At 38.3% G+C, this 43,022-nt stretch carries 37 protein-coding genes (1 of these 37 only partly in view); 21 read left to right on the plus strand and 16 right to left on the minus strand.

The features are described from left to right. The 5 genes from Q0X77_RS06670 to Q0X77_RS06690 form a co-directional block, all read left to right on the plus strand. A protein-coding gene (locus Q0X77_RS06670) for a metalloprotease (protein ID WP_297794905.1) crosses the window boundary here: on the plus strand, nucleotides 1-806 show its 3' end. 2,029 nt of this gene lie to the left of the window's left edge; 806 of the gene's 2,835 nt are visible here — the last part of the coding sequence; the start codon falls outside the window, past its left edge; it ends in the stop codon at nucleotides 804-806. A gap of 157 nt (nucleotides 807-963) precedes the next feature. Continuing rightward, nucleotides 964-3,375 (plus strand): thiamine pyrophosphate-dependent enzyme, encoded by a 2,412-nt coding sequence (locus Q0X77_RS06675; protein ID WP_297794908.1) that lies wholly within the window; start codon nucleotides 964-966, stop codon nucleotides 3,373-3,375. A gap of 155 nt (nucleotides 3,376-3,530) precedes the next feature. Next, complete coding sequence (locus Q0X77_RS06680; RefSeq protein WP_297794912.1) at nucleotides 3,531-4,019, plus strand: hypothetical protein; 489 nt, start codon at nucleotides 3,531-3,533, stop codon at nucleotides 4,017-4,019. Nucleotides 4,020-4,050: 31 nt separating this feature from the next. After that, a complete protein-coding gene (locus Q0X77_RS06685; protein WP_297794915.1) occupies nucleotides 4,051-6,309 on the plus strand; it encodes an aminotransferase class III-fold pyridoxal phosphate-dependent enzyme in 2,259 nt (752 codons plus the stop codon). Nucleotides 6,310-6,349: 40 nt separating this feature from the next. Continuing rightward, on the plus strand, nucleotides 6,350-6,727 hold the full coding sequence (locus tag Q0X77_RS06690; protein WP_297794917.1) for a DoxX family protein: 378 nt from the start codon (nucleotides 6,350-6,352) through the stop codon (nucleotides 6,725-6,727). A gap of 5 nt (nucleotides 6,728-6,732) precedes the next feature. On the opposite strand, the gene holA is transcribed toward Q0X77_RS06690, so the two are convergent. Beyond that, entirely contained in the window at nucleotides 6,733-7,737 is a 1,005-nt protein-coding gene (holA, locus tag Q0X77_RS06695; RefSeq protein ID WP_297794920.1) for a DNA polymerase III subunit delta, read from the minus strand. Between the two features lie 26 nt (nucleotides 7,738-7,763). Between holA and Q0X77_RS06700 the strand changes: the two genes are divergently transcribed. The 3 genes from Q0X77_RS06700 (at nucleotide 7,764) to Q0X77_RS06710 (ending at nucleotide 10,175) form a co-directional block, all read left to right on the plus strand. Then, nucleotides 7,764-8,210 carry a type I restriction enzyme HsdR N-terminal domain-containing protein gene (locus Q0X77_RS06700; protein ID WP_297794923.1) on the plus strand — a complete coding sequence of 149 codons (447 nt, stop codon included), beginning with the start codon at nucleotides 7,764-7,766 and terminating at the stop codon, nucleotides 8,208-8,210. Nucleotides 8,211-8,222: 12 nt separating this feature from the next. Continuing rightward, nucleotides 8,223-9,224, plus strand: coding sequence for a glycosyltransferase family 2 protein (locus Q0X77_RS06705; RefSeq protein WP_297794926.1), 1,002 nt, complete (start codon nucleotides 8,223-8,225; stop codon nucleotides 9,222-9,224). A 99-nt stretch (nucleotides 9,225-9,323) separates the two neighbouring features. After that, a complete protein-coding gene (locus Q0X77_RS06710) occupies nucleotides 9,324-10,175 on the plus strand; it encodes an OmpA family protein (protein ID WP_297794930.1) in 852 nt (283 codons plus the stop codon). A 50-nt stretch (nucleotides 10,176-10,225) separates the two neighbouring features. Here the strand turns inward: Q0X77_RS06710 and Q0X77_RS06715 are convergent, their stop codons facing one another. The 3 genes from Q0X77_RS06715 to Q0X77_RS06725 form a co-directional block, all read right to left on the minus strand. Then, complete coding sequence (locus Q0X77_RS06715) at nucleotides 10,226-10,846, minus strand: L-threonylcarbamoyladenylate synthase (RefSeq protein ID WP_297794933.1); 621 nt, start codon at nucleotides 10,844-10,846, stop codon at nucleotides 10,226-10,228. A 149-nt stretch (nucleotides 10,847-10,995) separates the two neighbouring features. Then, nucleotides 10,996-11,871: a glycoside hydrolase family 16 protein gene (locus Q0X77_RS06720; RefSeq protein ID WP_297794937.1), complete on the minus strand. Its 876-nt coding sequence runs from the start codon at nucleotides 11,869-11,871 to the stop codon at nucleotides 10,996-10,998. Between the two features lie 108 nt (nucleotides 11,872-11,979). Then, a complete protein-coding gene (locus tag Q0X77_RS06725; protein ID WP_297794940.1) occupies nucleotides 11,980-14,307 on the minus strand; it encodes an ATP-dependent helicase in 2,328 nt (775 codons plus the stop codon). Between the two features lie 128 nt (nucleotides 14,308-14,435). Here Q0X77_RS06725 and Q0X77_RS06730 point away from each other — a divergent pair, with 128 nt between their 5' ends. The 4 genes from Q0X77_RS06730 to Q0X77_RS06745 all read left to right on the plus strand — a co-directional run bounded on the left by Q0X77_RS06730 (nucleotide 14,436) and on the right by Q0X77_RS06745 (nucleotide 17,816). Further along, the gene (locus Q0X77_RS06730; RefSeq protein WP_297794943.1) at nucleotides 14,436-14,981 is read left to right on the plus strand and encodes a DsrE family protein; all 546 of its coding nucleotides are present in this window, start codon (nucleotides 14,436-14,438) and stop codon (nucleotides 14,979-14,981) included. 10 nt (nucleotides 14,982-14,991) lie between these two features. After that, nucleotides 14,992-16,266, plus strand: coding sequence for an amidohydrolase (locus Q0X77_RS06735; RefSeq protein WP_297794945.1), 1,275 nt, complete (start codon nucleotides 14,992-14,994; stop codon nucleotides 16,264-16,266). A 138-nt stretch (nucleotides 16,267-16,404) separates the two neighbouring features. Beyond that, nucleotides 16,405-17,184: a hypothetical protein gene (locus Q0X77_RS06740; protein ID WP_297794948.1), complete on the plus strand. Its 780-nt coding sequence runs from the start codon at nucleotides 16,405-16,407 to the stop codon at nucleotides 17,182-17,184. 113 nt (nucleotides 17,185-17,297) lie between these two features. Then, on the plus strand, nucleotides 17,298-17,816 hold the full coding sequence (locus Q0X77_RS06745) for a hypothetical protein (RefSeq protein ID WP_297794951.1): 519 nt from the start codon (nucleotides 17,298-17,300) through the stop codon (nucleotides 17,814-17,816). Between the two features lie 18 nt (nucleotides 17,817-17,834). Here the strand turns inward: Q0X77_RS06745 and Q0X77_RS06750 are convergent, their stop codons facing one another. Next, entirely contained in the window at nucleotides 17,835-18,743 is a 909-nt protein-coding gene (locus Q0X77_RS06750) for a patatin-like phospholipase family protein (RefSeq protein ID WP_297794955.1), read from the minus strand. Next, a complete protein-coding gene (locus Q0X77_RS06755) occupies nucleotides 18,740-20,830 on the minus strand; it encodes a M1 family metallopeptidase (protein WP_297794957.1) in 2,091 nt (696 codons plus the stop codon). The genes Q0X77_RS06750 and Q0X77_RS06755 overlap by 4 nt, the downstream gene beginning before the upstream one ends. Nucleotides 20,831-20,911: 81 nt before the next feature. Between Q0X77_RS06755 and recG the strand changes: the two genes are divergently transcribed. Further along, a complete protein-coding gene (recG, locus tag Q0X77_RS06760; protein WP_297794960.1) occupies nucleotides 20,912-23,017 on the plus strand; it encodes an ATP-dependent DNA helicase RecG in 2,106 nt (701 codons plus the stop codon). A gap of 48 nt (nucleotides 23,018-23,065) precedes the next feature. Here the strand turns inward: recG and Q0X77_RS06765 are convergent, their stop codons facing one another. After that, the gene (locus Q0X77_RS06765) at nucleotides 23,066-24,175 is read right to left on the minus strand and encodes a DUF2911 domain-containing protein (protein WP_297794963.1); all 1,110 of its coding nucleotides are present in this window, start codon (nucleotides 24,173-24,175) and stop codon (nucleotides 23,066-23,068) included. Between the two features lie 359 nt (nucleotides 24,176-24,534). On the opposite strand from Q0X77_RS06765, the gene leuC reads away from it, so the two are divergent. From leuC to leuB, 4 genes are read left to right on the plus strand one after another with little or no spacing between them, the layout of a single operon-like run. Further along, nucleotides 24,535-25,944 carry a 3-isopropylmalate dehydratase large subunit gene (leuC, locus tag Q0X77_RS06770; RefSeq protein ID WP_297794965.1) on the plus strand — a complete coding sequence of 470 codons (1,410 nt, stop codon included), beginning with the start codon at nucleotides 24,535-24,537 and terminating at the stop codon, nucleotides 25,942-25,944. 30 nt (nucleotides 25,945-25,974) lie between these two features. Then, nucleotides 25,975-26,571, plus strand: a complete 597-nt coding sequence (gene leuD, locus Q0X77_RS06775) for a 3-isopropylmalate dehydratase small subunit (protein ID WP_297794968.1) — start codon at nucleotides 25,975-25,977, stop codon at nucleotides 26,569-26,571. 42 nt (nucleotides 26,572-26,613) lie between these two features. Beyond that, complete coding sequence (locus tag Q0X77_RS06780; RefSeq protein ID WP_297794971.1) at nucleotides 26,614-28,131, plus strand: alpha-isopropylmalate synthase regulatory domain-containing protein; 1,518 nt, start codon at nucleotides 26,614-26,616, stop codon at nucleotides 28,129-28,131. Nucleotides 28,132-28,182: 51 nt separating this feature from the next. Continuing rightward, nucleotides 28,183-29,241, plus strand: coding sequence for a 3-isopropylmalate dehydrogenase (gene leuB / locus Q0X77_RS06785; protein ID WP_297794974.1), 1,059 nt, complete (start codon nucleotides 28,183-28,185; stop codon nucleotides 29,239-29,241). 66 nt (nucleotides 29,242-29,307) lie between these two features. On the opposite strand, the gene Q0X77_RS06790 is transcribed toward leuB, so the two are convergent. The 5 genes from Q0X77_RS06790 to ilvD are packed head-to-tail and all read right to left on the minus strand — an operon-like array spanning nucleotide 29,308 to nucleotide 36,438. After that, the gene (locus tag Q0X77_RS06790) at nucleotides 29,308-30,900 is read right to left on the minus strand and encodes an NADP-dependent glyceraldehyde-3-phosphate dehydrogenase (protein WP_297794977.1); all 1,593 of its coding nucleotides are present in this window, start codon (nucleotides 30,898-30,900) and stop codon (nucleotides 29,308-29,310) included. A 50-nt stretch (nucleotides 30,901-30,950) separates the two neighbouring features. Beyond that, nucleotides 30,951-32,426, minus strand: coding sequence for a ketol-acid reductoisomerase (ilvC, locus tag Q0X77_RS06795; protein WP_297794980.1), 1,476 nt, complete (start codon nucleotides 32,424-32,426; stop codon nucleotides 30,951-30,953). A gap of 35 nt (nucleotides 32,427-32,461) precedes the next feature. After that, the gene (gene ilvN, locus Q0X77_RS06800) at nucleotides 32,462-32,989 is read right to left on the minus strand and encodes an acetolactate synthase small subunit (protein ID WP_297794982.1); all 528 of its coding nucleotides are present in this window, start codon (nucleotides 32,987-32,989) and stop codon (nucleotides 32,462-32,464) included. A 6-nt stretch (nucleotides 32,990-32,995) separates the two neighbouring features. Continuing rightward, complete coding sequence (gene ilvB, locus Q0X77_RS06805; protein WP_297794985.1) at nucleotides 32,996-34,729, minus strand: biosynthetic-type acetolactate synthase large subunit; 1,734 nt, start codon at nucleotides 34,727-34,729, stop codon at nucleotides 32,996-32,998. Between the two features lie 32 nt (nucleotides 34,730-34,761). Beyond that, nucleotides 34,762-36,438, minus strand: coding sequence for a dihydroxy-acid dehydratase (gene ilvD / locus Q0X77_RS06810; protein WP_297794988.1), 1,677 nt, complete (start codon nucleotides 36,436-36,438; stop codon nucleotides 34,762-34,764). A gap of 290 nt (nucleotides 36,439-36,728) precedes the next feature. Between ilvD and Q0X77_RS06815 the strand changes: the two genes are divergently transcribed. Then, the gene (locus tag Q0X77_RS06815; protein ID WP_297794990.1) at nucleotides 36,729-37,463 is read left to right on the plus strand and encodes a nitroreductase family protein; all 735 of its coding nucleotides are present in this window, start codon (nucleotides 36,729-36,731) and stop codon (nucleotides 37,461-37,463) included. On the opposite strand, the gene Q0X77_RS06820 is transcribed toward Q0X77_RS06815, so the two are convergent. The 4 genes from Q0X77_RS06820 to Q0X77_RS06835 are packed head-to-tail and all read right to left on the minus strand — an operon-like array spanning nucleotide 37,460 to nucleotide 40,968. Next, complete coding sequence (locus tag Q0X77_RS06820) at nucleotides 37,460-38,305, minus strand: biotin-dependent carboxyltransferase family protein (RefSeq protein WP_297794993.1); 846 nt, start codon at nucleotides 38,303-38,305, stop codon at nucleotides 37,460-37,462. The genes Q0X77_RS06815 and Q0X77_RS06820 overlap by 4 nt on opposite strands. Continuing rightward, a complete protein-coding gene (gene pxpB, locus Q0X77_RS06825) occupies nucleotides 38,298-39,035 on the minus strand; it encodes a 5-oxoprolinase subunit PxpB (protein WP_297794996.1) in 738 nt (245 codons plus the stop codon). Before pxpB ends, Q0X77_RS06820 begins: the two co-directional genes overlap by 8 nt. Continuing rightward, nucleotides 39,032-39,778, minus strand: a complete 747-nt coding sequence (pxpA, locus tag Q0X77_RS06830; protein ID WP_297795000.1) for a 5-oxoprolinase subunit PxpA — start codon at nucleotides 39,776-39,778, stop codon at nucleotides 39,032-39,034. Before pxpA ends, pxpB begins: the two co-directional genes overlap by 4 nt. Beyond that, entirely contained in the window at nucleotides 39,775-40,968 is a 1,194-nt protein-coding gene (locus Q0X77_RS06835) for an Nramp family divalent metal transporter (RefSeq protein WP_297795004.1), read from the minus strand. The genes pxpA and Q0X77_RS06835 overlap by 4 nt, the downstream gene beginning before the upstream one ends. Nucleotides 40,969-41,191: 223 nt before the next feature. On the opposite strand from Q0X77_RS06835, the gene Q0X77_RS06840 reads away from it, so the two are divergent. The 3 genes from Q0X77_RS06840 to Q0X77_RS06850 form a co-directional block, all read left to right on the plus strand. Beyond that, on the plus strand, nucleotides 41,192-41,635 hold the full coding sequence (locus Q0X77_RS06840; RefSeq protein ID WP_297795008.1) for a hypothetical protein: 444 nt from the start codon (nucleotides 41,192-41,194) through the stop codon (nucleotides 41,633-41,635). 25 nt (nucleotides 41,636-41,660) lie between these two features. Continuing rightward, entirely contained in the window at nucleotides 41,661-41,951 is a 291-nt protein-coding gene (locus Q0X77_RS06845; RefSeq protein ID WP_297795011.1) for a hypothetical protein, read from the plus strand. Nucleotides 41,952-42,150: 199 nt separating this feature from the next. Beyond that, nucleotides 42,151-43,022: histidinol-phosphate transaminase (locus Q0X77_RS06850; protein WP_297795015.1), on the plus strand; the 872-nt coding region annotated here is incomplete at its 3' end.

Here is a 43,022-nt window from a genome sequence, read left to right on the forward strand (position 1 = left end):
TAAGGGGATCTAGCTCTCATTTTCAAACAAATTCGCGCTACAGCACATTTACCCCTTCCGTGAGTTTTGGGTGGAGACCTGCTGACCTCATTTCTAATAAGCGACAAAGACTTACCCTGAGGTATGTCAATGTATTTAGAAATATTGATCCCAACCTGGATATAGAAACTGATCCGGATTACAGTGTGCTCAATGCAAGATATACCCATGAGAATAATGGGATCATTGATTATTTTAAGTGGTTTGCAGATGCTCAATATTCTAATGAATTCACGAAATTGGCTTTCAATTTGGAGTACAGGAAGCTATTTGTTAATAATACGCAATTCAATTTTAGACTATTTGCAGGAAAATTTCTGCGCAATAAAACAAGTGGAGACTATTTTAGCTTTGCACTGGACAGGCCAACGGATTATTTATTTGATTATAACTATTTAGGCAGGTCTGAAGATTCAGGAATATGGAGCCAACAATTAATTATAGCCGAAGGGGGCTTTAAATCCCAATTGGAAAATCCATTTTCAAACGATTGGATTACAACTGCCAATTCAAGTGTTAACATTTGGAAATGGGTAGAATTATACGGAGATATTGGATATATTAAAAACAAAAATCAATCTGGCAGATTTGTATATGATTCCGGTATCCGCCTAAATTTACTCACAGACTATTTTGAATTATACTTCCCTATATATTCCAACAATGGATGGGAAATTGCTCAACCCAATTACGCCGAACGGATTCGCTTCATAGTTACATTGAGCCCAAAAACACTATTAGGTCTTTTCACAAGGAAGTGGTTTTAGAAATTATACTATTCTTAGAAAATTTGTTATTTTTTACATTATTTATAATTTATTGTTGCTTTTGTATGGGTTTTTTGATTTATCATTAGTATAAAACCATTTTTTTTGATTGCAAAGATCATCTTGTTTTCATATTTTTGCAACAAATCTTTCCCTAATGAGTTTAAAATTGCAAACAAGTGATGACATTTCTTTTGAAGATTTTAGGGCACAGATTTTAACAGATTATGAAATTGCCGTTACCAGCCGGGAATGTAGTCTCTTAGGCCGAAGAGAAGTCTTAACCGGTAAAGCTAAGTTTGGAATTTTTGGTGACGGGAAGGAATTACCACAACTGGCAATGGCCAGATCTTTCCGTAATGGTGATTTTAGAAGCGGTTATTACAGAGATCAAACTTTTATGATGGCTTTGGGGCAATTAAGACCTAAAGATTTCTTTCATGGTCTTTACGCTACTACGGATATAGAGAAGGAACCGATGAGCGCCGGAAGGCAAATGGGAGGGCATTTTGGATCGTACAGTCTTAATCCTGACGGATCTTGGAAGGATCTTACGGCACAAAAGAATAGCAGTGCTGATATTTCTCCAACTGCCGGTCAGATGCCCCGACTTCTGGGATTGGCACAGGCATCGAAGATCTACCGTCATGTAAAAGGGATAGATTCTGATAAATTTTCCAACAACGGCGATGAAGTGGCCTGGGGTACAATTGGCAATGCCAGTACTTCTGAAGGTCATTTTTTTGAAACCTTTAATGCGGCAGGAGTTTTACAAGTACCTATGATCATAAGTGTATGGGATGATCAATACGGTATTTCTGTGCCAGCTAAATATCAAACAACTAAGGAGGATATTTCCGAAGTCCTGAAAGGATTTCAAAGAGATGAGCATAATAAGGGTTATGAAATCCTGAAAGTAAAAGGCTGGGATTATACGGCACTCATTCATGTTTATGAGAATGCTTCAGAATTGGCACGGGAGGAACATATTCCTGTATTAATCCATGTTACTGATTTAACACAACCCCAGGGTCATTCTACCTCCGGTTCGCAGGAACGATATAAAAGTGAGGAACGTCTGCTGTGGGAAAAAGAAAATGATTGTAATAAAAGATTCAGGGAATGGATACTCGAGAATAAAATCACCGACAATGAATCACTTACTGCTTTGGAATTAAAGATTAAAAAAGAAGTAAGAGCAGCGAAAAAAGAGGCATGGATAGAATTTTTAACTCCACATAGGGAAGCTAAAAAAGCCCTGATAAATTTATTGGATAAATTAGCTCTAAGCAGTCCTAACAGGGCGTTTATTACAAAAATAAAGAATGACCTGATTGCAGTTGAAGAACCACTAAAGAAAGATTTGGCTAAGAATTCAAGAAAGGCCCTGCGTTATGTTCTCGGTGAAAGTTCAAATGAAAAAACGGCATTGCTAAAATGGCTGGAAAATTTCCTACAAGATTCACAAACGAAATTCAGCTCGCACCTCTACAGTGAATTACCCAATAAAGCTACAAGTATTAAGGAAATAAAGCCCGTTTATAACGATAATTCGGTAATGGTAGATGGCCGAGTAATTTTACGTGATAATTTTGATAATCTTTTTGCAAAATATCCGGAGGTCCTGATTTTTGGAGAAGATAGTGGAGCTATTGGCGATGTAAACCAGGGACTGGAAGGCCTCCAGGAGAAATATGGCGAAATGCGTATTGCTGATACCGGGATACGTGAAACAACAATTATAGGACAAGGAATTGGTTTAGCCCTCAGAGGTCTCAGACCTATAGCCGAAATTCAATATCTCGATTATTTATTATATGGTTTACAAACCCTGAGTGATGACCTGGCCACATTGCTTTATCGTACAGTGGGTAAACAAAAGGCGCCACTGATTATCCGGACCAGAGGACATCGATTAGAAGGTATCTGGCATTCAGGTTCTCAAATGGGGGGCATTATTCATTTCCTAAGGGGGATGTATGTCTTGGTCCCAAGGAATATGACCAAAGCGGCTGGCTTTTATAATACCCTGATGAAGAGCGATGAACCGGCAATAATAATTGAAAGTTTAAATGGTTACAGGCTTAAAGAAGACAAGCCAGATAACCTTGGTGACATCTGTACGCCTATCGGAGTGGTTGAAGTTGTAAAAGGAGGTTCAGATATTACCCTTTTATCGTACGGTTCTACTCTGAGAATTGTTCAAAATACAGCCGAGGAACTAAAAGAAGTTGGTATTGATGCCGAAGTAATTGATGCGCAGTCACTTCTTCCTTTCGACCTTACCAATGGGGTAAAGCAAAGTGTTGAAAAAACGAATAGGTTACTAATTATTGATGAAGATGTACCAGGAGGATGTTCGGCTTATCTTATGCAGGACATTATTGAACGACAGGGAGCTTACCAATATCTTGACAGCCCGCCTCAAACCTTAACGGCAAAAGCTCATAGACCGGCTTATGCTTCAGATGGGGACTATTTCTCTAAGCCTAATGCAGAAGATATATTTGAAAAGGTATATGAAATTATGCATGAGGCAAATCCCGCGGAATACCCTAAACTACGTTAGTTCAATTTTTTAGCGATTCCATTTTCCAAGAGTTTTATCTTTTATTACTTACAAATGCCAATGTTACTCAACACATGGCTTATAAACTTATGCCATTAATCCTTTTACATTTTTTATTAGGTAAATTAGTGTTCGGAAATAATTAAATTTAAAACATGAAATCACTATGCACTATCATCATCTGCCTGGTAACGGGGTGGACTTTACTTTCACAGCCAAAAGTAGCCATCTCTGATTTTGAAAACCTGGATAACAGTAAATGGAGCGGAAATCTGATGTACATAAATTATGGTGATGGGTCCAAGGTTTTGATCAGGACCGCTATGCAAATTTCTATTAAAGGGAATAAGATATTAATGGATATCGAATATCCCGATGAACCTAAGGCAAATTCTAAAGAAAACATTAGAATAACAAAGGCTGGATCTTATTTAGGGAATGAGGAACTTATTGACAAGGATTATGATAACGGGGTATTGACCTTAGTTACCAGGTTTAAAGGGAAGGATAACAACAAAAAAGCAGTGATGTATAAAACTTATTCCATTAGCGAAGAGGCATATGTGGTTGAAAAGAAAGTTCAGTATATGGATACGGAGGAGCGTATTTTAAGAAACAGATACAACTATACACGCTCTAATTAGTCTGAAAAAAAAATTAATTCTTCCGCAACCAATGAACCTGCCTTCAGTATTAAAAAAATACTATTCCCTGGATAATGCAATGATCACTCCAATGGAAGGCTATGCGAGTTCTAATTTCAGAATTGAACTCAAGGAGCATACCTATGTCTTAAAGGTATATGAGAAAACCAGGAAGAATGAATCTGTCTTAAAAGCAGAGAATACTATTCTTGAAATACTCTCAAAACTAGCGGATTACGAATTCCCAAACCCTATTAAATCGATTGATGGAAAATTTTTGGAATCTGATGAAAACTCAATCTATAGACTTTTAAGCTTTATTGAGGGGGATTTTCTGATTGATATCCGTCATAGTGATACGTTACTTTCTTCGTTCGGAACGTTTCTCGCACGTATGGATAAGGAACTGTCAAATCATTCAGACATTGTAGTCAATGGCATTCAGACCCAATGGGACCTAAAACATTTCAACCTTAATAAAAAATATATAGATTTTATTGAGAATCGAAATGACAAAAAACTGCTGTCTTATTTTTTCCTGCAATATGAAGAAATTGTAATACCTGAAGCGCATCGGCTAAGACAAAGTATTATCCATAATGACCCCAATGACCTTAATGTGCTTGCTGCAAATAATGAGATTGCAGGCATCATAGATTTTGGCGATATGTGCCACTCCTGGCTGATAAATGAGCTGGCCATTGCCCTGACTTATATAATGATGAATAAGGAGTCCCCGCTGGAATGTGCATTTCCGGTCATACAGGCCTATAACAAGGTGCTACCTTTAAAATTGTTGGAGTTGGATATATTGTATTATCTGGTGGCCGCCCGCCTGTGCACCAGTGTCTGCAATTCGGCTTACGCCAAAACAATAAAACCAAAATCCGACTATATTACCATAAGTGAAAAACCTGCCTGGGACTTGTTAAGGAGGTGGTTGCGGATAAATCCTCTTAAAGCTAGGGACCAATTTCGAAAAGCGGCAGGTTACAAAAGGCAACCGGAAAATATATTGGAAGAACAACTTACAAGAAGGAAAAAGCATCTGAGTACGTCACTTTCCCTGAGTTATAATAGGCCGATAGAAATGTATAAATCTGCATTTCAATATATGTATGACATTGATGGCAATACATATTTAGACGCCTATAATAATATTATGCTTGCCGGGCATTGTCATCCTATAGTGGTTAGGGCCGGACAAAGGACAATGGCCAGATTAAATACGAATACACGATATATCTACGAAGAACTTCTCTCCTATTCTGAAAAATTATTAGCAAAGTTCCCGGCAAAATTAAATAAGGTATTTTTTGTGAATTCAGGAAGTGCCGCGAGTGATCTTGCCTACAGAATGGCAACTACCTATACAAGAAAAAGAAAAATTATGGTCCTTGAACATGGCTATCATGGAAACACAGGAACCGGCATTGATATGAGTCATTATAAATATTCCTCAAAGGGTGGTGGCGGTGCCAAAGACCATATCCTGGAAGTGCAATTACCCAAGGTCTATGGTTCCGGGTTTTCGGATGAAGAGGAAGCAGCAAACCACTTTTCCGCTTTGGCCATTGAGCAAATAACGAGGAACAATAATGAAATAGCCGCCTTTATTGCTGAACCTATAGTTGGTTGTGGAGGGCAGGTGCCATTGCCTGTTGGTTATTTGGAAAGGATCTATCCAAAAATCAGGTCACAGGGGGGGGTATGCATAAGCGATGAAGTACAAGTTGGGTTCGGTAGATTGGGTAAAAACTTTTGGGGATATGAATTTTACAATGTGGTTCCCGATATGATAATTTTGGGAAAACCTATGGGTAACGGCCACCCTATTGGTGCGGTGGTCACTACAACTGAAATTGCTTCGAGTTTTGAAACTGGTCCGGAGTTTTTTAGTTCTTTCGGGGGAAACCCTGTATCCTGTGCCATAGGTAACGCGGTTTTAGATGTTATTGAATCTGAAGGCTTGCAGGAACATGCCCAGGAAGTAGGGTCGTACTTAAAAAAATGTTTAACGGAATTACAAAAAGAATATCCTGAAATAGGAGATATAAGAGGGCATGGCCTTTTTATAGGGGTTGAAATTACAGATAAGGAAGGGAACCCTAATACCAATCTTGCTGTGAACCTTGTAAATGCATTACGTGAAAATTTCATTCTTACAAGTACTGACGGACCATTTAATAACGTTATTAAAATTAAACCCCCTCTCGCATTTACTGAAAATGATGCAAGCTTACTCTGCACTTCTATAGGACAAATTCTTAAGCATTTGATAAAAAGTTAGCGAAAAAAGCTTACTTTAGTTTTTCCAATCTTAGTAGAACATGACTCAAAAACTCAAAAATGATATTGGCCTGGCAATATTGCGCATTGTTACCTCCGCTTTTTTGCTCTCTCACGGTATTCCCAAATTACAAAAACTTTTAGCTGGTGATTTTGAATTCTCTGATCCCATCGGGATAGGAGCTACCCCTTCTCTTTTTTTGGCCGTAGTTGGAGAATTCCTTTGCCCTATACTTGTTCTAATTGGTTTTAAAACGAGATGGGCTTCCTTACCAATAATTATTACTATGGCTGTAGCGGCATTTATAGTTCATGGTGGAGATCCTTTTGGAAAGAAAGAATTAGCACTGATTTACCTGATGTGTTATGTTGTTATTATGTTTATGGGGCCGGGAAGTTACAGCATCGACAAAAAATAGGAGTTCTAAATAATCTTGACCAGTAGCTCTTTCAATAGATCAGATTGGGTACTATTGTACGCACCAACCCCTTTTCCTTTTAAGTCCATTTCCCTCAAATAACTAATAATACGGCTTACCCGTTTCATGGGATAATTTCGGGAAGCTACCTGATACTCTCCCACAAAATATGGGTTGATTCTTAAGGCTGAAGCCACATTTTTGGGCGAATGATCAGATAGACCGTGGTACTGCAGTAATTGCGTAAAAAAAGTATGTAATAAGCTTACAGTCACAACGAATGGATTATCCCTGGGGTTCTGCGAGAAATAATTTATAATCCTTGTCGCTTTTACAATATTTCTTTCTCCTATAGCTTTTTTTAATTCAAAATTGTTGTAGTCCTTACTTATACCGATATGTCTTTCAATTAGATCAGGGGTTATTTCCGTGTTTTTAGGAAGTACTAATTGTAACTTTTCTAATTCATTATTAATCCTGCTCAGGTCTGTCCCAAGATATTCAACCAATAGTACAGAGGCTTTATGTGAAATTGTATATCCCTTATTCTTTAAGGTTAGCCTAATCCAATCGGATACCTGATTATCATAAAGCTTTTTACTTTCAAAAATAATATGATGGTTATTCCGAAGTGTTTTATGTAATTTCTTGCGCTTGTCCAATTTTTTGTATTTATAACAGAAAACCAGCACGGTAGACGTTTGTGGATTCTCGGCATAAGAACATAATCCCTCTATAGTTCTGGACAAATGTTGTGCCTCCTTCACAATTACGACCTGCCTTTCGGACATCATTGGATACCTCTTTGCGTTGGCCAACACTTGTTCAAGGGAGACTTCTTTTCCATATAAAACCATTTGATTAAAGCCTTTCTCCTCGTCCGTAAGGATACTATCCCCTATGAATTCGGCAATCTTATCAATAAAATAAGGTTCATCCCCCATTAAAAAATATATTGGGCTTATAATACCGTTACGGATGTTATTTACAATCTGCTTTACTTCTTCCATCCAAAAAAAATTACCAAATTTGTTTCATGCTATCTTTAAACTTTCCCAGCTATCATTTCAGAATCAAAAGTAGCGAAAATAAGCAGCAGATTTTTGATGTAATACGGAAAAAGTTTGTAAGCCTGCAACCCGAAGAATGGGTACGCCAGCATACAATACACTATTTATTAAAAGATAAGAAGTATCCGGAATCTTTAATTAATGTTGAGAAGACCTTAACCATTAATGGTTTACGAAAAAGATATGATATTGTTGTTTTTAACTCAGACGGGAGTATCAGGATTCTGGTTGAGTGCAAATCTCCCCAGGTTAATATTTCACAACTAGTATTTGATCAGATTGCACGTTATAACCTGAAAATGAATGCTGAGTACCTGATGGTAACTAATGGTTTAGATCATTTTTATTGTATAATGAATTATGAAGAAGAAAAATATTCTTTTTTAAAGCATATTCCTGATTTTAGGCTTTAATTTGCAACCGTTTTGAAAATTGCCATCGTCATATTGAATTGGAATGGAGAAGCGCTCCTGGAACGGTACCTGCCCCTGGTAGTAAAATATTCGGGGAACGCAGATATTTATGTAGCCGATAATGCTTCAACAGATGACTCTGTAGCCTTTGTCCGAAATAACTTTCCAAATGTAAACATCATTCAAAATAGTTCAAACGGCGGATTTGCTAAAGGCTATAACGACGCTTTAGAGCAAATTGATGCAGACATTTTTTGTCTCTTGAATTCTGATGTTGAAGTGACAAAGGATTGGTTGAAGCCGATCAAAGAGACATTTATTAAATACCCCGACGCGGCAATAATTCAACCTAAAATTCTTGATCTATTACGCCGGGATTATTTTGAATATGCAGGAGCTGCAGGTGGTTTTTTAGACCAATTTGGCTACCCATTTTGCAGGGGTAGAATTTTTCAAGCGATTGAAAAGGATGAAGGGCAGTATGACGAAACTACAGAAATCTTTTGGGCAACCGGGGCATGCATGTTTATACGAAGCGAAGTTTTTCAAAACCTTGGTGGTTTTGATGAAGAATATTTTGCGCATCAGGAAGAAGTGGATCTTTGCTGGCGCGCCCAAAATAAAAGATTAAAAGTGTTTTACGTTGGAGCATCTCATGTTTTCCATCTGGGTGGCTCTACACTTAGTAACATGAATCCGAAAAAAACCTTTTTGAATTTTAGAAATTCCCTTTATTCCATTACCAAAAACCTTCCCCGAAGAAGAGCATTCCCTATAATATTACTTCGTCTTCTACTTGATGGTATTGCGGCTTTTCGATTTATATTTCAACTTAAACCAGATCATTGCCTTGCCATTATTAAAGCTCATTTAAGCTATTATCGCAATTTTCGCATGATTTACAGGAAAAGGGAAAAAAACAATTTTATCAAAAAGTATTACATTACAAAATCCATTGTGTGGTCTTATTTCGTAGATCAGGTAAAGAATTTTAACATTTTAGTAAAAGATTAACTAATTTAGAGAAATCAAAGGAATTCAAATGTTCTAATTTTACAAGAAATTAGTGCGAACATCATTTAAACAAACTATTAATTTTATATAAACATTATTATGAAAAAAATTTTTGTAGGCTTTTTAGGAATGGCGATACTACTATCATCATGTGTATCCCAAAAAAAATACGCCGAATTAGAAACTAAGCAAAAAGAAACCCAGGATTTATTAAATTCTGCCACGGTTAAGTTGAATAGCTGCCTTGAAGAAAAGGCAACGGCAGATGCGAGATTGAAAACTTTGGAAGATCAAAATGCATTTCTTAAGGCAAATAATCAGGAACTTATTAATAACATGGGTAATTTAACCACCCTAACTGCCAAGGGTGCTGAAAACCTTGAGAAATCTTTGGAAAGTCTTCAGGAGAAAGATTTGACCATTCGGAAATTACAAAATGCGATTACGAGAAGAGATTCTGTAAACCTTGCATTGGTTCAAAGTCTTAAAGGTGTTCTTGGTAATTTAGATGACCAGGATATTGAGATCAATGTAGAAAAAGGTGTGGTTTTTATTTCAATTTCGGACAAATTATTATTTAGCAGCGGTAGCTATAACGTAACGGCAAGAGCTAAAGAAATTTTAGGAAAAGTTGCACAGGTTGTAAACAACAAACCCGATTTTGAGTTTATGGTAGAAGGACATACCGATGATGTTCCTTATAGAAAAGGAGTCTTATTAGACAATTGGGATTTAAGTGTAAAAAGGTCTACAGCCGTGGTTCGTATATTACAAAATGATTACGGGGTAGATCCTAAAAGAATGACTGCAGCCGGCAGATCACAATATATTCCTGTTTCTCAGACTGATAAATCTAAAAACAGAAGGACTAGAATTGTTGTTCTTCCAAAAATTGATCAGTTCTACAGTATGATTGAAGAAGGAATGAAAGATCCTGCCATAAACGACTAAATTCAAATGAGTACATAAAAAAAACCGCGATTAATAATCGCGGTTTTTTTTTATATAATATCCGGGTCTCCTTTACCCACCCTAATAACTTCCGGTTCGTCCAAAGAAAGGTCTATAACCGTAGATCCTATATTACCTCCGTATCCGCCATCTATAACTATATCTACTAAGTTGTGCCACTTTTCATAAATTAATTCCGGATCTGTCGTGTATTCCAAAAGCTCATCTTCATCCCGAATAGATGTTGATACAATTGGATTCCCTAATGCTTCAACCAAAGCCCTTGCAATATTATTGTCCGGAATTCGGATCCCTACCGTTTTTCTTTTTTTAAAATCCCTGGGTAATCTGCTACTTCCGGGCAATACAAAGGTATAAGGGCCGGGAAGAGCTCGCTTGAGTATTTTAAAAGTCGGACTGTCCAATTGTCTGACATAGTCAGAAAGATTGCTGAGATCTGCACACACAAATGACCAATAAGCCTTCTGTAGTTTTATTCCTTTTATGCGCGCTATCTTTTCCAAGGCCTTGGTATTGGTAATATCACAACCCAGGCCATAAACAGTATCTGTGGGATATATGATTAACCCCCCCTTCTTCAAAACAGAAACCACCTTGCTTATTGCCTTTGGGTTAGGGTTTTCTTCGTATATCTTAATAAATTCAGCCATTTAGTAATTAAATATAAGTAGCGATCTCAGGTAGATGAGACCAAAGCAATTTTATGTTCTGCCAGATCGCAATTAAGAACTACAAGTATTATCTGTTAATATTCTTTAACCGAATTTTCCAGGGGCCCTATATAGTTAGGTTTTGTATACTATTTAACCTGATAAACCCTTACATAATCAACCTCCATGACCGCTGGGAATATTTCGTCATCAATTCCTTCTATTCCTCCCCAGTCTCCACCGACGGCAATGTTCATTAGGAAATAAAAACTTCCTGAAAACGGCCAGTTTTCAGCATTGGTAATAGCCGGTTTTGGAAATGTCAACTGTATATTATCGATGTCGTCCAAATAAAATTTTATGTATTTGTTGGTCCATAAAATTCCGTAATTATGAAATTCTTCTTCTATGGATTCAAGAGCAACGGGACCTGAAGTAATTTGAGTCCCATTCCTGTGATTATTGGCGGTGCTATGAATAGAAAAATGCGTCTGATTGGGTTCAAAACTTACATATTCCATGATATCAATTTCACCACAAGCGGGCCAGCCTACTGTATTTATGTTACTACCAAGCATCCACAAAGCGGGCCAAAGGCCATCGCCTTTATGTTCAGGAATTTTTGCCCTGATCTCCATCCTTCCATAAATGAAATCTGTAGTACTGTTTAACCTTGAAGAGGTGTACTCAAAAGTCCCCGGTGCAATTTGTATTCTTTTTGCTATTATTTTTAAAGTCCCGTCACTTACTTCAACATTTTCGTTTGCCACATAGTTTTGCCTTTCATTATTTCCCCAGCCATGGTCTCCCGTTTCAAAAACCCAGTTTTCTTCAGACAGGGTATTCCCATCAAATTCATCTTGCCAAACAAGAGTAGCATTATCCCAATAATCCGCAGCATTAACATCTGGCAGACCACTCGTATCCGATGATTCCGGCGGATCGCTCTGTATATCTTCCTGTGGACTACTGGACGAGCAGCCCAATAGGAATGCTGAACATAAAAAAATGAGACTTTTATTCATAATTGGAACTTATTGTAACTACAGGTTAAACTAACACGAAAATTTCACATTCAAACAGCATGTAAAAATAAAAAAAATAACTAGTCTGTCATTTGGGTTATGTACCCATCAGGTACTAAGGATTTCCAATTTAGCAAATCGAAGAAGTAATTTCTTTATATCTCCCTTTTCAAATTGAATTTCCGCCTTTTTATCATTGCCTGCCCCTTCAATACGCAATACCTTGCCACGTCCAAAACGAGTATGATTTACCAATGCTCCTTCAGTTAAATTCGGATCTATTTTATTGGTGTTGCCAATTGGGTTTGCCAATTCAGGTTTAAGCCTGCGAAGTTTTCTCAATTGATCTTTATTGGGTCTTCCAAGTATTGGGGGTGTTCCATTCTCAGGTTTAACCTGCCTTAATTTAGACTTATCAACTTCGCCAAAAATATCCGTGTTTACCAAGGGTTTAAATCGATAGGTATCCACGGGGGTCAGGTTCTCAATATACTTCTCCTCTACCTCTTCAATAAAACGGCTGGGTTCAGCATCAATTAATTTACCCCAGCGATATCTGTTTTGCGTATAGGTGAGATAAGCCTGTTCTTCGGCACGGGTTAATGCAACATAAAAAAGTCTACGTTCCTCCTCCAGTTCACTTCGTGTGTTCATGCTCATTGCCGACGGAAAAAGATCTTCCTCCATCCCAACGATGTAAACAAAAGGGAATTCCAGGCCCTTCGCCAGGTGTATGGTCATTAGTGCCACACGGTCATGGTCGCCTGTGTCCTTATCCAGATCAGTCGCCAGAGCAACATCTTCAAGAAATTCAGTGAGATCACCCTTGGCGTCTGCCAGTTCTTTTTGCCCTTCCACAAAATCCTTAATACCATTCAGTAATTCTTCTATGTTCTCCATTCGCGCAATTCCCTCCGGAGTGCCATCTTTCTTAAACTCTAATAAAATTCCCGTTTTTTTAGCGACGTGTTCGGCTAGTGTAAATGCATCGGCATTGGCATTCATTATCTGAAAACTCTTGATCATAGTTACAAAATCTTCCAGTTTTCTTTTAGTTCCGGCATTTATCTTTAAATCTATTCTGTCCAAATTTTCCATTACCTCAAAGATTGACCTTGAGTAATGATTTGCAGCAACTGTAAGCTTATCTACCGTAGTCTGACCTATACCCCGAGTAGGAAAGTTTATTACTCTTTTTAATGCCTCCTCATCCTTTGGATTAATTATCAATCTCAAATAAGACAACAAATCCTTGATCTCTTTTCGCTGATAAAAAGAAAGGCCACCATAAATTCTATAAGGGATGTCTCTTTTTCTTAAAGCATCTTCTATAGCGCGAGATTGCGAATTTGTACGATACAAAACAGCAAAATCCATATTTGATCGCTGATGTTGCATCTTGTTTTCAAATATTGAGCCGGCTACATATCTGCCTTCCTCAGCATCCGTTGGACTTCTGTGAAGCTTTATTCTCGTGCCTTCATCATTGGCCGTCCAGACAACTTTTTCCAATTGATTTTTATTCTTAGCAATTATGGAATTAGCGGCATTAACAATATTCTTGGTAGAGCGATAATTTTGTTCTAACCTGTATACCGCAACATCGTCATAGTCGCGTTGGAAATTCAAAATATTGGTAATATTAGCGCCTCTGAAAGAATAAATGCTTTGAGCGTCATCACCAACTACACAAATATTCTGAAACCGGTCTGCCAATGCTTTTACAATGAGATATTGAGAGTGATTGGTATCCTGATACTCATCAACAAGGATATATCGGAACCTTTCCTGATATTTCATCAATACCTCAGGAAAACGACTTAATAATTCGTTAGTGCGCAGAAGTAAATCATCAAAATCCATGGCACCCGCTTTAAAACACCGGTCTACATAATTCTGATAAATATCTCCCAACCTTGGTCTTTTAGACATGGCATCAGCCTCCATTAATTCAGGATTTTGAAAATAGGCCTTTACGGTAATTAAGCTATTTTTATAGGATGAAATGCGGTTCTGAATTTGCTTGTATTTATAAATGTCCTTATCCAAACCCATCTCCTTAATAATGGAAGAAATTAGCCGTTGCGAATCCTGGGTGTCATAAATGGTATAATTACTGGGATACCCCAACTTATCACCATCAAAGCGCAATAAACGTGCAAAAACGGAATGGAATGTCCCCATCCAAAGGTTCTTTGCTTCTGAACCTCCCACAATATCAGCGATCCTCTTTTTCATTTCCCGTGCAGCTTTATTCGTGAAAGTAAGTGCCAGAATATTAAATGGATCAACACCTTGATTCATTAAATGAGCAATCCTGTAAGTTAAAACCCTGGTTTTACCGGAGCCTGCTCCTGCAATCACCATTAGGGGCCCTTCCTTGTGTAAAACAGGTCCTTTTTGCGCGTCATTTAAATCATCCAAAAATGAATTCAAGTCTTAGGTATTTAACAGGGTGAATTTAGCCATAATTAACCTCATGAAAAAGTTACAAACCATTATTTATGAACTTTGATTTCGTATTAGCTTCAATTTGAATATATTTAGAACCTTTATTGAACCATATGACTAAATATGAATTACTTTTCTTCTCCTTATTTCTTCTTTTAGGATTTACTTTTTCGCATTCACAATCAAAAGAATCTGGTCCGGTAATAATGGGGTTTGGCGAAGTCTGGACTATTGAAAACGTTGATTTTATTACAGATATTAACAAGGAATACAAGGTTGTTTTTGATATAATGAATTCTGCTGATGAACCAGATGAGCTGAATAAAAGCATTGAAACTGCAGCGCGTTTTTTAAATATGCACGCCCAGAGCGGTGTACCGGTTAGTAATCTGAAAGTTGCACTGGTGGTTCATAACATGGCGTCCAAGGACTTACTACTAAATTCGGCATATAAAAGCCGGTTTAAAACAAATAACCCCAACCTGGAATTAATAGAAAAACTTATTAAGGCCGACGTCGAGATTATCTTTTGCGGACAATCCTCATTGTCCCGAAATATGCCAATTACCGAAACAATAACAGGTGTTAAGTTATCTCTTTCTGCTATGACTGCCTTAATTGGACTACAGGATGACGGATATCAACTAATTAAATTTTAAAACAGAACCTATGAAAAAATTAATATTGGTAACAGCAATTCTTTTCGGAAGCATGACTATGGCGCAAGAGCTGAACCTAACTAATGATTATGAGCTTATAGAAAATAAGGTCATTGAATGGAGGAGAGATATTCATCAAAATCCTGAATTATCCAATAGGGAATTTAAGACGGCGGAAAAAATAGCCGCACATTTAAAGTCATTAGGAATGGAGGTTCAAACCGGAGTGGCTCATACTGGAGTGGTAGGTGTTCTAAAGGGCAAACAACCGGGAAAAGTGGTAGCACTAAGGGCAGATATTGATGCTTTACCGGTAACTGAACGAAATGATCTCGAATTCAGGTCTAAGGTTACTTCTGAATTTCTTGGAGAAAAGGTAGGTGTTATGCACGCCTGTGGCCATGATACACATACGGCAATTTTAATGGGTGTTGCAGAAGTGCTGTCTAAAAACAAGGATAAAATAAAAGGTACGGTAAAATTTATATTTCAACCCGCAGAAGAAGGACCACCTCCCGGGGAAGAAGGCGGCGCACTGCTCATGGTTAAAGAAGGAGTGTTAAAAAATCCGGATGTAGACGCAATTTTCGGATTACATATAAATTCTCAAACCCCTGTTGGTGTTATTCGCTATAAATCCGGAGGTACCATGGCAGCAGCACAACGATTTGTTATCACCGTGAAAGGAAAACAATCACATGGCTCACAACCCTGGTCCGGTGTAGATCCGATTCTTATTAGTGCGAAAATAATAGATGGATTACAAACCATAATTAGCAGAGAATCTGAGCTTACGAAGGAAGCTGCAGTCATTACTGTAGGTAAAATTACAAGTGGTGTCAGATTTAATATTATTCCTGAAAGCGCTGAAATGATCGGTACAATCAGGACATTGGATTATGATATGCAAGAAATGATTAGTCAGAGGATGAAGGAAATGGTTCCCACTATAGCCAAAGCCTATGGGGGTGATGCATCTGTTGAGATTACTGCGACTACGGCTATAACTTATAATGATCCCGAACTCGTTGATCAAATGTTGCCAACCATGCGAAGGGTAGCTGGGCAAGAAAATATTCAAACTCAAAATGCTGTAACCGGTGCAGAGGATTTTTCTTATTTTCAGGAGAAAGTACCTGGTTTTTACTTTTTTTTAGGTGGGATGACACCGGGAAATACGGAGTCTTTCCCGCACCATACCCCTGATTTTAAGATTGATGATAGTGGTTTGCTCCTCGGGGTGGAAACACTTACAGAAATGAGCCTGGACTTTTTAAATCGCTAATCATTTATTCTTTTTTCGTTTGCAACTCCGGCCTGGAAACGATTAATTGTTATATGTAGGTCAACTGAACATCTAAATACCTTATTTTTGCCTAAATAAATTTAGCGCAAATAGTTAAGCGTTTCTAAATAAATCATCATGAATAAAATTACATTCTGTCTTCTTGTACTTACCCTATCTGGAAATTTTTTGTTTTCCCAGAAAAAAAAAGATCTTATCAATGAAATTGAAGAACTGAAATCCAAATTGGCGACTACAGAACTGGAATTAACGGAATCTCGTAAAAATGAAAAAATTGCTCAAGCCCAGGCAGAATCCTTTGAAAGCCAGGTTGCTGGTTTGGAAGAAAACAATGCTGCTTTATTAAAAAATCTTAATGCTTTTACAGGACAAGCCAATCAGAGTCTGGATAAACTAGGTGGTGTAATGAAAAGTCTGAGACAGAAAGAAAAGGAATTAAAATTCATTAATGACCAACTAACCAGCAATGACTCTATTTCGTTTCTTGTACTAAACGATTTTAAAAGAACATTGGGTGAAAATGTCAAAATAACTCTTGAAGGAGGGTCGGTTGCCGTTTTAATGGCGCATACCGACCTGTTTACAGCTGGTACCGGTGGTCCAGATTTAAAAGAGGAAGCAAAAACCATTTTAAGCAAAATGGCGATAGTTCTCAAAACCAACCCGGATACCCAACTAACCATAGAAAATCATACAAATGAAACTTCTGAATGGAGCAAGGTATTTCAGGATGCAACTGTTTTGGCAAATTTTATGTCCTCCGATAACGGTATAGCAGCTGAAAGAATAGTTACTATTAGGGAGACAGATCCTTCCAATACTGTTCATATAAAGATAAATCCGGACTTTAGTGCATTCTACGGGGATGTCAGAGAAAATATGAAGAACAAAAATTGAACCTCCAAAATTAGCTGGGGATTTTATTTTGTTTGACCACTGATATTTTGGTTTCATAATTTTTTCAATAAACCTTCGTTGTACATTCAATAACCAAACTAAATAACAAACACATGAGTGGGGACGGAATTTTTCAACTATTTGCATATTTATTACCGGCTGTAGTAACCGGAGCTATAGCTTTTTATTTCTTTAGATTACATACCAGAAACGAAGAAGGTCGAAGAAGATATTTACTTCATAAGGATTCGCAAAAAAATGCCATGCCTATACGATTACAGGCATATGAGCGTATGGCGCTATTTTTAGAGCGAATTTCAATTCCAAGCCTGGTAGTACGTGTGGCGCCTAAATCTGCCGATAAAAATGCTTATGAACAATTATTGATTCGCAGTATTGAAAACGAGTTTGATCATAATTTATCACAACAAATCTATATGAGCGATGAATGCTGGAATATTATCAAAGCAGCCAAAAATGCCACTATCCAATCTATAAGAAAAGCAGGAATAAGCCAAACTGACTCTGCTGATAAACTGCGTGAAGATATTCTAAATGCAACTATGGATAAACAATCACCTTCGGCTACAGCGCTTGCTTACGTAAAGAAGGAAATAGGTGAGCTCTGGTAATTTCAATAAAGGTAAATCTTATTGTTCGGGTTCTAAAGAACTTAATTCTACATTCTTAGTTTTAGCAAACTCATAACCTTTCTCCCACCAGTCCGTCATTTTCTCTCTGTCGAAGATTAATGAATTTGTAGTCAATACAGTGGGGGTGTAATAAAAATTTATGATTGCATCGTGATTATTAGCTACGAATTTTCCTATTCTGATATTCTGGCGCTCAATCCGGTCTAACATAAATCCAAACATGCTTGTCAATAATGAAAATGCATTTTTGGAGGGCATCCTGTTAAAATGCGTCACTTCGGTATGTAAAATAATGGCATCTACCTCTGTGGCACCCCTTAGAATAGCCTCTTCTATTGGCACCATACTCCCAAGCCCTCCATCCGCATATTCACACCCCTCTTTTCGTACTAAGCTCATAAAAGGTGTATAATTACATGATATCCAAATCCATTCACAGAAATCCTCATATCCATAATCTTTAATGGACTTGTATTCCACTGTGTTTAAAGAGAGGTTGGAAGTCGTTACCACAATATCTTTTGGACCAGATTTTAGTATATCAAACTCTTCCGGGGTGATGGTGTTTTTGATAAGTTCCAAAAGGTTATGGCTTTCCCCGAAAGTCTTGCTTCCATTATAAAAGTTTTTGAGGACATTCCAGTGGTTTATCCCAATATTGGCAACACCATATTTTTTCTGGATAACAAATGGACAATTACTAAAAATACTGTCCTGATCAACGGAAGTATAGACATCCTTTATTTTCTGAATTTTCTGAAGGGCCAGATGTGAAATTAACAAGCTTCCCGTAGAAGTACCTAAAAACAAGTCGTAATTGTGATTTAATCCCTGCATAAGGTATTGAGCAACACCTCCTGCAAAAGCTCCTTTACTTCCTCCCCCGGATATAACTAAGGCTCTCATTCAACTTCTAATTTACTTTTTATATAACGCAACTCTTTACCCTTTAGTTTTTTTGACAATTCAATAATACGTTCTTTTTCGCTCTCATCTTTTAGCAGAGTTTCCAGTAATTTTCTTGCATAATTTCTGAATTGCCAGGAATGATGAACGGCCGCATTTAGCAAATCTGCAATATTCTGGTCTGTAAGAGGAAAAACCTCCGACAATAAAGAAAAGGCATTCTGCCGAACTTCAAACGAATATTCAGGTGAGGTATAACCGAATAATTCTTCGGTATAACTTTCCTTTTGCTCATCATTCAGGTAGTCTTTTGTTAGTACAGCCAATAATAACCATACCAACCGTACATTCTTATTGGGTAAACCAACAATTCCTTTAGTCTTATCCAAATAACCTATCCTATCGTCAGGGAATGAAATCCACAATCGATAAAGCGCATTTTCAACTGTAATATAGCTCTTATCTTCCAATAAGGATTCAAAAGCTTCTTTTAGTATTACAGGAATTCTATCCGTCGTAATACACAAAGCCTGTCTTATTTTCAGGTCTTTACTATTGAAGGCTTCTTTTATAAAGCTATCTGACAATGACTTGCGGTAATCTAAAATGATATTTTCTTTTAATCTGGTTGATGTCGTCTTCATCCAGACTCTTTTGATTATTTCTTCATTACTCATACTACTGGTTGACAGCTCCTGTTGTAGATCAAGATATGTTTTTATATCCACAGAAGATGTGCTGAGTATTTTCTTCACTTCTTCATAGGGGAAATTCCTGTCCTGTAGCCAGGTTTGCCCAAATTCCTTAAGATCCGAATCTGTAAAACGCTGCACCTCTTTGATGAAATCAGATATGGTGGCATTAGAATACTTAAATTTATTCAAATAAGCCTGAACGCCCTTCCTAAATGCACTGTCTCCTATAGTAGTTCGAAGGGCATAAAGTGCCCATGCCCCCTTTTCATAAAAGGTCAGACTACTTGCCAAAGGATCCGTTAAAGCCTCAGCTTTTCCCTGCTGCGCGAGTTTTTGTAATTGTCTTGCGGATTTGTAAAGTTTCCAATAAAAATAGTCCTCCCCAAACAGTTCTTTCTCGGCAAGCAGGGCATAGAATGTTGCAAATCCTTCATGTAGCCAATGATGATTCCCATCTCTTTCCGTTACCAGGTTTCCAAACCATTGGTGTGCCATTTCATGGGCATTCACATTAACGTAATTCTTATCCTCAAAAGCAATACTATCAATGACAAAACCATCTGAAAATAAAGTGGTCCCCGTATTCTCCATTCCGGCGTATAAGAAGTCGCGTACAGGAATCTGCTTGTAATTCTGCCATGGATAGTCAATCCCTATTTCATCATTAAGAAAATTAAATATTTGCCCGGTATACCTATACGTTGGTTCTACGTTTAAGCTGTCTTTGGGATAATAATAGAGTTCTAAAGGAATACCTGAGTTGCTTTTAGAATTCTTAGATTCATATTGCCCAATTGCAAAGGCCAGCAGATAGCTGCTCATTGGTTTTTTCATATCAAAAACCCAGGTTCGGTAGCCGTCTTTTAGTTCCGTTTTCTTTAATATGCCATTAGCAATTACATCATAATCTTCATCGAATATGATACTGAGATCAAATTCAACTTTCTCGGTCATGTCATCAAAACTAGGTAACCAGTGACTGGTATATTTTCCTTGTCCCTGAGTCCAAATTTGTTTGTTAACAGCCTCAGAATCCTGCCATCCCAGGAAATAAACAGTTTGCTTTGGAATTGTAGTATATAGCAATGTTAAGTCATACCTTCTGCCTGCCTTGAGTTTTTTATAAAAAGTAATTTTCTCTTTATTCTCATTATAGCGAACCTTTTTACCATTCAATAAAACGGAGGTAAAATTCATATTTTTAGCATCCAGAAAAACAGAATCAGTCTTTTGATTGACTTCGAACAGGTAAGTTACCTTACCTTCTATTTTTTGGGTAATTGGTTCTATTTGCAGCTCTATTTCTCCTACTAAGAAATCTATTGCAGGTTGTGGTTGACCAAAAATTAATCCGGAGAAAATAAGGAATAAGAGGGAAAAGGTCAGCTTCATATTGGATAATGTACAAATGTCAGACCAAAATTAGCATTTTGCGGTATTGCAGTTGTATCCTCTAACCATTATTTTCGTTCTATGAATGCTAATTATCTTCAGACTCCTGTTACTTATTTGAAAGGTGTAGGTCCAAATAGGGCAGAAATACTTCAAGCTGAACTGGGGATTACAACATACCAGGGCCTGATTAATCTGTTTCCCAACAGATATATTGATAAAACAAGATATTATAAGATCAGCGAATTACAAAGAGGAAATGCCGATGTGCAACTAATAGGCAGAATTGTACACTTAAAAACGGTAGAGCAAAAAAAGGGAACCCGGTTAGTAGCATTATTTAAAGATGATACCGGTGAAATGGAACTTGTTTGGTTTCGGGGTCAAAAGTGGATTCGGGAAAATATTAAATTGAATGTTCCTTATGTGATTTTTGGAAGAACCAATTGGTTTAGTGGTAAATTCTCTATGCCACATCCCGAAATGGAATTACTGTCGGTGCATGAGAAAGGGATAAAGGTTGCTTTGCAGCCAATATATCCATCAACCGAAAAATTGAGTGCCAGGGGGATTACCAATAGGGTTATCAGTAAGTTAATTCAGCAGTTATTTTTGGAAACAAAAGGCCAATTCAAAGAGACCCTCTCCCCTACCATACTCAATGAATTAAAGCTTATGTCTAAAACTGAAGCCATGTTCAATATACACTTCCCAAGGGATCTCAAACATCTGTCCAGGGCACAATTCCGCCTGAAATTTGAAGAATTATTTTACATTCAATTACAACTAATTTCTAAGAAATTAATTCGTAAGCAAAAAATAAAGGGCTTCCCTTTTGAAGAAGTCGGCTCTCTTTTTAACGGGTTTTATAAAGATCATCTTCCATTCCAATTAACCGGGGCTCAAAAGAAAGTTATTAAAGAAATTCGTGCGGATCTGGGAAGCAAGGCTCAAATGAATAGATTGTTACAGGGGGATGTAGGTTCAGGTAAGACCGTAGTAGCATTAATGACCATCCTGTTAGCGCTGGATAACGGTTTTCAGGCCTGTTTGGTAGCTCCTACTGAAATATTGGCAAACCAGCACTACAAAGGAATTTGTGACTTATTGGGTGATCTTGACGTAAAAGTAGCTTTACTGACCGGATCTGTAAAAAAGGCGCAAAGAAAAGTCATCCATGAACAGTTGGAAGATGGATCACTCCATCTACTTATCGGTACGCATGCTGTTTTAGAAGACAAAGTAAAATTTAAAAACCTTGGGCTGGCAATTGTTGATGAACAGCATAGGTTTGGTGTTGCTCAGAGATCCAAATTATGGCATAAGAATGAAACACCGCCGCACATTTTGGTGATGACAGCTACACCTATACCAAGAACTTTAGCCATGAGTCTATACGGTGATCTTGATATCTCTGTGATTGATGAACTCCCCCCGGGTAGAAAAGCAGTGAAAACAGTTCACAGATTTGACAAAAACCGATTAAAAGTGTTTCAATTTTTACGGGAGGAAATAAAAAAAGGTCGACAGGTTTATATCGTCTATCCACTAATTCAAGAGTCCGAAGCCCTTGATTACAAGGATTTAATGGATGGATACGAGAGTATATCGAGAGATTTTCCATTACCCGAATACCAGATTTCAATTGTTCATGGGAAGATGAAGGCACAGGATAAAGATTATGAAATGGAACGTTTTGTCAAAGGTGAAACACAAATAATGGTTGCCACAACAGTTATTGAGGTAGGTGTAAACATCCCCAATGCATCAGTGATGATTATTGAGAGCTCAGAACGCTTCGGGCTTTCCCAGCTGCATCAATTAAGGGGTCGTGTAGGCCGCGGAGCAGAGCAGAGCTATTGTATCCTGATGACCGGTCAAAAGTTATCTGCAGATGCCAAAACAAGACTGGAAACCATGACCCGCACCAGTGATGGGTTTGAAATTGCCGAGGTAGACCTTAAACTCCGGGGGCCCGGAGATTTGATGGGGACCCAGCAAAGTGGTATTTTAAACCTCAAAATTGCAGATATTGTAAAGGATAACGATATCTTAAAAACTGCAAGATATTATGCCATTAAGATCCTTAATAAAGATCCCAAATTAGAGGCAGAAGAAAACAGAGCAATTCAATTTGCTTATGCCCAGTTGATGAAACATAAGAATATCTGGAATTATATAAGCTAAGAGCCGGGTTAAACCCGGCCCTTAATTTTCTTAGTATAAATAAACGGTTTAATTAATATCTGTTCCGTTTTCAAGCTTAATAATATTTGCAGCAATGGCATCTTTATTTATTTTATCCGGTGCCCTGTTCGCAGCTATTTTCAAATGCTTGAGCGCCGATTTATATTGTCCCATTGCGGAATAGCCCCTGGCCATGCCATAATCAACAGGCCAAAGTCCTTTGTGTTTTTTTGCATTCATCTTAAAGACTTCTAAGGCTTTTTCCTTCTTACCCTGGGCAATTAATTGCCTGCCATATCCATGAACCTCAAGAATTGTGGCAAGACCCAATGCTTCATCCATAACAGCCTCTGCTTCTGCTGTTTTTCCCTGATTAGTAAGAATTCTTGATTTAACGCTCAGATTATTAAAGTTTTTTTGACTAAAAAACTGCCCTTCAATGGCAGCATTTATCCAGCCAAGTGCCTCATCAAGATCTCCTCCATTATTCAATGAAAAGTTAGCGGCTTGTTCCCAGGTCTGACGACTAAAACCCGGGAAATTTTGTAGTTTATGCCTTATATCTGCCAAAACAATATCAGTTACATCAACTTCGATACTAAATGGAATTTGTTTCTTTTCCCAATTAAGGGATGCCACCACAGAATTTTTTTTGGCTTCTGTAAAAAGATAGGTCAATTCTTCCATATGCGAGCGATCTTTCGTATCAACATCAACCCTGAGGGCATCTTCAGAGGGCTCATAAAAGTAGCTCCCCCAAGCCTCGTAGTTATTGGAAAAAATAATAGTGGCCGTATTGTTCTCATTCACAATCATATGCAGACCGTATTTGCCGGCACTTAAAGGCTTGCCTTCAATTTTAACATCATCGGTAAATTTGATAATTGTATTTTCATTGGCACCGGCTCTCCATGGGGATTCTTTTGCTGTTCCAAAACCCAGATTGTTCATCCCGTAGGGTACCAATTTTCCCCAAATTTCACGTTCTTTTACTGCCGGCCTGGAATACACAATTGAGATATCTGTTATTCCAATACGTTGTGACACCGTAGCCATCTGGCTACCCCTTGGTAAATCTAGCTGAGAAATACCATTAGTTCCGTAAAACATTAGTAAGACCAGGCAAAATAAAGAGCCTATTTTGTAATTTCTTTTCATCAGATTGTTTCTTTAGTTGTTAATTAAACTGTTAGGTATCTATAAAGATATGAATAGGCCTAACTGCATATAGTTACAGTAATGTTAAAGAGTTAAATGCGCATTGTGTATCCGAATTGCACTAAAAAATTCATCGATTATTTTGGATTCAATACAAAAGATAAATCCGTACGTACTGTTAACATAAAGCCGGGTGACACACTTATTTACTATAAACTATTGTTTATCAGTACTTTATATTACCTATTTACTTCTTGAACATCGTAATTTTAAAGCACTTGGTTTTATCCTCTTTTACTTGTATTTCATACATTTGTTAGCTGTGTTAAAAAGCTAATTCTTAGTTATTTGAAGATTATATGAAAAAAACATTATTTGATAAAGTTTGGGACGCACATGTAGTCCAAAAGGTAGCAGATGGTCCTGATGTCTTGTTTATCGACCGTCATCTGGTTCATGAGGTGACAAGTCCCGTTGCATTTTTGGGATTAAAAAGTAGAAATATCAAGGTATTATACCCTGAGCGCACTTTTGCTACTGCTGACCACAATACACCTACACTGAACCAGCATCTCCCTGTTAAGGATCCGTTATCGGCGAATCAATTACGGGCGTTGGAACAAAACGCTGAGGAACACCATATTCCTTATTGGGGACTTGGTCATGAAAAAAATGGGATCGTACATGTAATTGGGCCGGAGAATGGAATTACGCTCCCTGGTGCCACTATAGTGTGCGGAGACTCTCATACATCAACCCATGGTGCATTTGGGGCCATTGCATTTGGTATAGGTACTTCAGAAGTGGAAATGGTATTGGCAACACAGTGTATTATGCAGCCTAAACCAAAAAGCATGCGGATTACTATTAATGGCAAACTAAATAGTGCCGTAACACCAAAAGATGTAGCCCTGTATATTATTTCTCAATTAAGTACTTCGGGAGCTACCGGATATTTTGTGGAATACGCCGGAGATATCTTTAAGCAGATGTCTATGGAAGGACGTATGACGGTATGTAATCTCAGTATTGAGATGGGTGCACGCGGTGGTATGGTAGCACCAGACGAAAAGACATTTGATTATATAAAAAATAGAGAATTTACTCCAAAGGGTGAGGCCTGGGATAAGGCAATGAAATATTGGGAGACTTTGTATACCGATGACGATTCGGTTTTTGATCATGAAATTACCTTCAATGGTGAAGATATAGAACCAATGATCACCTATGGTACTAATCCGGGAATGGGAATTGGTATTTCTGGTGGAATTCCTTTAGCGAATGCAATCGAAGGAGGCGCCGCCACTTATAAAAAGTCGTTGCAGTATATGGATTTTCAGGAAGGAGAAAATATGCTGGGTAAAGCAATCGATTTTGTCTTTCTGGGAAGTTGTACCAATGGTCGAATAGAAGATTTCCGGGCTTTTACAAGTTTGGTTAAAGGGAAACAAAAAGCAGAAAACGTTACTGCCTGGCTGGTCCCCGGATCTCATAAAGTAGAAGAAGCTATTAAGGAAGAAGGTTTGTTAGAAATTTTGAATAAGGCAGGTTTTGAATTAAGGGAGCCAGGATGCTCGGCTTGTCTGGCTATGAATGATGATAAGATTCCAGCCGGTAAATATGCGGTGAGTACTTCTAACAGAAACTTTGAAGGAAGACAGGGGCCAGGAGCAAGAACATTGCTCGCGAGTCCGCTTGTTGCAGCTGCTGCGGCTATTACAGGGAGGGTTACGGATCCAAGGGAGCTGATGGTGTTTGAAACAGCTTAATTTTTACTAATCATTAACGGATATAAACGAATGGCATACGATAAATTTAAAGTTTTAAACAGTACGGCAGTACCTCTCCCCATAGAAAATGTGGATACAGATCAGATTATTCCGGCCCGGTTTCTGAAAGCAACGGAACGAAAAGGATTTGGAGATAACCTATTTCGGGATTGGAGATATAACCCTGACAATACGCCAAAAGAACAATTCGTTCTTAATAACCCAATTTATGGTGGTAAAATATTGGTTGGTGGTAAAAACTTTGGATCCGGTTCTTCAAGAGAACACGCAGCCTGGGCCATTTATGATTATGGTTTTCGTTGTGTTGTAAGCAGTTTTTTTGCGGATATATTCAGAGGCAACTGTATGAATATTGGTGTTTTGCCCTTACAAGTAAGCCCGGACTTTCTTGTAAAGATATTTGAAGCAATCGAAGCTGATCCTAATGCAGAATTCGAAGTTAACCTGCCGGAACAAACCTTTACAATAAAGTCTACCGGAGAAAAGGAAAATTTCGAAATAAACGACTATAAAAAGGAAAATTTACTCAACGGATTTGACGATATTGATTATTTGTTAAATATTCAGGATAAAATAGAAACATTTGCAAAGGATACACCGCTTTAATATCAATAAAGACTATTACTTCATAAGCTATTTAACTTCAGCATGAATCGGAGGAAAATTGAAATAATGGATACAACATTGCGGGATGGAGAACAAACCTCAGGGGTATCCTTTACTGCTTCAGAGAAGCTAACCCTGGCAAGACTACTTCTGGATGAATTGAAAGTAGATCGTATAGAAGTTGCGTCTGCCCGAGTTTCGGAAGGCGAATTCAATTCGGTTCGTTCAATAGCCGAATGGGCAGAGAGTGTAGGGTACTTAGATCGTATAGAAGTGCTCACTTTTGTAGATAACGGACTATCCCTGAAATGGATGGAAAAAGCAGGTGCGAAAGTACAAAACCTGTTAACAAAAGGATCTTTAAACCACCTTACCTATCAACTTAAGAAAACACCGGAAGAGCATTTTAATGATATTGCTGCAGTGCTAAGCAAGGCAGAAAAACAAGGGATTACTACAAATGTATACCTGGAAGATTGGAGTAATGGGATGCGGAATTCTCCTGAATACGTTTTTCAGTTTCTGGACTTCCTGGCAACGCAGCCAATTAAAAGAATATTGTTGCCTGATACCCTGGGTATTCTGACACATGCTGAGACTTTTGATTTTATATCCCGAATCATATCCCGTTATCCTGATATGCATTTCGATTTTCACGGTCACAACGATTACGATCTTAGTGTAGCGAATGTTATGGAAGCTTTGAAGGCCGGTTGTCACGGATTACATTTAACCATAAATGGAATGGGGGAACGAGCTGGCAATGCCCCATTGGCTAGTGTTGTAGCCGTTGTGAATGATTTTATGCCCGATATTGAAATCAATGTGCATGAATCCTCACTTTTTAAAGTCAGTAAGCTTGTATCTACTTTTACCGGATTTGGAATTCCTGCCAACAAACCTATTGTAGGCGACAATGTTTTTACCCAAACAGCTGGAATACATGCAGATGGTGATAATAAAAAGAACTTATACTTTAATGACTTATTGCCCGAACGCTTCGGTAGAAAACGCAAATATGCATTGGGCAAAACCTCAGGAAAAGCGAATATCCAAAAAAATCTTCAGGAATTGGGACTTACGCTCAATGATGAAGAAATAAAGAGAGTAACCGAACGAATCATTGAGTTGGGAGACAAAAAGGAGAAAGTCACCAAAGAGGACCTCCCCTATATTATTTCGGATGTTTTGGATACTGAGCCTTACCAGCAAAAAGTCTTTGTCAAATCCTATGTGCTTACCCATTCCAAGGGCCTCAAACCGTCAACAACGGTGGCGGTTGAAATCAATGGAGACGCCTTTGAAGAAAATGCGCAGGGCGACGGGCAGTTCGATGCATTTATGAACGCCCTGAGAAAAGTATACAAATCCAAAAAAATAGAACTCCCGACACTCATTGATTATGCGGTGCGCATACCTCCCGGCAGTAACTCGGATGCTTTATGCGAGACCATTATTACCTGGCAGGATAAAGGAAATGACTTTATTACCCGCGGCCTTGATTCTGATCAGACTGTTTCAGCAATTAAGGCGACAGAAAAAATGTTGAATATCATATAAGAACCTTTTTAAAAGACAATTATTTACCATTAATCAGATCATAAAAACAATATGAAACTAAATATAGCACTCTTAGCCGGTGACGGAATTGGACCGGAAGTGATAGATCAGGCGGTCAAAGTATGCAATGTCGTGGCAGAAAAGTATGGCCACGATATAAATTGGAGACCAGCTTTAACCGGAGCTGCTGCAATTGATGCTGTGGGAGACCCTTACCCCGAAGACACCCATAAAATATGTGAAACTTCCGATGCTGTTTTATTTGGGGCAATTGGACATCCTAAATATGATAATGATCCTTCGGCAAAAGTCCGTCCGGAACAAGGCCTGTTAAGAATGCGTCAAAAATTAGGTTTATTTGCTAATGTGAGGCCAACTTTTACATTTCCTTCCTTGATTGATAAATCTCCTTTAAAAAGGGAACGGATAGAAGGTACAGATCTGGTGTTTTTAAGAGAACTTACCGGGGGTATCTATTTTGGAAAGCGAGGAAGGGAAGATGATGGTGAAACAGCATATGACACTTGTACGTATACCCGGGCTGAAATTAAACGTTTGGCTCAAAAAGGTTTTGAAATGGCCCAAAAAAGGTCTAAACGGCTATGTTGCGTAGATAAAGCTAATGTATTGGAATCTTCACGGCTTTGGCGAGAAACCGTACAGGCTATGGAAAAGGACTATCCGGAGGTTACCGTTTCTTACGAATTTGTGGATGCCGTGGCTATGCGACTTGTGCAATGGCCAAGTGAATATGATGTTTTGATTACCGAGAACCTTTTTGGGGATATTCTTACAGATGAGGCTTCCGTAATTTCGGGCTCAATGGGACTTATGCCTTCGGCTTCAATTGGAGAGCGCATAGCTTTATATGAACCAATTCATGGGTCTTACCCGCAAGCAGCAGGCAAAGATATTGCCAATCCTCTGGCCACTGTTTTATCTGCAGCCATGTTATTTGACGGTTTTGACTTAAGTGAGGAAGCAGAAGCAATACGAAAAGTGGTAAATAAGTCCCTTGCAGAAGGAATCGTTACAGAAGATCTGGCTGAAGGTGGAAAGTCTTATAAAACCAGTGAAGTGGGTAATTGGCTTGCAGCTAATATCCAATAAGAAATAAATGAAAGCCGGGGATCACTATTTAGTTTTCCACGGCTATTTTTTTACTTCAAACTAAAATTAAAGAAGGTAGTCCGTACTGATAAAGTTAGATAACTTAGTTTCTAATAACTTTTCAAGAATATCGTTATTTAATTCGGTATCCTTAGACGCGACAAACGTTCTTATAGAAAATGATCGCAATGCATCATGAACACTTAATGTAGCAACCGCAGAATCTTTTCTCCCTGTAAAAGGATAAACATCGGGGCCGCGTTGACAGGAACTATTTAAATTCACACGACAAACCAGGTTAGCCAAATTATCAATTAAGGGTGCGAGCGCATATACGTCACTCCCGAATAAACTTACTTGTTGGCCGTAGTTAGACTCGGCCATATCATCCAAAGGTTCCTGAATATCTTCAAATGAAAGGACTGGGATCACGGGCCCAAACTGTTCTTCTTCATATACCTTCATATCCTTGGTTACCGGGTAAAGAACTGCGGGCCAGATATAGTTATCAGAATGTTCTCCTCCCTTGGCATTAAGAATATGCGCCCCTTTATCCAAAGCATCATCAATTAATTCTTGTATGTAGTTTGGCTTACCCGACTCCGGCAATGGAGTAAGCGTAACGCCTTCTTCCCATGGATTTCCGAATTTCAGTTCATCAACTCTTTGTGAAAATTTCTTATTAAATTCTTCAACTATATCCTTGTGTACATATATAACTTTAAGCGCAGTACATCGCTGACCGTTGAAAGACAAAGCACCTGCAAGGCATTCTGTGATAGCCAGGTCCAAATTTGCATCTGGCAATACAATAGCCGGGTTCTTTGCTTCCAGGCCCAATACAAGACGTAAGCGATTACTCTTGGGGTGTTGATTTTGTAAAGCATTTGCAGAAGAACTATGTCCTATTAATGCCAAAACATCAACTTTACCCGTTTTCATAATAGGCCCGGCAATAGCACGGCCGCGACCGAACAATACATTTACAACACCTTTGGGAAAACTCTCTTTAAAGGCTTCTATTAAAGGTGAAATCAAAAGAACGCCTTGCTTAGCCGGTTTAAAAACTGCTGTATTCCCCATAATTATGGCAGGAATCAGCAAACAGAAGGTTTCATTTAAGGGATAATTATAAGGCCCTAAACAAAGTACAACCCCCAAAGGCCCTCTTCTTATATGTGCATAGACCCCTGCATTCTTTTCAAATTTTGCAGAGTTTCGATCCAGTTCCTTATAGTCTTCAATTGTATCGTAGATGTATTCTACAGTCCTGTCAAATTCTTTTTCAGAATCTGGCAGGGTTTTACCTATTTCCCACATTAAATACTTGACCACTTCGTCCCTTTTGGTCTCCATTATACGGACAAATTTTTCCATGCATTCAATCCGGTCTCTAACGCGCATGGTTGGCCATACACCCTGTCCCTGATCGTAGGCTTTTACCGCTGCATCTAGTGCTTCCAAAGCCTCATTTTCAGCCATATCCGGAACAGATCCAAGCAATGTTGGCGCATATTCTGAAGTACTTGAAATGGTAGAATAAACTTCTGATGTAGCGCCTTGCCACACCTTTAATTCACCATTTATCAAATAGGTTTTTTGATGAAGTGGCTCCGTAATACGAAATGCATCTGGTATGATTGATAAGGTAGTTTCCATTTATTTTTCCTTTAATAATAACGATGTTAACTATGGATGCTGAGTATTGTCTAAACAATTGGCTTCATTGCTGTCATAGATTCCCTTAGTCTTGCACCAATTACTTCAACCGGGTGCTCACGAAGGGCTTTATTCACCGCAATTAGTTTGGCATTATCCACACCATGATCCTTACCCTGGCCAAATGGAGTGCCAATAACATCTATATCCACATTTTTCATAAAATCACTCAAAAGAGGTTTACATGCATGATCGAACAAATAACAACCATATTCTGCAGTATCAGATATTACCCTGTTCATTTCAAATAATTTCTTTCTGGCAATAGTATTAGCAATAAGTGGCGTTTCGTGAAGTGATTCATAATACGCAGATTCTCCTATTATCCCGGATTCAGTCATGGATTCGTACGCCAACTCTACTCCTGCTCTAACCAATGCAACCATTAGTACCCCATTATCATAATATTCCTGCTCAGAAATTTCATTATTACCGGCCGCCGTTTTTTCGAATGCGGTTTCACCGGTCTCTGCCCGCCAGGATAATAGGTTTTTATCATCATTAGCCCAATCTTCCATCATTGTCTTGGAAAAATGACCACTCATAATATCATCCATATGCTTATGAAATAAAGGTCTCATAATATCTTTTAACTCTTCCGATAATTCAAAGGCTTTAATCTTTGCAGGATTTGATAAACGATCCATCATATTAGTGATTCCTCCGTATTTCAATCCTTCCGTGACCGTCTCCCAACCATATTGAATAAGTTTGGATGCATAGCCCGGTTCAACGCCTTTCTCCAGCATTTTATTAAAACAAAGAATAGAACCTGTTTGTAACAAACCACAGAGAATGGTTTGTTCTCCCATTAAATCAGACTTTACTTCTGCAACAAAAGACGACTCTAAAACTCCGGCTCTATGACCTCCTGTAGCAACAGCATATGCCTTTGCCTGTTCATAACCTTTACCCTCAGGGTCATTATCGGGGTGCACTGCAATCAATGTAGGAACTCCAAAACCTCTTTTATATTCCTCTCGCACTTCCGAACCGGGACATTTGGGAGCGACCATGATAACGGTTAAGTCCTTTCGGATTTGCATACCTTCCTCTACAATATTAAACCCGTGTGAATAGGATAAGGTTGCGCCTTTTTTCATTAACGGCATTACAGCATTTATCACGGCTGTGTGTTGTTTGTCGGGTGTTAAATTTATTACCAGATCCGCCTCAGGCACCAAATTTTCGTAGGTATCCACCTTAAAACCATTTTCAGAAGCATTTTTATAAGACTGACGTTTTTCTTTTATAGCGGCTTCTCTAAGCGTGTAAGAGATGTCAAGTCCGGAATCCCTCATATTTAAGCCCTGGTTTAAGCCTTGGGCTCCACAACCCACGATAACGATCTTTTTTGACTTTAGTGCATTTACGCCATCAGAAAATTCGTTTGATTCCATAAACCTGCATTTTCCCAGCTGTAATAATTGGTCTCTTAAAGAGAGGGTATTAAAATAATTTGTCATTTTTAATAATAGTTAATTTTTGATTCTCTATATGATTAGGATTGATAAAACTCATTGATTATTGAGGTAATAGGCATTTCAGATTTCGTAACTGTTATCCTCCCGGAACGCACAAATTGCATTATGCCATAAGGTTCTAAGTCGTCATGCATCTCATCAATTTCATGCCTCCTCCCGGTCTTCGCTAAAACAAAATATTCTCTTGATACCGTTACAATCTTTGATTTATGCTGTGAGATAATATTCTGAATTTCGGGTTCATCAAATAACAGATGTGATGCTATTTTGAACAGAGCCGATTCCTGATAAATGGTTTCTTCATCAGTATGATAATAAGCCTTAATTACTTCAATTTGTTTTTCAATCTGCGCTACTATTTTTCTTGTCCAATCTTCTGTGGTATTGACAACAATAGTAAACTTGGACACATGCTCAATTTCTGATTTTGAAACATTTAAGCTTTCTACATTAATGTGCCTTTTTAGGAATATACCCGATATTCTATTGAGCAATCCAACATTATTTTCGGAATAAACCGAAATAGTAAACCACTTTTTTTCCATCTTAGTTTATTTTAAACGAATATCTGAAACCGATGCCCCGGAAGGGATCATAGGGAAGACATTATCTTCATTTTCAACAGTAACTTCCAGAAAGAATGGCTCATTTGAAGCCATCATGGCCTCAACTGCGGGCTTAAGTTCCTTGCGCTCATCCACCCTTTTGGCTTCTATATGGTAACCTTCGGCAATTTTAATAAAATCGGGATTTGTCATCACGGTGGATGCATACCTCCTTTCAAAAAACAATTCCTGCCATTGCCTTACCATCCCAAGGTGTCCATTGTTCAGAACAACTATTTTAACTGGAGTTTTATTCTGAAAAATAGTTGCTAATTCCTGAATTGTCATTTGAAAACCTCCATCCCCAATTATGGCTACAACTTCTCTGTCCATCGCTCCCATTTTGGCACCTATGGCAGCAGGAAGTGCAAACCCCATAGTCCCCAATCCCCCGGAAGTAATATTACTTTTGGATTGTTTAAATTTTGCATATCTGCATGCAATCATTTGATGCTGTCCGACGTCGGTAACTATTACCGCCTTGTTTTCTGATGCTTTATTAATTTCCTCAATTACTTCACCCATTGTAAGCCCCGGTTTGGTTGGGTAAAGATCATTTTTGATAACTGCTTCATATTCTTCTTCGTAGCACTTTTTAAACTCAGAGAGCCATGCTTCATGCTTATTTTCCTTGATTAATGGCAATAATAATTCGAGTGATTCCTTCGCATTACCTAAAATGGCAACATCTGCCTGCACATTTTTATCGATTTCTGCGGGGTCTATTTCAAAATGAATAACTTTAGCCTGCTTTGCATAGGTTTCCAAATTGCCGGTTACCCTATCATCAAAACGCATCCCTATGGCAATAAGAACATCACATTCATTGGTAAGAATGTTTGGACCATAGTTCCCATGCATACCCACCATACCCACATTTAAAGGATGATCTGTGTCCATGGCAGACAATCCTAAAATTGTCCACGCGGCAGGAATCCCGGCTTTTTCAACCAACTGTCGAAGTTCATCCTCCGCTTGTGCCAGAATTGTGCCGTGTCCGAAAACTATAAATGGTTTTTTCGCACTATTAATTAATTCTGCCGCAGCTTCAATTTTATCAATTTGAGGCTTAGGATTGGGCTTATAACTGCGCACTGCAATACATCGACTATAGCTAAAGTCAAATTCTTCAAATTGTGCGTTTTTTGTAATATCAATTAAAACCGGACCCGGGCGACCAGATTTTGCAATAAAAAATGCCCTGGCCATGATTTCAGGAATTTCAGAAGCTTTTGTAATCTGATAATTCCATTTGGTTACCGGAGTAGAAATTCCAATAATATCGGTTTCCTGAAATGCATCAGATCCCAGTAAATGACGGGGCACCTGACCCGTTATACAAATCATAGGGGTAGAATCTATCTGGGCATCAGCAAGGCCTGTAACTAAATTTGTGGCTCCAGGTCCGGAAGTTGCAATTGCTACCCCAACCTTGCCGGTAACACGTGCATATCCCTGCGCTGCATGCGTTGCCCCCTGTTCGTGCCTTGTGAGTACGTGATGAAGCTTATCCTGAAACTTATATAATTCATCATAGACAGGCATTATTGCGCCTCCCGGATAGCCATAAATTAAATCCACATCTTCCGCAAGGAGACAATGGATAATTGCTTCAGCACCACTGATTCTTATTGCAGTTTCTTTGTGTTTTTTCGGTTTTGTTTCCTTTAATGTTTGCATACGCAATAGTATTTTTTAAATGCTATAGTAACCTAAATCTCATCTGTTACGCAACCCTGGGAGGCTGAAGAAACAGTTTTTGCATATTTGTAAAGACTTCCCCTTCTTACTTTAAGAGCCGGTTGTACCCATTTCTCACGTCTTTCGTTGATCTCCTCATCTGTAATATCTACCGAGATGATATTCTTTTCGGCATCAATAGTAATTATATCCCCGTTACGTACCAAGGCAATGACCCCTCCATCCTGTGCTTCAGGGGAAATATGCCCTACAACAAACCCATGGGTGCCTCCGGAAAATCGTCCATCTGTTATTAAGGCTACGTCTTTTCCTAGTCCGGCCCCCATTATCGCCGCGGTAGGTTTTAACATCTCCGGCATACCGGGTCCTCCTTTCGGACCTTCATACCTTATTACAACCACATCACCTTTTTTAACCAATCCTTTGCCAATGCCATCATTTGCCTTGAATTCATCTTCAAAAACTTTAGCAGGTCCGGTAAAATGAAGTCCTTCTTTACCGGTTATTTTCGCTACTGCACCCTCTTTGGCCAGATTGCCATAAAGAATACGCAGGTGCCCTGTTGCTTTAATTGGGTCTTCCAAGGATTTTACTACTTTCTGACCCGACTTTAAATCTGGCAAATCTGCTAAATTTTCAGCGATGGTCTTTCCGGTCACTGTTAAACAATCCCCGTGCAACATACCGTTTTCAAGCATGAATTTCATTACCGCAGGGGTACCCCCAACGCGATGAATATCCTCCATCAAATATTTTCCACTGGGTTTTAAGTCCGCCAGAAATGGTGTTGTATCACTTATCTTTTGAAAATCATCCAAAGTAAAATCAATGTTAGCAGCTTTTGCAATTGCTAAAAAATGTAAAACTGCATTAGTAGAACCCCCCATTACAGTTATAAGCCGAATTGCATTTTCAAATGACTTCCTTGTAATAATATCACTGGGTTTGATATCATTCTCAATTAAATATTCCATCGACTTACCGGCGTTAATACAATCCTCATGCTTTTCTTTCCCTATTGCCGGATTTGATGAGTTATACGGTAAAGCCATTCCCAAAGCTTCTATAGCTGAAGCCATAGTATTGGCAGTGTACATACCGCCGCATGCTCCTGCCCCGGGGCATGCATTCTGAATGACACTCTTAAAATCCTTCTCATTCATTGTCCCGGCTACTTTCTCTCCCCAGGCTTCAAATGCAGAAACAATATCAAGTTTTTTATCCTTATAACAACCGGAAGCTATTGTTCCGCCATATACCAAAATAGAGGGGCGATCTAAACGAATCATCGCCATTAAAGCGCCTGGCATATTCTTATCACAACCAACAACAGTGACCAAACCATCATAATTCATAGCCTGAACTACAGTTTCCATTGAATCTGCAATAATATCTCTTGAAGGCAAGGAATAACGCATGCCGTAAGTACCCATGGATATCCCATCACTAACTCCAATGGTATTAAATACAAGACCCACCAAATTGCTATCTTGAACTCCCTGTTTTACCTCCTGAGCAAGATCGTTCAAGTGCATATTACAGGGGTTTCCCTCGTAACCTGTACTGCCAATTCCAATAAAGGGTTTTTTCAAATCCTCCTCTTTTAAACCAAGTGCGTACAACATTGCCTGTGCAGCTGGTTGGGTAGGATCCTGAGTTACATTTTTGCTGTATTTATTCAATTCCATTAAAACAGTTCTCTTATATTATTATGAGCTATTAATAGCTATAGATTTCAAAGATACTTGTTTATAAAAGTTCGGCTTTTTAACATTTATTACTGGTTCAAATTCAATAAAACGATTATTAACACAATACATTGATTTTCAACTATTTAAATATGTGTTATATCCCATATTCAATAAATGGGTTACTGTAGTTTTAGCTAATTTTTTAAAGTGGATTTTAAGTCAGTGGAAATATTTGTTTGTAAAAAAGTATAATCCTTTCTTTGCGGGTACAGAGATCTCAGATACCCATGAAAACAGAAAAAACCGTTACCGAAGCAATCGCCTACAGAAGGTCAGTACGTATTTATAAACCTGATGAAGAAATTGATACTGAAGTCGTTAAACAATGTCTTGAGAACGCAGCACTGGCTCCTACAAGTAGCAATTTGCAGCTATGGGAATTTTATCATATTACCAGTAAAGATGTTCAAAAAAAGATAAGTGCTGCTTGTTTTAACCAACCTGCCGCTAAAACAGCCAAGCAATTGGTTGTAATTGTTGCACGAAAGAAGCTGTGGAGGACAAGGGCCAAAGCGAATCTGAATTTTCTAAAGAAGAGTTTTGGTGATAAACCTATTGAAAAATATGATAGCAAAGAAAAATTTGCAATAAGTTATTACAAAAAGCTTATCCCTTCGCTATACTTTGATTTCTTTGGTATTCTGGGACTGTTACGCTATTTCGTTTTTTTCATGGTAGGTTTATTCAAACCCGCCTACAGACAAGTCCGACACTCTGATATGCGAATTGTAGCCCATAAAAGTGCCGCATTGGCAGCGCAGAACTTTATGATTTCTATGGCGGCTATTGGCTACGACACCTGCCCTATGGAAGGTTCAGACACCTTACGTATTAAACGAATATTAGGCCTGCCAGGCAGTGCCGAGATTAATATGGTAATTGCCTGTGGTGTTCGGGATCCTGAAGGTGTGTATGGTCCGCGATTCAGGATTCCTTTTAAACAAGTTTATAAAGAAATCTAGCGTCCTAGAGGGTGTAACGAAATTTTATCCCCGAATTTCTTTTGAGATAAGATGGCAATTGATTTAGTTGCTAATTGAAGGACCCTTGGGTATCCGCCGGTGGTCTGTCCGTCGCGCATTAAAATGATCAATTTTCCGGCAGGTGTTAACTGCACTGTTCCCGGCAGCGTTGCGGAAGTTAACATCTTGTGAGCATGCCCTGCAATTAATTCTTCAAGCTGATATGCCATCCGATTATTCTCCTTGGCAATTGTAAATTTAGTATTAAATAATAACTTTAATTGATCGGCTTTTAATATATTATATTCAGGACCTTGATAAACTAATAATTCGTGTTCCTTGTGCCGGGCTTCAGGTATTATGTGACTAATTTTTGGAGAAAATTCTTTGAACTCTTCAATGGATATCTCCATTCTTTCCTTAATGCGGTTCTTATCCGTCACCGGTTTGTAAAATGATCTGCTTCCTAATTTTATTTCAGTCTGGAAACCACCTTTAACAGCAAGATAACTTCTAAAACCATTCATTAGTTTTCCGAAAGATAATATATCCCCTTCATTAACCTTATGCACTTCATAGGAATTGACAGGGCTTCCATTTAACTCGGGTGACATATCAGCGCCGGTTACAGAGAAAAAACTCGAAGTCTGAAATTCAAGTTTAGGGCCAGTCATTGTAATTTCCATAACTGCATCCGTTTCATCGTTTTCCAATAGCGAATTGGCCATGGAGGCGGAGTAATTATCCATACATCCACATACAGGCACTCCCTTGTCCCGGTATCCAAATCTCCCGGTATCCTGAATTGTAGTAAAAAACCCCGGCTGAATTACTTTAATCATCTAATTTGATTTTATCGAGGTTATAGATTCCAACTTCTGTCTCTATTTTATGTAAATCATATTCTGCACGCGTAACAGCATAAAACTGAATCTGATCACCTACACTGACAAAGCAAGGCTTTGCAAGATTCACATTAAAAAGAGCTATTGGACAATTTCCTATAATATTCCAACCCCCCGGGGATTCCTGAGGATATATCCCTGTTTGTTTACCTGCAAGACCAACAGATCCCTTGGGAACACTGAGTCTTGGCACCGATTTCCTTGGGGTTTCCAATTCTCCGGGCAAACCTCCCAAATACATGAAACCTGGTAAAAACCCTATTCCGTAAACCGTGTAAATGTGCTCTGTGTGTGCTTTTATAATTTCTTCAATTCGCTTACCTAAATTTCTGGAAACTTCTTCCAAATCAATCCCGAATTCAAGGTCATAGCAGACAGGCAATTTCCATAAATATCGTTGGGGGGTTCCGCCAACCTTACGGTTCTTATAGCATTCCTCTATTTGAAATCTGATTTTAGAGAACTCTATGCTCTTGTTGCGGTTTATTAGGGTAAGAGAGTTGTAGGACGGGACTAATTCCCAATTTAAAGCGTCTTTAAAATCCAGTTTGAAACTTTCCGCAAAATCAAGGATATCATAAAGGATTGCTTCCGACACCTCATTTGGCCATTCTATCAAAATTGCCTGCTCTCCAAAAGGTCTAATTGATATGGGATACGAACTCACTTTTTTAGAAAAATATGCTGTTTAGGCAGTTCGTCCGAAAGATACATTAATATTTGCAAAGCGGTAACTGTATCCCCATGAATACAATAAGTATCTGCCTTAATTGGTCTTTTAACTCCGTTAATGGTATTAACCTCCTTATTCAGGACCATGGATATAATATGATCTAAGACTTGTTTTGGTCCTTCTATCAAGGCGTTTGGCAAATCCCGGGAAACAAGACTTAAATCCTCATTATAATTTCGATCGCCAAAAGCTTCTAGGCGTATTTTATACCCTTGCTTTCTGGCCTCTTCCTCAATAACTGAATTAAAAGGCAGGTATAATAAAACAACATCCTTATACTTACTAATGCTTTCCAAATAAAGTTTAGATAATTCCAAATCCCGCGCTATGTCATTATATAAGGCTCCATGGGCTTTAATGTGATGTAGCTCCATTCCGGCGGTGTTCAATATCCTTTCTAATTCCCTTATTTGTTTCCTGATACTATCTATTAAATGGCTTTTCTCAATTTGCATTGATTTACGACCAAAATTTTCCCTGTCCGGATATGAAGGGTGAGCACCTACTTTAATTCCATACTTTTTTGCCAGATCAACTATTTCGGTCATCGAAGTGTTATCGCCTGCATGGCCACCACAAGCTATATTGCATGAGCTGATATGAGGGAAAAGAGCATGTTCATTACCTATACCCTCACCTACGTCGCAATTAATATCTATATACAATTTGTCTGTCATATTATCCCAAAGACACTTAAAACACTTTTAGCCCCAAGTAGAATTACTAAAATAATGATAAATAGCGCAGGTATGTTCTGCCAAAAGGTATTCTTAAATTCACCAAGAACTGCCTTTTTATTTACTATCCAAATCAAAATCAATCCAATAATAGGTAACAACAACCCATTAGCTACCTGTGCAAACTGTATAATTACAATTGGCCTGATTCCAAAGGAGAGTGAAATTACGCCAATAAAAAGGACAAACATCCAAACAAGCCTGAATCGGATATCTGTGACTGTAGCATTCCATCCAAAACAACTATTGGCTACATAAGCTGCTGCTAAGGGAGCCGTAATAGCCGATGTTATCCCGGCTGCAAAAAGCCCAATCCCCATTAAATATTTAGCGCTCTGGCCGTACAATGGCTCCAAACCTTTGGCCAGATCCAATGCATCCTTAACTTCGGTCGAATTAATTGCCGCAGCAGATATAATAATTGCTAAGGAAATCAGTCCACCCAGTCCAATAGATAAAAAAGTATCTCTTCGCACACTTTCCAGATCATCTGAAGAATTCCACTTTTCCTTTATCAATGAGGCATGTAAAAATAAATTATAGGGCACCACCGTAGTGCCTACCAAAGCGATGATATTAAACAGGCTGCCATTGGGAATCGCAGGTATAAATAACCCTGTCAGCATTTCTTTTATATCCGGTTTAGTTAAGATAGCAGTTAGAACAAAAGAAACGCTCATGATTAAGACAAGAGTAATAAATACCTTTTCCAGGGTCTTATAAGACCCTAAATACAGCAAAATAAAAGCAATACCACCAATAACCCATGGATATAAGGTTGCATATTTTGAGCTGAATAAAACCTGTAAGCCCAGAGTTGCACCGCTTATATTACCGGCTTCATAGGCTGTATTCCCGATAACTATAGCAGACAGAATAATTCCCATTACAAGAAATCTCAGCCAGGAAATTCTTAATTGCTCTTTTATAACCTGTGCAAGTCCTTTTTGCGTAATAACCCCTACCCTGGCGGACATTTCCTGTAGAATAATCGTGGCTACAATGGAAAGTAACATGGCCCAAAGCAATGCATAGCCAAACCCAACACCGGCAATTGTACAGGCTGTTATTGTCCCCGGGCCAATAAAAGCTGCAGCAACTAATACCCCCGGGCCAATTTTCTTGAACATTTAATAGTATTAAGTTAATGATGGCTGAGTAAATATAGACTCTTTAAAGAATTATCGAGCTCCTGATTTCAATTAAAATTTGAAAATATTTTAACATAAAAAGTGCATTTCATCTAAAATATTGCAGTTCGTCTAAAAGTGAGTTGTCATACATCGATAAAATATAATAATCCAAAAAAACCTCGGTTATAATTATCCCAAATCAAAAATTTACCTACTTAATATGACATGCTTAGAATGTAAAAAAGAGCTTAGTTATATGGATCATAGAATGTCCATGGAATCCTATGGAGTAGAATTATGTGCCAGGCACAGAGAGCGCATGGACAAACTCATCAGGCAAAATAATACCCCTATCGAAGCTATAAGGCTTTATTACGGTTTGAAGGAAGCGGGCGTAAATCCAATGCTCGAATGGTGGGACGGAAAGAAGTCAGTTGATATCGCATTTTCCAGAGTGAAGCTGAATATTGAAATAGACACAGAATACCATATGCTTACCCACGATCAGGCCATCAATGATCTGGAAGAAACAATGCATTCGTTTCAAGATGGGTTCACAACCATTAGAATCCCCAATATGCTCATTAAGCATTATTTAAAGGAAACCGTAAACAACATTCTGGGAATAAAAGAAGGTTTAAGGGCCAATACCAAAGTAATCTAATAGCGTTTTAAAAACCCCGAAAATTATGGAGGCTAATAGTTCATATACAGAGAGATCATATCAGTTGAGTAAACTCATCCTTTTTTTACTAACATTTGCAGCATTTGCAATTATGGTAAATATTAATCCTGTATTTTCAAGATATCTCTTCGGATTACCCATTGTCCTTTCAGGAATTTTGGGTGTAGTTGGTACAATTATACTTTACAAAGGTCGAAATGAACCTATTAGTGAAAAGAAAATCATCGCGATAACGGTAAATTCGGCAATGGTTGTTCTTATTGTAACCATTTTAATTTCCAACACCCTTTATTAAGGGTAAAACCAGGAATATAACAGGAGATTAATACCTAAAAATGGACTTCTCAATAAGGTCTGTTACACTCCTGCTGTATGAATCTGCAGTACACTAATATATTCCCTATACATACCATATTGATTTACTAATACGCTTTCTTTTTTATCCGGACATTTTCTTCAATTATTCTTTGTATCTTTTTTTCAAATTCTAAAACATGAAAAATATAGATAGAAGAAATTGGTTGAAAACCGTTGGTTTGTCGGGCGGTTTCGCTCTTTTAGGCGGGTTTGAAAGTATGGCTCTGGATTATCCGTCAGTTCATAAATCAGCTGATTCTCCATTATTACTCAATGCCAATGAAAATCCTTTTGGCCCTTCGGAAAGCGTTCGGAAAGTACTTTCAGGTTCCTTTCATGAAGCCTGTAGGTACCCTTTTCGAAGTCTGTCTGGTCTTGTGGAGATGATTGCTTTAAAAGAAGGAGTTACAAAAGATCATATCGTAGTTACCGGGGGCTCCACGGAAGGTCTGAAAGCTGCGGGTCTTGTCTATGGGTTGAATGGCGGCGAGGTTATTGCGGCAGATCCTACTTTTCAGGCTATGCTGCGTTATGCAGAAACATTTAAAGCCAAAGTGCATCGTGTTCCCTTAAATGATGATATGGTGCATGACTTGCCCGCGATGTCAAAAAAGATCAACAAGGATACCCGCCTTATTTTTATTTGCAATCCAAATAATCCTACGGGTACACTTTTGAATAAATCGAGCTTGTTGGATTTTTGTAAATCCCACGATAAAGATGCTGTAATATTCAGTGATGAAGCCTATTATGATTTTATTACAGAACCAGATTATCCTTCAATGGTGGAACTTGTAAAAGAGGGAAGGAATATTATCGTATCCAAAACCTTTTCCAAAGTTTATGGACTGGCCGGATTACGGGTTGGTTATTTGATCGCGAAACCCGCAATTGCCCGGGAATTAAAATCGGCTGTAATGGCAAATACCAACATTCTGGCTATTGAAGCGGCAAAGGAAGCTTTGAGGGATGACGAATTTTATAAATTTAGTATTGAACAAAATGCTGT

The organism is uncultured Eudoraea sp. (assembly GCF_947258925.1).
Classification (GTDB): Bacteria; Bacteroidota; Bacteroidia; order Flavobacteriales; family Flavobacteriaceae; genus Eudoraea.

What these genes read in the sequence shown, in the direction of transcription:
- Q0X77_RS06700 (WP_297794923.1), top strand. Translation starts at nt 7,764, where the DNA reads ATGCTATCTTTAAACTTTCCCAGCTATCATTTCAGAATCAAAAGTAGC.
- ilvC (WP_297794980.1), bottom strand. Translation starts at nt 32,426, where the DNA reads ATGACAAATTATTTTAATACCCTCTCTTTAAGAGACCAATTATTACAG.
- Q0X77_RS06780 (WP_297794971.1), top strand. Translation starts at nt 26,614, where the DNA reads ATGAATCGGAGGAAAATTGAAATAATGGATACAACATTGCGGGATGGA.
- holA (WP_297794920.1), bottom strand. Translation starts at nt 7,737, where the DNA reads ATGGAAGAAGTAAAGCAGATTGTAAATAACATCCGTAACGGTATTATA.
- recG (WP_297794960.1), top strand. Translation starts at nt 20,912, where the DNA reads ATGAATGCTAATTATCTTCAGACTCCTGTTACTTATTTGAAAGGTGTA.
- Q0X77_RS06675 (WP_297794908.1), top strand. Translation starts at nt 964, where the DNA reads ATGAGTTTAAAATTGCAAACAAGTGATGACATTTCTTTTGAAGATTTT.
- Q0X77_RS06820 (WP_297794993.1), bottom strand. Translation starts at nt 38,305, where the DNA reads ATGATTAAAGTAATTCAGCCGGGGTTTTTTACTACAATTCAGGATACC.
- Q0X77_RS06740 (WP_297794948.1), top strand. Translation starts at nt 16,405, where the DNA reads ATGAATAAAATTACATTCTGTCTTCTTGTACTTACCCTATCTGGAAAT.
- Q0X77_RS06755 (WP_297794957.1), bottom strand. Translation starts at nt 20,830, where the DNA reads ATGAAGCTGACCTTTTCCCTCTTATTCCTTATTTTCTCCGGATTAATT.
- ilvB (WP_297794985.1), bottom strand. Translation starts at nt 34,729, where the DNA reads ATGCAAACATTAAAGGAAACAAAACCGAAAAAACACAAAGAAACTGCA.
- Q0X77_RS06835 (WP_297795004.1), bottom strand. Translation starts at nt 40,968, where the DNA reads ATGTTCAAGAAAATTGGCCCGGGGGTATTAGTTGCTGCAGCTTTTATT.
- Q0X77_RS06710 (WP_297794930.1), top strand. Translation starts at nt 9,324, where the DNA reads ATGAAAAAAATTTTTGTAGGCTTTTTAGGAATGGCGATACTACTATCA.
- Q0X77_RS06730 (WP_297794943.1), top strand. Translation starts at nt 14,436, where the DNA reads ATGACTAAATATGAATTACTTTTCTTCTCCTTATTTCTTCTTTTAGGA.
- ilvD (WP_297794988.1), bottom strand. Translation starts at nt 36,438, where the DNA reads ATGGAATTGAATAAATACAGCAAAAATGTAACTCAGGATCCTACCCAA.
- Q0X77_RS06845 (WP_297795011.1), top strand. Translation starts at nt 41,661, where the DNA reads ATGGAGGCTAATAGTTCATATACAGAGAGATCATATCAGTTGAGTAAA.
- Q0X77_RS06715 (WP_297794933.1), bottom strand. Translation starts at nt 10,846, where the DNA reads ATGGCTGAATTTATTAAGATATACGAAGAAAACCCTAACCCAAAGGCA.
- Q0X77_RS06790 (WP_297794977.1), bottom strand. Translation starts at nt 30,900, where the DNA reads ATGGAAACTACCTTATCAATCATACCAGATGCATTTCGTATTACGGAG.
- Q0X77_RS06765 (WP_297794963.1), bottom strand. Translation starts at nt 24,175, where the DNA reads ATGAAAAGAAATTACAAAATAGGCTCTTTATTTTGCCTGGTCTTACTA.
- Q0X77_RS06720 (WP_297794937.1), bottom strand. Translation starts at nt 11,871, where the DNA reads ATGAATAAAAGTCTCATTTTTTTATGTTCAGCATTCCTATTGGGCTGC.
- Q0X77_RS06840 (WP_297795008.1), top strand. Translation starts at nt 41,192, where the DNA reads ATGACATGCTTAGAATGTAAAAAAGAGCTTAGTTATATGGATCATAGA.
- Q0X77_RS06815 (WP_297794990.1), top strand. Translation starts at nt 36,729, where the DNA reads ATGAAAACAGAAAAAACCGTTACCGAAGCAATCGCCTACAGAAGGTCA.
- Q0X77_RS06690 (WP_297794917.1), top strand. Translation starts at nt 6,350, where the DNA reads ATGACTCAAAAACTCAAAAATGATATTGGCCTGGCAATATTGCGCATT.
- ilvN (WP_297794982.1), bottom strand. Translation starts at nt 32,989, where the DNA reads ATGGAAAAAAAGTGGTTTACTATTTCGGTTTATTCCGAAAATAATGTT.
- Q0X77_RS06750 (WP_297794955.1), bottom strand. Translation starts at nt 18,743, where the DNA reads ATGAGAGCCTTAGTTATATCCGGGGGAGGAAGTAAAGGAGCTTTTGCA.
- leuD (WP_297794968.1), top strand. Translation starts at nt 25,975, where the DNA reads ATGGCATACGATAAATTTAAAGTTTTAAACAGTACGGCAGTACCTCTC.
- Q0X77_RS06735 (WP_297794945.1), top strand. Translation starts at nt 14,992, where the DNA reads ATGAAAAAATTAATATTGGTAACAGCAATTCTTTTCGGAAGCATGACT.
- leuC (WP_297794965.1), top strand. Translation starts at nt 24,535, where the DNA reads ATGAAAAAAACATTATTTGATAAAGTTTGGGACGCACATGTAGTCCAA.
- pxpA (WP_297795000.1), bottom strand. Translation starts at nt 39,778, where the DNA reads ATGACAGACAAATTGTATATAGATATTAATTGCGACGTAGGTGAGGGT.
- Q0X77_RS06745 (WP_297794951.1), top strand. Translation starts at nt 17,298, where the DNA reads ATGAGTGGGGACGGAATTTTTCAACTATTTGCATATTTATTACCGGCT.
- Q0X77_RS06685 (WP_297794915.1), top strand. Translation starts at nt 4,051, where the DNA reads ATGAACCTGCCTTCAGTATTAAAAAAATACTATTCCCTGGATAATGCA.
- Q0X77_RS06680 (WP_297794912.1), top strand. Translation starts at nt 3,531, where the DNA reads ATGAAATCACTATGCACTATCATCATCTGCCTGGTAACGGGGTGGACT.
- leuB (WP_297794974.1), top strand. Translation starts at nt 28,183, where the DNA reads ATGAAACTAAATATAGCACTCTTAGCCGGTGACGGAATTGGACCGGAA.